49 protein-coding genes and 1 riboswitch (2 of these 50 cut by a window edge) are annotated in these 57,671 nt (G+C 43.4%); of the genes, 10 read left to right on the top strand and 39 right to left on the bottom strand.

Annotation, left to right across the window (positions count from 1 at the left end):
* The 6 genes from rho to JOC94_RS06875 all read right to left on the bottom strand — a co-directional run.
* On the bottom strand, positions 1-1,203 hold the 5' portion of the coding sequence (gene rho, locus JOC94_RS06900; protein WP_077109728.1) for a transcription termination factor Rho. It extends 48 nt beyond the left edge of the window; only the first 1,203 of its 1,251 coding nucleotides appear in the window; it begins with the start codon at positions 1,201-1,203; its stop codon lies off the left edge, out of view.
* A 245-nt stretch (positions 1,204-1,448) separates the two neighbouring features.
* The gene (glpX, locus tag JOC94_RS06895) at positions 1,449-2,414 is read right to left on the bottom strand and encodes a class II fructose-bisphosphatase (protein ID WP_205178914.1); all 966 of its coding nucleotides are present in this window, start codon (positions 2,412-2,414) and stop codon (positions 1,449-1,451) included.
* Between the two features lie 122 nt (positions 2,415-2,536).
* A complete protein-coding gene (locus JOC94_RS06890; RefSeq protein ID WP_205178912.1) occupies positions 2,537-3,823 on the bottom strand; it encodes a UDP-N-acetylglucosamine 1-carboxyvinyltransferase in 1,287 nt (428 codons plus the stop codon).
* A gap of 113 nt (positions 3,824-3,936) precedes the next feature.
* Positions 3,937-4,590, bottom strand: coding sequence for a fructose-6-phosphate aldolase (gene fsa / locus JOC94_RS06885; RefSeq protein WP_205178904.1), 654 nt, complete (start codon positions 4,588-4,590; stop codon positions 3,937-3,939).
* 117 nt (positions 4,591-4,707) lie between these two features.
* A complete protein-coding gene (gene fba / locus JOC94_RS06880; RefSeq protein WP_077109639.1) occupies positions 4,708-5,571 on the bottom strand; it encodes a class II fructose-1,6-bisphosphate aldolase in 864 nt (287 codons plus the stop codon).
* 150 nt (positions 5,572-5,721) lie between these two features.
* The gene (locus JOC94_RS06875; RefSeq protein WP_077109640.1) at positions 5,722-6,081 is read right to left on the bottom strand and encodes a response regulator; all 360 of its coding nucleotides are present in this window, start codon (positions 6,079-6,081) and stop codon (positions 5,722-5,724) included.
* Positions 6,082-6,302: 221 nt separating this feature from the next.
* Here JOC94_RS06875 and JOC94_RS06870 point away from each other — a divergent pair, with 221 nt between their 5' ends.
* Complete coding sequence (locus tag JOC94_RS06870) at positions 6,303-6,824, top strand: DUF2529 domain-containing protein (protein WP_205178902.1); 522 nt, start codon at positions 6,303-6,305, stop codon at positions 6,822-6,824.
* A gap of 39 nt (positions 6,825-6,863) precedes the next feature.
* Here the strand turns inward: JOC94_RS06870 and JOC94_RS06865 are convergent, their stop codons facing one another.
* The 11 genes from JOC94_RS06865 to JOC94_RS06815 form a co-directional block, all read right to left on the bottom strand.
* The gene (locus JOC94_RS06865) at positions 6,864-8,465 is read right to left on the bottom strand and encodes a CTP synthase (protein WP_205178900.1); all 1,602 of its coding nucleotides are present in this window, start codon (positions 8,463-8,465) and stop codon (positions 6,864-6,866) included.
* A 159-nt stretch (positions 8,466-8,624) separates the two neighbouring features.
* A complete protein-coding gene (gene rpoE, locus JOC94_RS06860; RefSeq protein ID WP_205178898.1) occupies positions 8,625-9,164 on the bottom strand; it encodes a DNA-directed RNA polymerase subunit delta in 540 nt (179 codons plus the stop codon).
* A 202-nt stretch (positions 9,165-9,366) separates the two neighbouring features.
* Complete coding sequence (locus JOC94_RS06855; protein WP_205178896.1) at positions 9,367-10,104, bottom strand: ABC transporter ATP-binding protein; 738 nt, start codon at positions 10,102-10,104, stop codon at positions 9,367-9,369.
* Positions 10,105-11,733 (bottom strand): ABC transporter permease, encoded by a 1,629-nt coding sequence (locus JOC94_RS06850; RefSeq protein WP_328799780.1) that lies wholly within the window; start codon positions 11,731-11,733, stop codon positions 10,105-10,107.
* A 64-nt stretch (positions 11,734-11,797) separates the two neighbouring features.
* Positions 11,798-12,838 carry a Fe(3+) ABC transporter substrate-binding protein gene (locus tag JOC94_RS06845; RefSeq protein ID WP_213088993.1) on the bottom strand — a complete coding sequence of 347 codons (1,041 nt, stop codon included), beginning with the start codon at positions 12,836-12,838 and terminating at the stop codon, positions 11,798-11,800.
* Positions 12,839-13,309: 471 nt separating this feature from the next.
* Entirely contained in the window at positions 13,310-16,567 is a 3,258-nt protein-coding gene (gene icmF, locus JOC94_RS06840; protein ID WP_408021906.1) for a fused isobutyryl-CoA mutase/GTPase IcmF, read from the bottom strand.
* A gap of 5 nt (positions 16,568-16,572) precedes the next feature.
* Positions 16,573-17,223, bottom strand: a complete 651-nt coding sequence (locus JOC94_RS06835) for a TetR/AcrR family transcriptional regulator (protein ID WP_171973785.1) — start codon at positions 17,221-17,223, stop codon at positions 16,573-16,575.
* 24 nt (positions 17,224-17,247) lie between these two features.
* Positions 17,248-18,384 (bottom strand): acyl-CoA dehydrogenase, encoded by a 1,137-nt coding sequence (locus JOC94_RS06830; protein ID WP_077109650.1) that lies wholly within the window; start codon positions 18,382-18,384, stop codon positions 17,248-17,250.
* Positions 18,385-18,397: 13 nt separating this feature from the next.
* Positions 18,398-19,534: an acyl-CoA dehydrogenase gene (locus JOC94_RS06825; RefSeq protein ID WP_205178890.1), complete on the bottom strand. Its 1,137-nt coding sequence runs from the start codon at positions 19,532-19,534 to the stop codon at positions 18,398-18,400.
* Positions 19,535-19,566: 32 nt separating this feature from the next.
* Complete coding sequence (locus JOC94_RS06820; RefSeq protein WP_077109652.1) at positions 19,567-20,418, bottom strand: 3-hydroxybutyryl-CoA dehydrogenase; 852 nt, start codon at positions 20,416-20,418, stop codon at positions 19,567-19,569.
* A gap of 13 nt (positions 20,419-20,431) precedes the next feature.
* A complete protein-coding gene (locus JOC94_RS06815) occupies positions 20,432-21,622 on the bottom strand; it encodes an acetyl-CoA C-acetyltransferase (protein WP_077109653.1) in 1,191 nt (396 codons plus the stop codon).
* A gap of 530 nt (positions 21,623-22,152) precedes the next feature.
* Here JOC94_RS06815 and JOC94_RS06810 point away from each other — a divergent pair.
* A complete protein-coding gene (locus JOC94_RS06810) occupies positions 22,153-22,482 on the top strand; it encodes a hypothetical protein (protein ID WP_139345539.1) in 330 nt (109 codons plus the stop codon).
* 217 nt (positions 22,483-22,699) lie between these two features.
* Here JOC94_RS06810 and JOC94_RS06805 read toward each other — a convergent pair whose 3' ends face one another.
* The 3 genes from JOC94_RS06805 to JOC94_RS06795 all read right to left on the bottom strand — a co-directional run bounded on the left by JOC94_RS06805 (position 22,700) and on the right by JOC94_RS06795 (position 27,188).
* Positions 22,700-24,811 (bottom strand): 4Fe-4S dicluster domain-containing protein, encoded by a 2,112-nt coding sequence (locus JOC94_RS06805; protein ID WP_205178888.1) that lies wholly within the window; start codon positions 24,809-24,811, stop codon positions 22,700-22,702.
* Positions 24,812-25,195: 384 nt separating this feature from the next.
* Entirely contained in the window at positions 25,196-26,257 is a 1,062-nt protein-coding gene (locus JOC94_RS06800) for a FecCD family ABC transporter permease (RefSeq protein WP_077109656.1), read from the bottom strand.
* The gene (locus JOC94_RS06795; protein WP_077109730.1) at positions 26,220-27,188 is read right to left on the bottom strand and encodes an ABC transporter substrate-binding protein; all 969 of its coding nucleotides are present in this window, start codon (positions 27,186-27,188) and stop codon (positions 26,220-26,222) included. Before JOC94_RS06795 ends, JOC94_RS06800 begins: the two co-directional genes overlap by 38 nt.
* Positions 27,189-27,320: 132 nt before the next feature.
* Positions 27,321-27,527: riboswitch (cobalamin riboswitch) on the bottom strand.
* 109 nt (positions 27,528-27,636) lie between these two features.
* On the opposite strand from JOC94_RS06795, the gene cls reads away from it, so the two are divergent.
* On the top strand, positions 27,637-28,839 hold the full coding sequence (gene cls, locus JOC94_RS06790) for a cardiolipin synthase (RefSeq protein ID WP_236017005.1): 1,203 nt from the start codon (positions 27,637-27,639) through the stop codon (positions 28,837-28,839).
* 478 nt (positions 28,840-29,317) lie between these two features.
* On the opposite strand, the gene JOC94_RS06785 is transcribed toward cls, so the two are convergent.
* From JOC94_RS06785 to JOC94_RS06760, 6 genes are all read right to left on the bottom strand, one after another.
* A complete protein-coding gene (locus JOC94_RS06785; protein WP_171973787.1) occupies positions 29,318-29,467 on the bottom strand; it encodes a hypothetical protein in 150 nt (49 codons plus the stop codon).
* Positions 29,468-29,892: 425 nt separating this feature from the next.
* Complete coding sequence (gene nheC / locus JOC94_RS06780) at positions 29,893-30,972, bottom strand: non-hemolytic enterotoxin subunit C (protein WP_083717227.1); 1,080 nt, start codon at positions 30,970-30,972, stop codon at positions 29,893-29,895.
* Positions 30,973-31,225: 253 nt separating this feature from the next.
* Positions 31,226-32,416, bottom strand: coding sequence for a non-hemolytic enterotoxin subunit B (gene nheB / locus JOC94_RS06775; protein WP_321189651.1), 1,191 nt, complete (start codon positions 32,414-32,416; stop codon positions 31,226-31,228).
* Positions 32,417-32,443: 27 nt separating this feature from the next.
* On the bottom strand, positions 32,444-33,562 hold the full coding sequence (locus JOC94_RS06770) for an HBL/NHE enterotoxin family protein (RefSeq protein ID WP_205178886.1): 1,119 nt from the start codon (positions 33,560-33,562) through the stop codon (positions 32,444-32,446).
* A gap of 1,249 nt (positions 33,563-34,811) precedes the next feature.
* Complete coding sequence (gene argS / locus JOC94_RS06765) at positions 34,812-36,482, bottom strand: arginine--tRNA ligase (protein ID WP_077109659.1); 1,671 nt, start codon at positions 36,480-36,482, stop codon at positions 34,812-34,814.
* Between the two features lie 8 nt (positions 36,483-36,490).
* A complete protein-coding gene (locus tag JOC94_RS06760) occupies positions 36,491-36,922 on the bottom strand; it encodes a DUF1934 domain-containing protein (RefSeq protein ID WP_083717229.1) in 432 nt (143 codons plus the stop codon).
* Positions 36,923-37,248: 326 nt separating this feature from the next.
* On the opposite strand from JOC94_RS06760, the gene JOC94_RS06755 reads away from it, so the two are divergent.
* The gene (locus tag JOC94_RS06755) at positions 37,249-39,303 is read left to right on the top strand and encodes a transglycosylase domain-containing protein (protein ID WP_077109661.1); all 2,055 of its coding nucleotides are present in this window, start codon (positions 37,249-37,251) and stop codon (positions 39,301-39,303) included.
* Between the two features lie 308 nt (positions 39,304-39,611).
* Here the strand turns inward: JOC94_RS06755 and JOC94_RS06750 are convergent, their stop codons facing one another.
* Together JOC94_RS06750 and JOC94_RS06745 are read right to left on the bottom strand one after the other, a co-directional pair.
* Positions 39,612-41,378, bottom strand: coding sequence for an ABC transporter ATP-binding protein (locus JOC94_RS06750; RefSeq protein WP_077109734.1), 1,767 nt, complete (start codon positions 41,376-41,378; stop codon positions 39,612-39,614).
* A gap of 56 nt (positions 41,379-41,434) precedes the next feature.
* Positions 41,435-43,162 (bottom strand): ABC transporter ATP-binding protein, encoded by a 1,728-nt coding sequence (locus JOC94_RS06745; protein WP_077109662.1) that lies wholly within the window; start codon positions 43,160-43,162, stop codon positions 41,435-41,437.
* 100 nt (positions 43,163-43,262) lie between these two features.
* On the opposite strand from JOC94_RS06745, the gene JOC94_RS06740 reads away from it, so the two are divergent.
* A complete protein-coding gene (locus tag JOC94_RS06740; RefSeq protein WP_077109663.1) occupies positions 43,263-43,673 on the top strand; it encodes a VOC family protein in 411 nt (136 codons plus the stop codon).
* Positions 43,674-44,493: 820 nt separating this feature from the next.
* Here the strand turns inward: JOC94_RS06740 and JOC94_RS06735 are convergent.
* Positions 44,494-45,003 (bottom strand): YwhD family protein, encoded by a 510-nt coding sequence (locus tag JOC94_RS06735; protein WP_077109664.1) that lies wholly within the window; start codon positions 45,001-45,003, stop codon positions 44,494-44,496.
* 23 nt (positions 45,004-45,026) lie between these two features.
* The gene (locus tag JOC94_RS06730; RefSeq protein WP_205178884.1) at positions 45,027-45,680 is read right to left on the bottom strand and encodes a site-2 protease family protein; all 654 of its coding nucleotides are present in this window, start codon (positions 45,678-45,680) and stop codon (positions 45,027-45,029) included.
* 145 nt (positions 45,681-45,825) lie between these two features.
* On the opposite strand from JOC94_RS06730, the gene JOC94_RS06725 reads away from it, so the two are divergent.
* A complete protein-coding gene (locus JOC94_RS06725; RefSeq protein ID WP_077109666.1) occupies positions 45,826-46,011 on the top strand; it encodes a 2-hydroxymuconate tautomerase in 186 nt (61 codons plus the stop codon).
* An 88-nt stretch (positions 46,012-46,099) separates the two neighbouring features.
* On the opposite strand, the gene JOC94_RS06720 is transcribed toward JOC94_RS06725, so the two are convergent.
* From JOC94_RS06720 to JOC94_RS06710, 3 genes are all read right to left on the bottom strand, one after another.
* Positions 46,100-46,609, bottom strand: a complete 510-nt coding sequence (locus JOC94_RS06720; RefSeq protein ID WP_205178882.1) for a YwgA family protein — start codon at positions 46,607-46,609, stop codon at positions 46,100-46,102.
* A 60-nt stretch (positions 46,610-46,669) separates the two neighbouring features.
* On the bottom strand, positions 46,670-47,968 hold the full coding sequence (locus JOC94_RS06715; protein ID WP_408021905.1) for an HD domain-containing protein: 1,299 nt from the start codon (positions 47,966-47,968) through the stop codon (positions 46,670-46,672).
* Between the two features lie 347 nt (positions 47,969-48,315).
* The gene (locus JOC94_RS06710; RefSeq protein ID WP_077109669.1) at positions 48,316-48,594 is read right to left on the bottom strand and encodes a hypothetical protein; all 279 of its coding nucleotides are present in this window, start codon (positions 48,592-48,594) and stop codon (positions 48,316-48,318) included.
* A 262-nt stretch (positions 48,595-48,856) separates the two neighbouring features.
* Between JOC94_RS06710 and JOC94_RS06705 the strand changes: the two genes are divergently transcribed.
* Entirely contained in the window at positions 48,857-49,579 is a 723-nt protein-coding gene (locus JOC94_RS06705; protein WP_171973793.1) for an RsfA family transcriptional regulator, read from the top strand.
* Positions 49,580-50,168: 589 nt separating this feature from the next.
* Here the strand turns inward: JOC94_RS06705 and JOC94_RS06700 are convergent.
* The 3 genes from JOC94_RS06700 to pta form a co-directional block, all read right to left on the bottom strand.
* A complete protein-coding gene (locus JOC94_RS06700) occupies positions 50,169-51,329 on the bottom strand; it encodes an IS110 family RNA-guided transposase (protein WP_077109671.1) in 1,161 nt (386 codons plus the stop codon).
* 1,215 nt (positions 51,330-52,544) lie between these two features.
* Positions 52,545-53,384, bottom strand: a complete 840-nt coding sequence (locus JOC94_RS06695; RefSeq protein WP_077109672.1) for a lipoate--protein ligase family protein — start codon at positions 53,382-53,384, stop codon at positions 52,545-52,547.
* Between the two features lie 31 nt (positions 53,385-53,415).
* A complete protein-coding gene (gene pta, locus JOC94_RS06690) occupies positions 53,416-54,396 on the bottom strand; it encodes a phosphate acetyltransferase (protein ID WP_077109673.1) in 981 nt (326 codons plus the stop codon).
* Between the two features lie 166 nt (positions 54,397-54,562).
* Here pta and hemQ point away from each other — a divergent pair, with 166 nt between their 5' ends.
* A complete protein-coding gene (hemQ, locus tag JOC94_RS06685) occupies positions 54,563-55,315 on the top strand; it encodes a hydrogen peroxide-dependent heme synthase (RefSeq protein ID WP_077109674.1) in 753 nt (250 codons plus the stop codon).
* Between the two features lie 173 nt (positions 55,316-55,488).
* Positions 55,489-55,869, top strand: a complete 381-nt coding sequence (gene gerQ, locus JOC94_RS06680) for a spore coat protein GerQ (protein ID WP_083717237.1) — start codon at positions 55,489-55,491, stop codon at positions 55,867-55,869.
* A 57-nt stretch (positions 55,870-55,926) separates the two neighbouring features.
* On the opposite strand, the gene JOC94_RS06675 is transcribed toward gerQ, so the two are convergent.
* The 3 genes from JOC94_RS06675 to JOC94_RS06665 all read right to left on the bottom strand — a co-directional run bounded on the left by JOC94_RS06675 (position 55,927) and on the right by JOC94_RS06665 (position 57,335).
* The gene (locus tag JOC94_RS06675) at positions 55,927-56,298 is read right to left on the bottom strand and encodes a DUF423 domain-containing protein (RefSeq protein WP_077109675.1); all 372 of its coding nucleotides are present in this window, start codon (positions 56,296-56,298) and stop codon (positions 55,927-55,929) included.
* Between the two features lie 18 nt (positions 56,299-56,316).
* Positions 56,317-56,574: a YwdI family protein gene (locus JOC94_RS06670; RefSeq protein ID WP_077109676.1), complete on the bottom strand. Its 258-nt coding sequence runs from the start codon at positions 56,572-56,574 to the stop codon at positions 56,317-56,319.
* 80 nt (positions 56,575-56,654) lie between these two features.
* Positions 56,655-57,335 carry a uracil-DNA glycosylase gene (locus tag JOC94_RS06665; RefSeq protein ID WP_077109677.1) on the bottom strand — a complete coding sequence of 227 codons (681 nt, stop codon included), beginning with the start codon at positions 57,333-57,335 and terminating at the stop codon, positions 56,655-56,657.
* 152 nt (positions 57,336-57,487) lie between these two features.
* Between JOC94_RS06665 and JOC94_RS06660 the strand changes: the two genes are divergently transcribed.
* A protein-coding gene (locus JOC94_RS06660) for a general stress protein (protein ID WP_077109736.1) crosses the window boundary here: on the top strand, positions 57,488-57,671 show its 5' portion. Its footprint extends 137 nt past the window's final position; only the first 184 of its 321 coding nucleotides appear in the window; it begins with the start codon at positions 57,488-57,490; the stop codon falls past the right edge of the window.

Genomic DNA, 57,671 nt, shown 5'->3' with positions numbered 1-57,671 from the left:
CTTCAGCTTGCGCAAAAACTTTTCCGCAAAATCGGGCATATCCGACATCGCTTTACGCAATTTCCAGATTTTTTCAAGCTGGTCTTTTGGTAACAACAGCTCTTCCTTCCTCGTACCTGAGCGCCGGATATCGATGGCAGGAAAAATTCTTCTTTCCGCAAGAGACCGGTCCAAATGAAGCTCCAAATTTCCCGTTCCCTTAAATTCCTCGTATATCACATCATCCATGCGTGAACCTGTATCGACAAGAGCAGTGGCCAATATAGTCAAGCTGCCGCCTTCCTCAATGTTTCTGGCTGCCCCGAAAAATCTCTTCGGACGGTGAAATGCCGCCGGGTCAATTCCTCCGGACAAGGTTCTCCCGCTTGGTGGAATAACAAGGTTATATGCTCTGGCAAGCCGCGTAATGCTATCCATTAAAATGATAACATCCCGCTTATGCTCAACAAGGCGCATCGCCCTTTCAAGAACAAGCTCAGCCACTTTGATGTGATTTTCCGGCACTTCGTCAAACGTCGAGCTGACAACTTCTCCAGCTACCGAACGCTCGATGTCCGTCACCTCTTCAGGTCGCTCATCTATGAGCAACACGATCAATTCCGCTTCAGGATGGTTCGTTGTAATAGAATTGGCGATGGATTTTAAAAGCATTGTTTTACCGGCTTTTGGAGGTGCAACGATCAAGCCGCGCTGGCCAAACCCAACCGGGGATATCAAATCCATAATCCTTGTAGATAAGTTGGAAGGAGTGGTTTCCAGCTTCATTTGTCTATCTGGGTAAAGAGGTGTCAATGCCGGGAAGTGAACACGTTCCTTGGCGCTTTCCGGATCATCTCCGTTCACCGCTTCAACATGGAGCAGCCCGTAATAGCGTTCATTTTCCTTCGGTGGGCGCACTTTACCTGACACTTTATCGCCATTGCGCAAATCAAAACGGCGAATTTGCGATGCTGAAATATAAATGTCTTCAGAACTTGCCGTATAGTTGATCGGTCTTAAAAATCCAAAGCCTTCGGATTGGATAATTTCCAAAACGCCTTCCATAAAAAAGAAACCTTCTTGTTCAGCCCGTGCTTTTAATATTGCAAAAATTAATTCTTTCTTCGTCAGTTTGCTGTAATATGAAACTTTATATTCACGTGCCAACTCATAAAGTTCTTTCAGTTTCATATCTTCCAGCAGAGAGATGGTTAATTCGGCCATTTCTACACCACGCTTTTTCAATTTTTTCATTTTCTGCTTCCATCATAATCTGCTACATTTTCCGCGTCCTCAAGTCAAGATACATACGACATTACATGAAATCTAAGGTGCAAGTGATGTTACAAGAGAATAAATGGAAGGAATGACTTTGGTAATTACAGAGGGTAAGAAGAATAAGATATAAGGCTATGAGATTTATAAAAACATGAAAAAATCAGGAAGGAGGGAAAAAACCCTCCATTATATTAACTTCCCATGACCATATTTGGTTTTTTACGGAGGCTGTGGCGGCCTTCTACAAAGCGCACGGTTCCCGATTTTGCCCTCATAACGACAGAATGGGTGGAGCCGTAGGCTCCTTTAAATTGGACGCCTTTCAAAAGTTCCCCATCAGTGACTCCGGTAGCGGCAAATATTGCATCGTCACCACGGACCAAGTCTTCCATTGTTAGAACTTGATTTACATCGATACCCATTTTTTTACAACGTGCTAATTCCGCATCATTTTGAGGCATGAGTTTGCCTTGTAATTCGCCGCCAAGACATTTCAATGCGACTGCGGCAATAACGCCCTCGGGGGCACCGCCCATTCCAAATAAAATGTCGACCCCAGTTGTGTCAAAGGCCGTGTTAATGGCTCCAGCAACGTCACCGTCGCCAATTAGCTTGATTCTAGCTCCGGCTTCCCGCAACTCTGTGATAATAGCTTCATGTCGGGGGCGGTCAAGCACAATCGCCACCATATCTTCGATATCTTTATTTTTAGCTTTTGCTACAGCTTTTAAGTTATCCAGAATAGGGGCATTTATATCAATTTGTCCAACTGCTTCAGGTCCGACGGCAATTTTTTGCATATACATGTCAGGCGCGTGCAGCAAGTTTCCTCCATCGGCAATGGCAATGACAGATAAAGCATTCCATCCCCCGGAAGCTACAATATCCGTTCCTTCCAGCGGGTCAACCGCGACATCGACTAGCGGCCCCTCGCCCGTACCAAGTTTTTCGCCAATATAAAGCATGGGAGCCTCGTCCATTTCGCCTTCTCCAATGACAACAGTACCTCTCATTGGGATCGTATCGAAAACAGCACGCATCGCCGTTGTTGCTGCATCGTCTGCTTCATTCTTTTTTCCGCGCCCCATCCATCTAGCCGATTTAAGCGCAGCGGCCTCAGTCACTCGTACAAGTTCCATAGATAAACTTCTTTCCATCGACTTTCCTCCCGTCGTTTTGGCAATTAAACATCATAACCGTTTAATAGTATAACACATTATGCTAAATGTGATAGCCCCTATGAAAAAATTAACAGGATCATCGATTGCTGGAAAAAAATTCAAGAACTTTTCAATTGTTCAATTTCCTGCTCCGTCATTCTTTCACGCCAAATGGTCGCTCCCAGACCATTTAACTTGTCAACAAGCCCGCTATATCCCCTGTCAATATGCTCAAGACCCGTTAATTCAGTAATTCCTTCAGCAATTAATCCGGCGATGACAAGCGCGGCACCTGCCCGAAGGTCGGAAGCTTTTACTTTTGCCCCCTGCAAGGTTGTAGCACCGTTGATGATCGCGGAACCGCCCTCCACTTTAATGTCCGCATTCATTCTTCGCAGTTCATCGATATGTTTGAACCTTGCGGAATAGATCGTGTCGGTAACGATTGACGATCCTTCTGCTTTCGTTAACAGGACCGTGATCGGTTGCTGTAAATCAGTTGGAAATCCGGGATAGACAAGCGTTTTTACATCTACAGGCGTTAGCCGTTCATACTGGCCGATGAAAACTTGCTCGTCCCCTGTCTCAACCGGCACGCCCATTTCACGAAGCTTAGCGATCAATGATTCCAAATGATGCGGTATCACATTATCAATGAGAACTCCCTCGCCGATAGCCGCACCTAAGATCATATAAGTGCCTGCTTCAATGCGGTCAGGGATAATAGTATGTTGGCAGCCATCCAGCCTATCCACACCTTCAATCCGGATAACGTCTGTTCCCGCTCCTTTGATCTTGGCACCCATATTTGTCAAAAGTGTTGCCACATCAATAATTTCCGGTTCCTTTGCCGCGTTTTCGATAATTGTCTGACCCTTGGCTTTTACAGCCGCCAACATGATGTTGATTGTGGCGCCCACACTGACAACGTCCAAATAGATCCTGGCTCCGGTCAATTCATCGGCACGAAGATACAACGCCCCTTGCTCATTTGTCACTTTTGCCCCCAGCGCTTCAAAGCCCTTGATATGCTGGTCAATTGGACGCGGTCCAAGGTGGCAACCGCCTGGAAGTCCAACGACTGCCTTTTTAAACCTGCCGAGCATAGCACCCATTAAATAATACGATGCACGCAGCTTTTTCACTTTCCCGTTCGGAAGCGGCATAGATAACATATTGCGTGGATCGACATGCATCACATCATCCCGCAAAGAGACAACCCCGCCTATTTCTTCTAATAAAATTCTCAATGTATCGACATCTGATATGTTGGGTAGGCCTTCAATTTTTACCGGTGATTCAGCAAGGATTGTGGCCGGTATGAGGGCGACTGCGCTGTTTTTTGCCCCACTCACTTTAATTGTTCCTTTTAAAGGGTACCCGCCGGCAATCTTAAGCTTTTCCATTTTAGTCTTCCTTTCGCTCCTGGTTGGCCAACTTTTTTTGAAAAAAAAGGCATCATACCCATTATTATAAACAATTTACGGAGAAACATGTAGCGCACGTGTAAAAAAAGTAATTATGAATCACCTTTTTCTCTAGCTTCCCAATCCCGTAAAAAGGCTTCAATGCCCCAATCTGTTAACGGATGTTTAAAAAGCTGGACCAATACTTTATAGGGCAGTGTGGCGATGTGCGCTCCATTTAAAGCGGCTTCGGTAATATGTTGCGGATGGCGGATGGAAGCGGCGATGATTTTCGTATCGAGGCCATGAATGGAGAAGATGTCCGCAATTTCTCCGATTACACTCGCCCCGCTATGGCCGATATCATCCAAGCGCCCGATAAACGGAGAAACATAAGTCGCTCCTGCCCGTGCGGCAACGAGCGCCTGATTGGCGTTAAAAATTAAAGTGACGTTCGTTTTGATCTGTTCTTTAGATAGTATACTAACAGCCTTCATACCATCCGGCGTCATCGGTATTTTGACGGTAATATTGGGAGCGATTTTTGCCAGCTCCCGGCCTTCTTTTACCATACCTTCCGTATCAAGCGCGATTACTTCGGCACTGACAGACCCGGGAATGATAGATGTAATTTCTCTGAGCCTGTCGTGAAACGAAATATTCTCCTTGGCAACCAAGGAAGGGTTTGTTGTGACTCCATCTATGATGCCGAATTCATTGGCTTTTTTGATCTCGTCGATGTTGGCTGTGTCGAGAAAAAACTTCAAGCTACACAACTCCTTCACATTTATAATAGAATAAAGGGAAACCGCCATACTCTCACTGGCGGTTTCGGTCTTACCGAATGGCTGACGACAGCAACCATTATGTTGCCGCAGAATCCATTACGCTTTACCGGCTGAGCCAAAGTCACGCATTTTGCCCTTTACGGTATCTTTGATCGCTTCTCTGGCAGGGCCGAGATATTTTCTCGGATCGTACATTTCCGGATTGTCGCGCAATACTTCCCGTACGCGTTTCGCGGAAGACATTTGGTTTTCTGTATTTACGTTAATTTTTGCCGTTCCCAAGGAAATGGCTTTTTGAATATCCTTCAGCGGAATGCCTGTACCGCCATGAAGCACAAGTGGCACTCCCGTTAATTTCATCACTTCTTCCATACGGTCAAATCCGAGCTTAGGTTCTCCTTTATAAGGACCGTGTACCGATCCAAGAGCCGGCGCAAAACAATCTACTCCGGTTTCACGAACGAGTTGGTCACACTCGGCAGGAATGGCATACGAAGCTTCTGCATCATCGACAGATAGATCGTCTTCTTGTCCGCCGATCCGCCCCAATTCCGCTTCCACTGAAACGCCAAACAGATGGGCAAGTTCAACCACCTTTTTCGTCAATGCAATATTTTCGTCAAGCGGCAAGTGTGAGCCGTCGATCATGACAGATGTAAAACCGGCATGAATCGCCTTGGCGCATTTTTCAAAGCTGGAACCATGGTCAAGATGAATAGCAACAGGGACCGTAATTCCATATTCTTCCATAAGCGCTTTTACCATCTGTACGACCAATTTAAATCCACCCATATAACGAGCAGCTCCCTCGGATACTCCTAAAATAACGGGTGATTTTTCTTCTTGAGCAGCTTGAAGTATCGCTTGGGTAAACTCCAAATTATTCAGGTTAAATTGGCCGACTGCGTATTTTTCTTTATTTGCTCGCTTGAGCATTTCTGTCATCGATACTAATGGCACAACTTTTTCCTCCTTTTACATTGGGACTGCCTGCACAACCACATGAAACTGTACCCAATTTTCGCAGTTTCATCATAACAGATTATTTGGTTGAATACCAATGAAGAGCGGAGACCGAAAGGAGAAAAGATTTATGTGGTTTTTTATTTGTTAGGATACGTATTGTTTGACTGCAGTACGGATTTCTTCAATATCAAACGGCTTGGAAAAATGGGCAAGGGCTCCGAGCTTTTTTGTTTTTTCTATCATATCCAGTTCCCCGTACGCCGTCATGATGATGACGCGGATCTCGGGATTTATTTCCTTCATTTTTTTCAATATTTCAAGCCCGTCCATCCCAGGGATTTTGATATCAAGAAGAACAAGGTCGGGAGCATGTTGTTTCATAACATGCAATGCCTGAAGACCATTGGCAGCCTGATATATTTCATAACCTTCTTTTTGCAACACTTCATTCAGTAATGTTCTTATTCCGAATTGGTCATCGACTATTAACACTTTTTGTTTCAATATATTCATCCCCCTATTGTTTATATTCCTCAATAAACCCCTCCATTAAGTATAAAATACTAGCATTATATATTTATTTTTAATATTTTTTCTATAGTATGTTAAGTTCGATATGAGTTACATTTTTTCCTTCTAAAGTATTCAACCCGATCATATTTCTTTTGCTATTCCATAAATGTGCCTATAATATATGTATATTTTTCCAAAAAGGAGCAACATATATGTTGAAAATGCTATCCACGCAACTGATCGGCGTATTTTCCAGCGTTAGAGAGAAAGAAGAATTTCCATTAGAAGACGGAGCCCGGCTTTTGGCCCAAGCAGCTGTCGGGGAAGGTTCTATCTTTATAAAAGGGTATGGCGAAATGGAAGGAGTCGTCATGAATGCCTTGAATGGACCCGAGCCGATGAAAAAAACGAAAAAGCTTGAACAATCATCACAATTGTCCCACACGGACAGAGTGATTGTTTTCACACGCCTATCCGATGATCAAGATGCGCTTTCTCTTGGGAAAACTCTTGCAGAAAAAGGCATTCCATTTGTATCTGTTGCCGGTACGGTAAAAGATGGTGCGGAATGTTTATCACAATTAGCTGATATACATATCAATACTCACGTAATCAAGCCCATTCTTCCTGCTGAAGACGGGAACCGCGTTTGTATTCCTTCCTTAATGTCCGCTTTGTATATTTATTATGGTCTCAAATTCAACATAGACGATATGCTGGAAGAATATAAATAAAGCTGCCCTTGTGATGAAGGCAGCTTTTTCATACATCGACTATTTTTTTACTGTTAATGCTGCTTGGATAAAGCCGTGAAAGAGTGGTTGCGGCCTCGTTGGGCGAGATGTAAACTCTGGATGGAATTGGCTTGCCACAAACCATGGGTGATCAGCAACTTCAATAATTTCCACCAATTTTCCATCAGGGCTTGTTCCCGAGAATACGAAACCGGCTTTTTCCATCTGCTCCCTGTATTCGTTGTTAAATTCATAACGGTGGCGATGACGTTCATAAATCAATTCTTCTTGATACATTTCACGGGCTTTTGTCCCATCTTGCAATTTACATGGGTACAACCCAAGCCGGAGTGTTCCGCCCAAATCTCCCAGCCTATCTTGGTCCGGAAGCAAGTGGATAATCGGATGTTCCGTAGCTGGATTAATCTCGGAAGAGTGAGCCGTTTCAAGCCCCAATACATTCCTCGCATATTCAATAGAAGCTAATTGCATTCCGAGGCAAATGCCAAAAAATGGAACGTGGTTTTCACGGGCATATTGAATCGCCGCAAGCTTGCCGTCGATACCCCTGTCGCCAAAACCGCCTGGAACAAGAATCCCATCGCAATCAGCAAGCACTTCCGCCGCGTTTTCTTTCGTAACGAATTCAGCATTCAACCATTTGATGTCTATATCTGCATCAAATGCATAACCAGCATGTTTTAATGCTTCAACAACCGAAATATAGGCATCTTGGAGCTCCACATATTTTCCAACAAGAGCAATCCTTGTCGTCTTGGACAAGTTTTGTACTTTTTCAACAAGGAGTTTCCAGCCTGCCATATCCGCTTCGTGGCAAACAATTTTTAAATGATCACAAACGATTTGATCCAAATGCTGCTCCTGCAATGAAAGCGGTACGGAATAAAGCGTGCTTGCGTCATGTGCTTCGATAACCGCCTCTTTTTCAATATCACAGAACAAGGCGATTTTGTCCTTCATGTCCTGGGAGATCGGCATTTCTGTCCGTACGACGATGACGTTTGGCTGAATACCGAGACTCCGGAGTTCCTTTACACTGTGCTGTGTCGGTTTTGTCTTCATTTCGCCGGCTGCTTTAATATAAGGAACAAGTGTGCAATGAATATACATGACATTTTCCCGGCCAACATCATTTTTCATTTGCCTGATCGCTTCTAAAAACGGCAAAGATTCAATATCTCCGACTGTGCCGCCAATTTCCGTAATGACCACATCTGCTTTGGTCTTTTCGGCTGCCCGGAAGATGCGGTCTTTTATCTCATTTGTAATATGCGGGATCACTTGAACCGTTCCTCCGTTATAATCCCCCCGCCGCTCTTTTCTGATTACTTCCGAGTAGATTTTTCCCGTTGTAACATTGCTGTATCTATTTAAGTTAATATCAATAAATCTTTCATAATGTCCCAAATCCAGGTCGGTTTCCGCCCCGTCTTCTGTCACAAAAACCTCTCCGTGCTGGTAAGGACTCATCGTGCCAGGATCCACGTTTAAATAAGGATCGAATTTTTGAATCGTCACATTCAATCCGCGATTTTTTAAAAGGCGCCCGAGTGAGGCAGCCGTAATCCCTTTTCCGAGTGAGGAAACGACACCACCTGTTACAAATATATATTTAGACACAACTTTTCCTCCTTATCCTTCCTCATGTTTCCCAAAGTTACTAAAATAAAAAACGCCCCGCCACAAATTGCTGTACGGGAGCGTTACATATTATCTGTATGTCCTTTTTCAAGGAGCCCAAATAAAATACTACAGATTAGGAGAAGAGAAGTCAAGATTTTATTCTTCCTCTTCTTCTTCTTCTAAATCGACGTCTTCCTCCTCTTCTTCTTCCAGTTCATAATCCTCGTCATCCAACAATTCTTCTTCTTCATATTCCGCTTCTTCTTCCTCTCGAAGCGCCTCCAGGCTTTCATCTTCTTCTACGTCTTCATCTTCAAGATCCATGTCGTATTCAAGATCTTCTTCTTCCAGTTCGAGCAACTCCTCATCTTCTTCAAAGGCCCGTTTTGCTTTCTTTTTCTTCTTCGGTTTGACGGGAGCGATGATTTCTTCGTCTACTTGATCAAACGGATACCACTCTTTCAGGCCCCAGCGGTTTTCACCCAATGTCAAAAAGCGTCCGTCCACGTTTAAATCCGTATAAAATTGTAGCATTCGCGAAGACATTTCCTCATCCGAAAGCTCCAAATAGTTGGCAATTTGAGCAACCAATTCCTGAAATGGTAAAGCCTCCTTTTTTTCTTCCAACAAATACTGTGCAATTTCAATAAGTGACATTTCTTCCCGTTCTTCCAACGTTAAATTTTGCAAGTTCAATCATCGCACAACCTTTCCGCTATATGTATTTAAATGGCTCTCAATAGCCTTATAGTTAAAAATCCATACTCAACATTATAAACAAATATCTTTCGTTTATGCTACTCTTTTCATGTTTATTTCTCTATTAAGATGAAAAAAAGCCCGAATTCAAAAAAACAGCAAAAAAAAATCCAAACTCCGAAGAGTTTGGAAAAGTTTTTTAAACTTCAATGAGATCTTCTTTCTCAAGGTGTTGCACGTTTTTTCCAGACCAGGATTGGGCGCCAAGAATATCGCACGGCCTCCCGCTATGGACAATTTTTCCATCTTTTAATTGAACAATCCGGTCGGCAATTGCCAAGGCGTCATTCTCGTCATGGGTGACAAAGATGGCGGTAATGCCGGCAGCCTTTAAGATGTTGCGCAAGTCCTTTCTGATTTTCACTTGCAACTCGGCATCTAAATTACTAAACGGTTCATCAAGCAAAAGAAGGTTGGGATTCGGAGCAATCGCTCTGGCGATGGCCACCCGCTGCTGCTGGCCCCCGCTCAGCTGGTGCGGGTATCTTTTTTCATATCCCGTTAATTCGACGATCTCAAGCACTTCGGCCACTCTTGCTTTTTTCTCCGCTTTCTTCATTTTATTCAGGCCAAACGCGATGTTTTCCTCGACGGTCATATGAGGAAAGAGGGCATAATCCTGAAACACCATGCCGATCCCGCGCTTTTCGGGCTGAATGAATGATTTATCATTGAATATAACTACATCCTCGATTGTAAAAGAACCTTCACAAGGCACTTCCAATCCGGCAAATAAACGAAGCAAGGTACTTTTTCCGCTCCCGCTCGGCCCCAGTATGGAAACTACTTCACCTTTTTCAATTTTCATTGAAAATCCATCCACTGCTCTTTCTTTCGGGTCATAACAAAAGCATACGTTTTCTATCGAAATAAACATTTATCGCGGCTCCTTTTCAAGTAGCTTGTGAAAGACAAAGATAGACAAAGCGCTAAGAGCAACAATCACCAGGGAAGCCTGGGACGCTTCCATGATTTTTTCATCACTCGCGTACTGAAACGCTTTTGTGGACAAGGTATCAAAATTAAACGGCCGAAGGATTAATGTCAACGGTATTTCCTTTAATATATCAATAAAAACAAGAATAAATCCGCTAATAATGGCGCCTTTCATCAAAGGAACATCCACTTTGATGAATGTTTTTGTCAGCCCCATGCCAAGCAGGCGTGAAGCATCGCGAAAATCTGTTCCTATTTTATCATAACCAGATTCAATCGAATGAAAGCCAATCGCAAAAAACCGAATAATGTAGGCGGTGATGAGCATCACAATGCTAACACTTAACACAAGCGTCGTTTGCAGGCCCATTCTTTGATAAATGGGAGCAAGCATCTGATCAATGGCAATAAAGGTCGTAACGACCGCTACGGCAATCACCGCCCCAGGGATGGAGTAGCCCAGCACCGTTACCTTTGGCATTGTTTTCGCCACTTTTCCGTGAACAAGCCTGCTGAAATTGCCGACAACGAGCGCGAAAGCGATAATGATGGCGGCGCTGGTTCCCGCCACAAAGACTGAATTTTTCACATATGTGAAAAATTCCTGGAATGGGATTTTCCCCCATGTGAGCACAAGCCAATCGACTAATTGCAAAACCGGTATGAAAAAACCAAAGCTTAAAACGGTCATACCGTATATGGAAGCCAATTTGGCTTTCATGCCGGTCAATTGGACAAGCGGAAGCGGCCTGATTTTCGTTGTAGAAAAGCTGAATTGCTTCCTGCCACGCAATAGCTTCTCCACAATAAGAATCAAAATGACAAGGACCATCAATGTACCGGCGAGTTTGATTGAAGTTCCGACATCACCAAGCCCAAACCAAGCTTGAAAAATGGCTGTGCTGAACGTTTGAATACCGTAATATTTGACCACACCGTAATCATTCAGTACTTCCAATATGACTAAGCTGGCACCGCCAACGACGGCTGCTCTCGAAATGGGAAGCACAACCTGGAAAAAAATTTGCCATGGCCCTTTCCCTAGCACTCTCGCGCTTTCAATGAGGGAAGCCGTCTGCTGTGACAGAAAAATCCTCGTAATGGTATATACATATGGATATAAAAAAAGTGTATAGATAAAAATAGCCCCTGGTATATTCATGATGTTAAAATAATTCGGATCCAAGGACATATCAAATTGGTTCCGGAGTGTTTTTTGAATAATACCCGTATAATTGAGAATGCCATGATAGGTGTAAGCACCGATAAATGGCGGAATCGAAAGGGGCAAAATGAGCGCCCACTTTAAAAAGTTCCGCAGCGGAAAGTTGTACTGGGCAATGAGCCAAGCGAGACTCAACCCAATGGCAATTGTCAAAAAAGCGGTTGAGAGTACAAGAATGAGAGATGTCTGCAGATATTTATACAGCACAAATTCCTTAATATGCTCCCAGTTTTCATTTGACGGCGTAAACAAGCCTGAAACGATCGCCAAATTCGGCAAAAACAACAATATGATAATGATGGCGGCAGCGACCGTCCAACCGTTTACATTAACCAACTTTCGCACGAAACTTACACCCCATTAATATAGCAACGCCCCTTGCCGCACCAAACGGCAAGGGTCATATTCCTTATTGCCAGCCTACTTCATTAAAGACCATGAGTGCCTTGGCATTGTTATCGCCAAGTACTGAAAGAGGAATATCTTGTTCTTTAAACTCTCCCCATGACTTTAATAACTCGGATGGTTCAACTTTTTCATTTACTGGATATTCATAGTTTGCTTCCGCAAATTTTCCTTGCGCCTCTTCGCTTGTTAAGTATTCAAGGAGGGCAATGGCATTTTCTTTATTTTTTGACCCTTTGACAACGCCGGCTCCACTGATGTTCACATGTGTTCCCGTTGTTTCCTGGTTAGGGAAGAAAACGCCGAGCTGCTCAGCCACTTTCACTTCTTCCGGATCTTCGGAATTGAGCATCTGGCCAAAATAGTATGTGTTCATAATGGCGACGTCACCCACACCAGCAGCAATTGCTTTAGCCTGGTCACGGTCTCCGCCTTCCGGTTTTCTCGCCATATTTTTCACAATACCTTCAGCCCATTCTTTCGCTTTTTCTTCGCCGTCAATTTCAATAAAGGAAGCCAATAATGACTGATTGTAAATATTTTCGGAGGAACGAACAAGAATGCGCCCTTTCCATTTTTCATCCACTAAATCTTCGTATGTGGAAAGCTCGTCTTCTTTTACTTTATCTTTATTATACACTAAAATTCGCGCTCTTTTTGTCAAACCGTACCAAGTTTTGTCATTATCTCTGAATTTCTTGGGAACTTGCTTGTCAAGCGTATCGCTTTCGACAGACTCCAGAACATCAGCATCTTTCGCACGGAACAGCCTGCCGGCATCCGCCGTCAAAAACAAATCGGCCTGGGTTGCATCGCCTTCCCGCTTAATACGCTCAAGCAGCTCATCTGCTTCACCTTTGATAACGTTTACCTTAATGCCTGTCTTTTCTTCAAACTTTCCGTATAATTCATCGTCGACATCGTAATGCCTGCTTGAATATAAGTTAACAACCTTTTCTTTTGTTTCTTCTTTTTTATTCTGCTTATCCGACTCATTATCTTTTGGAGCCGAATTTTGATTTCCACACGCTGCAAGTGTCATCATAAAGACACAAAGTACAAAAGCTACTATTTTTCTCACTAGTGAACAACTCCTTGACTGAATAAGAATTGATAACGATTCTCAATTTCAATTATATAGATTCCCGCCTTCTTGTCAATTTATTTTTAGATAAATTTATGACAAATTAGACATGGCTGCACAAAAGAAAAACATCCGTGGCCTTAAACGAAGCCATGGATGCTACTTCCCCGTCTCGGGCGGTTGTTCTTTAGGACGGGTTTTCTCATTCTTGAATATGGGGCTTGATAGTCGGTACCCTAAATAAAACATGACTGCGGAGGCTGCTAGAAAAGGAATGGCCCCAAGACGGCTTTGGTACAAATAATAACTTACGGCAACTGCAATCGAATATCCTAACACCTTGACCCCGAACTTCATGCACCCACATCCAGTCATGGAACAATTTATAGTTATAATTTTATCCTGTTATACGATAAAAATCCATATACGCGACTACATATTTCTTCGGTACTGGCCGCCAACTTCGTACAGCGCATTGGTAATTTGTCCCAAACTGGCCACTTTAACTGTCTCCATTAGTTCGGCAAAAATATTGCCGCCCTTCATGGCCGTTTCTTTTAATTTTTTCAGTGCTGTTTCTACTTGGTCTTCATGTTTCTCCTGGAATTGCCGCAGGTTTTGGATTTGTGTTTCTTTTTCCTCTTTTGTAGCACGGGCCAACTCCATATTGTCCAATTCTTGCTCAGATGGGGGATTTGGATTCAGATACGTGTTCACACCGATAATCGGCAACTGCCCAGAGTGCTTGAGCATTTCGTAATACATCGATTCTTCCTGAATTTTACTGCGCTGGTATTGTGTTTCCATCGCGCCAAGAACGCCTCCGCGGTCATTTAACTTCTCGAACTCTTTCAATACAGCTTCCTCGACAAGATCCGTCAATTCCTCAATGATAAACGAACCTTGAAGCGGATTTTCATTTTTGGAAAGACCGTGTTCCTTTGTAATAATCATTTGAATCGCCATTGCCCTGCGGACAGATTCTTCCGTCGGTGTCGTAATGGCTTCGTCATACGCATTTGTATGAAGGGAATTGCAGTTGTCCTGCAAGGCCATGAGAGCTTGAAGCGTTGTGCGGATATCATTAAAGTCAATTTCCTGGGCATGCAGCGATCTGCCCGATGTCTGCACGTGATATTTCAACTTTTGACTTCGCTCATTCGCTCCATATTTTTCTCGCATGACAACCGCCCAAATCCGTCTCGCCACTCTCCCGATCACTGTATATTCAGGGTCAAGCCCATTTGAGAAAAAGAAGGACAGATTCGGTGCAAAATCATCAATATGCATGCCGCGGCTCAAATAATACTCGACATACGTAAAACCGTTGGCAAGTGTAAAAGCCAGTTGGGAAATTGGATTGGCTCCAGCTTCGGCAATATGATATCCGGAAATGGACACGGAGTAGTAATTTCTTACTTTATGGTCAATAAAATATTGCTGAATATCGCCCATCATGCGCAAGGCAAACTCCGTTGAGAAAATGCATGTATTTTGCCCCTGGTCTTCTTTTAAAATATCGGCCTGAACCGTACCGCGAACAGTTTGCAAGGTCCATGCCTTTACTTCTTCTTGTTCACTTGGCGTCAATTCCCTGCCAAGCTCCTCTTTTCTTTTTTCAACTTGTTGAAAGATCGCCGTATTCATAAACATGGCCAAAATAATCGGCGCAGGACCGTTAATTGTCATGGAAACGGATGTAGTGGGAGCGCATAAATCAAAGCCGGCATACAGCTTTTTCATATCTTCAAGTGTACAAATGCTCACGCCGCTCTCACCGACTTTGCCGTAAATATCCGGGCGGTAATCCGGATCTTCCCCATATAACGTGACTGAATCAAAAGCGGTACTTAACCGCTTGGCCGGATCGTCTTTTGATAAATAATGGAAACGGCGATTCGTTCTTTCCGGCGTTCCTTCTCCGGCAAACTGGCGTTTCGGATCTTCTCCTTGGCGTTTAAATGGGAACACTCCTGCTGTGTAAGGGAAGGAGCCGGGCACGTTTTCCTTATATACCCATTTTAAAATTTCTCCGTAATCTTCATATTTTGGAAGAACGACCTTTGGTATGGAGAGACCTGAAAGGCTTTTTACAGTCAACTCCGTAACAATTTCCCGATCGCGGATTTTTGTCACATATTTTTCCCCGGCGTATACTTCTTTTTTCTTTTCCCATGATTCTAGTACTTCCTTTGATTCCGGGGTAAGCTGCTTGGCGGTCTCTTCTTTTAAAGTTTGAAGAGCCTCCAGCGCTTCACCATTTGCCTCTTCCTCTTTTAAAGCGGCGATTACACCTTCCAATTGGAACAGCTTCCGGGCAATACGGACCTGTTTTTCTGCCGCTTTATGGTACCGGTGGACTGTATCGGCAATCTCCCGTAAATAATGCTGCCTGCTGACCGGAATAATGACATCCTTCTTTTCAACTTTTTCCGAAGTGGAAAAAGTTGTTTGCCAATCCGTTCCGGCTTTTTCATTGATTTTTTCCATTAGTGCGGCAAATAAGGCGTTCGTACCCGGATCATTAAACTGGCTCGCTATCGTGCCATATACAGGCATTTCATCCAAATCCCGGTCAAATAACATATGGCTGCGTTGATATTGCTTACGTACCTGATTTAACGCATCCTCTGAACCCTTTTTCTCAAATTTGTTGATAACGACAAGGTCGGCAAAGTCGATCATATCAATTTTTTCCAGTTGGGTTGGCGCCCCGAATTCGCTTGTCATGACATACATCGATACGTCGCTTATCTCCCGAATCTCCGCATCCCCCTGCCCGATCCCGCTCGTTTCGACAATCACAAGGTCCATCCCGGATGCTTTTACAACGTTGATCGCATCTTTGATCGCTTGTGACAATTCATTTTTCGATCCTCTTGTAGCAAGACTTCTCATGTATATTCTTGGTGAGAAGATGGCGTTCATTCGAATTCGGTCGCCCAGAAGCGCGCCGCCGGTTTTCTGTTTCGTCGGATCTACTGATAGAATAGCCGCTTTTTTCTCTGGCAGCTCATGAAGAAATCGGCGGATCAGCTCATCCGTCAATGAACTTTTACCGGCGCCGCCCGTCCCTGTTATTCCAAGCACTGGAACATCCCGGGCCAGCTGTTTTATTTCTGAAAATATTTCCCCGTATGCGTCCAAGTCAGGGTCCAGCACCTTCTGTTCAGCGATGGAAATCAGTTTGGAGACCGCCGATATGTCCCCCGTTTGCAGTTTTTCCACTTCTTCGGGCAGAGATTGGGGAATTGTCGGAAAATCACATTCCCGCAACATCAAGTTGATCATCCCCTGCAGGCCAAGTTCCCTGCCATCATCGGGAGAAAAAATCCGCGCTATCCCGTAATCATGTAATTCCCTTATTTCACGGGGAATGATCACGCCGCCTCCCCCTCCGAATATCCGAATATGGGGCGCTTCTTTTTCTTTTAATAAATCATGCATATATTTAAAATATTCAACATGCCCCCCCTGATAAGAAGATACTGCAATCCCTTGAACATCCTCCTGAATAGCAGCATGAACAACTTCTTCGACCGAACGGTTATGTCCCAGATGGATGACTTCTGCACCGCTTGACTGTAAGATTCTCCGCATAATATTAATGGAAGCGTCATGCCCGTCAAACAAGCTGGATGCCGTTACAAATCGGATGTGGTTTTTCGGCCTGTATACATCAGTTACCATATTCGTCATTCTCCTCCCACTTCTACTTGTTTCTTGAATCCTTTTATCCCTGAAAAAAGCAAATCGGTTTGGAGTTGAATATATTCATCAATCGTACATGTTTTTTGCAATGCCCAGCGCCTGAATCCCCACATTTGTCCTTGGACAAAAATATTGTGCGCCAATAATTGCTGCTGCTCATTATTGATCTCCAGCTCCCCATTTTCAACACAGCGCCGGATCAATTCCTCAAACATCCCGACCATTTCCAACTCTTTCTTTAATACATATGCCAAAGCTCCATTTGTTAAAGCTTTTGCTTCCTGATACATGACAAGCACTTCATCCTGCATTTCGTCCACGATTCGGAAATAATGGTCAATTCCCAGTTTCAGGCTTTCCAATGTTCCCGCTTTCAGGTCAATGCTGTAAAAACGCTCTTTTACCTGCTCATAAATGCTGTCACAGACGAGAAACAGGACATCTTCCTTCGTTCTAATATATTCATAGAGCGTACCGATGCTGAAGCCGGCAGCCTTGGCAATTTCCCTCGTTGTCGTTCGGTGAAATCCTTTTTTCTTAAAAAGAGAAACAGCACCGCGGATCATCTGGTTTCTTCTTTTTTCGATCAACCGCTCATCTTTGACAGAGGCTTTTATTGTCCGTTTTACTGTCAACGGTATATTCACCTTCTTTCTCATTTAATTTGTCAGCATTCTAGAAATGACAAGCCTTTGAATTTCTTGTGTTCCCTCATATATTTGGGTGATTTTCGCATCGCGCATGTATCGTTCGACCGGATAGTCCTTCGTATAGCCGTACCCGCCGAAAATTTGCACCGCTTCCGTTGTTACTTTCATCGCGGTGTCTCCCGCCATCAGCTTTGACATGGCTGATTCTTTTCCGTAAGGCAAACCTTCAGACTCCAGCCAAGCAGCCTGGTATGTTAATAGACGGGAAGCTTCAATGGCCGTGGCCATATCGGCAAGTTTGAAAGAAATGGCCTGGTTATCGGCTATCGGCCTTCCGAACTGTTTTCGGTCCTTCGCATAAGCCAGCGCCGCGTCAAGTGCCCCCTGTGCAATGCCGACTGCTTGGGCGGCGATTCCATTTCTGCCGCCATCCAGCGTCATCATCGCTATTTTGAATCCTTGCCCTACTTCCCCCAGCATATTTTTCTTCGGCACTTTACACTCATCAAAAATGATTTCGGTCGTCGGTGAAGAGCGAATCCCGAGTTTTTTCTCTTTTTTGCCCACAGAGAAGCCTTCGAAGTCTTTTTCAATAATAAAAGCGGTGGAGCTCCGTTTATCGTTCGGGTCCGTTAATGCAAAAACAATGTATATATCCGCAATTCCTCCGTTTGTAATAAATATTTTCGATCCGTTCAAGACAAAGTGATCCCCGTCATCGCGCGCTGTCGTTTTCATAGCCCCCGCGTCTGATCCTGACCCCGGCTCTGTCAATCCGTATGCGCCCATTTTTGTTCCTTCAGCCATTGGCTTCAAATATGTTTGTTTTTGCTCCTCTGTACCGAACTTATATACCGGCCAGCCCGCCAAAGAAGTATGAGCCGAAAGCGTCACGCCAATGGAAGCGCAAACACGTGATAATTCTTCTACTGCGATACAATAAGCTAAATAATCACTGCCAATCCCGCCATATTGTTCCGGCCAGGGGATGCCTGTCAGTCCGAGATCAGCCATTTGTTTGAATATATCCATGTCAAAGCGTTCTTCTTCATCACGTATCGCTGCTGTTGGTTCCACTTCGTTTACCGCAAAGTCCCGCACCATTTTTCGAATCATTTCATGCTCTTCACTCAATTTAAAATTCATCCCAACCACTCCTTTAGTTCAACAAATGTTTGCTAATCACCATTCTCTGGATTTCACTCGTACCTTCATATATTTCTGTCACTTTGGCATCCCTGAAAAACCTTTCAACGGGATACTCTTTCGTATAACCGTAGCCCCCGAACACCTGAACTGCCTCAATGGCCGTCTCCACCGCTGTTTTGGAAGCGAACAATTTGGCCATTGATACTTCTTTGACACACTGTTCGCTAGAAGAACACATCGCCGCAGCCCGGTACACAAGAAGCCTGGCGCTTTCCACATTTGTCGCCATGTCCGCCAGTTTAAAAGCAATTCCCTGTTGTTCTGATATCGGCTTTCCAAACTGTTTTCTTTCCGTAGCATATTTCGTCGCGGCTTCTAACGCCGCTTCTGCGATGCCAAGCGCCTGGGCCGCAATGCCGATACGGCCGGTATTTAAATTCGACAGAGCGATTTTAAAACCATTTCCTTCTTCACCGAGCAGATTGTCTGCCGGAACTTTCATGTCCTCAAACGTGATGGCAACGGTTCTTGATCCATTGAGTCCCATTTTTTTCTCATCTTTGCCGATCACAAGCCCGGGCGTGCCTTTTTCAACGATAAAAGCTGAAACGCCCCGTTTTCCCCGGCTCGGATCTGTTACGGCAAAAACAATATAAATATCTGCTTCGCCGCCGTTTGTAATAAAGACTTTAGAGCCGTTAATCATGAAGTCATTTCCTTTACGGACCGCGCTCGTTTTGATCGCGCCGGCATCCGATCCTGCCCCCGGCTCTGTCAAACAGAATGCGGCCAGCGCCTTGCCCGTGGCCAATTTTCTAACATACTTCTTCTTTTGCGCTTCCGTTCCAAATTTTAATATCGGGTTTGTACCAACAGATGTATGGACGGATAAGATAACTCCTACTGTAGCACTTACTTTGGAAAGCTCATTTATGGCAATAATGTAGGAGATAAAGTCCATGCCGGATCCGCCATAGTGTTCCGGAACAGTAATTCCCATCAAGCCGAGCTCTCCCATTTTATTTAAAATCTGTCGCGGGAACTTTCCATTTTCCATTTCTTCTACAAACGGTTCTATCTCGCTTTTAGCAAACTCGCGAACCATTTTCCTCATCATCAATTGTTCTTCCGTCAACCGAAGGTCCATGCTCATTCCCTCCCTGATGTATCCCGGCGCGGTTATTCATACTTGTAAAAACCGCGTCCCGCCTTTTTGCCGAGCCAACCCGCTTTCACATATTTCCTCAATAGTGGGCATGGGCGGTATTTATCGTCGCCGAACCCTTCATGAAGGGTTTCCATAATGTATAGACAGGTATCCAGTCCGATAAAATCTGCAAGAGTGAGCGGTCCCATCGGATGATTCATTCCAAGCTTCATCACTTCATCGATCGCTTCTTCTGTGGCCACCCCTTCATACAATGTGTAAATGGCTTCATTGATCATGGGCATGAGTACCCGGTTTGAAACAAATCCCGGAAAATCATTCACTGCAACAGGGACCTTTTTCAAACTTTTCGTCATGCTTTCGATCGACTGGTACACTTCATCTTCCGTGGCGAGCCCCCGGATAATTTCAACGAGTTGCATGACCGGGACGGGGTTCATAAAGTGCATGCCGATTACTTTCCCCGGCCGCTTTGTTGCAGCTGCTATTTCCGTAATCGGGAGTGAAGATGTATTTGACGCCAAGATAGCATGGGCAGGAGCATGCTTATCAAGTGTTTCAAAAATCCGTGTCTTGACTTCCATATTTTCAATAGCTGCTTCGATGACGACATCGGCTTTCTCCGCATCCTTTACATCGGTCGATGTGGTGATCCTGCCGATAATGTTATATTTCTCGTTTTCTGTTATTCTCTCTTTTTGCACTTGCCGATCCAGATTTTTCTCAATAACGCTTAGTCCTTTATCAACAATATCTGTTTGCAGATCATTTAAAAAAACTTGATAACCAGCCTGCGCGCATACTTGGGCAATCCCTGAACCCATTTGTCCCGCTCCTACAACGAATACGTTTTGAATTTCCATCGTTTTTCCTCCCTCAGTTTGTTTTGGGCACTTCAATCATGACAGCATCTCCCTGGCCTCCGCCGGAACATATTGAGGCGATGCCCAGTCCGCCGCCGCGTCGCTTTAATTCGTATGCGAGCGTTATCAAAATTCGGGCGCCGCTTGCGCCGATTGGATGTCCCAAAGCTACCGCCCCGCCATTTACATTCACTTTTTCATGATCAAGATGGGCAATTTTGCCACTCGTCAAAGCGACAGCTGCAAATGCCTCGTTAATTTCAAATAAGTCGATCTCCTCCAAGATCTTACCCGTTTTTTCAAGCAGCTTATGAATCACGAGTCCCGGTGTCTGAGGAAAGTCTTTTGCTTCAACTGCGACTTCTGCGTGACCGATGATGTATGCGAGCAGTTCCTTCCCTTCTCGTTTCGCCCGCTCTTCGTTCATTAATACAACCGCCGCCGCACCATCGTTGACACCCGGTGCATTTCCTGCCGTAATCGTTCCGTCCCCATCAAAGGCCGGCTTTAGTTTCGCAAGTTTCTCCAAAGTAGTATCTTTTCTCGGCGCTTCGTCTTCCGTCACAATGAGTGGCTCTCCTTTTCGCCGCGGGACTTCGACCGGAACGATTTCTTCGGCCAGCACTCCTTTTTCCATTGCGGCAAGCGCCCGTTCATGGCTTCTAAGCGCCCATTCATCCTGGGCTTCTCTTGTAATCTCAAACTCTCTGGCCGTACGATTTCCGTAATTCCCCATGTGAACCCCGGAAAAGGCACACGTCAATCCGTCGTAAATCATTAAGTCGACCAAATGAGCATCACCCATTTTATACCCCCATCGTGCCTTTGGCAGAACATAGGGTGCATTGGACATCGACTCCATTCCTCCAGCGACAATTACTTCTTCATCACCAGCTCGGATGATTTGATCCGCAAGCGTAATGGCCCTCATTCCGGACGCACACACTTTATTGATCGTTTCCGTCTTAACTTCCCAAGGGACACCGGCTTTCCTTGCCGCCTGTCTCGATGGAATCTGCCCCTGTCCACCCTGCAAGACCGTTCCCAAAATCACTTCTTCGACTTCTCCAGGCTGTACGTTCGCACGCCGCAAAGCTTCCTTTACAGCAATTCCTCCAAGATCGGATGCTGTTAAAGAACCGAGTGCCCCTCCGAATTTTCCAAATGGCGTACGTGCTCCGGCTACCATTACTGACCTTGTCATCAATCCCACTCCTTTTTATTAACATCTTTTCATCTATGAAAATTTTTTCAATAAAGCTAAATTTCAGTCAGTAGAAGTTTTCTTCCATCTGCTGCTGAATGTTAGTTGAACCAATCAGGCATTGAGGTGCTGTTTTCTCCCACTTAGACTCTTTTGTATCAACTCAGGTCTTGAAGCGGTGTATATGGCACCTGACATGCGGGATAAATGAGGTTAAGCCCACAGGGGGGCATGCAGATATTGCTTCTCGATGTGGTATTCTTAGTTTGCGAAACGCAATCCGCCCAGTGATAAAAAATGAAACAAAGGCCCAGATTGAAAGCGTCCTGTTGTAAACTCAACCAGTGACGACCTTCCGCTTATCCTTCATGCGCTGACGATACGGCTGATTAGCGCTTCACTTACATTCGTACATCCTGTACGCCGCCATCCTTTTGTGACCGGAATCCCTCGATGTGTCGCTACCGAAGTTTTTACTTGTTCGGCGGTTATTGGCAACTGGATTCAACTCTGTGCTAAAGAGGGTTCGAGTGCTGCAAAGTTACCAACGTTTTTATGCTCCCGCTACCAACCAAGCCATGAGAGACACCCGCCACGTTCACTTTCTTCCTCTTGCATCCACTGAGTATATGCTCTGCCATGCTATGACTTTTCTACAGATTCATTTAGGATTTCTTTTTTTAAAAAAATCCAAAGCAGAATCAAAAATGATAAAAATGATAACAAGTGCCACAAAAACTGCAAACCAAATACTGTCATTCCCTAAACCGGTGAAGATTAATATCAGACCTAAAACAGTAATTATTATTTTTATAAACAACATCAACTTGTTCCCAAAATTCAATCCCTCCCTTTCATAATGTCAATCGTTAGATTTTCATGTTCATGCCGGTAGATTGCTAATCTGAAAAAAGTGTATTATTGGAACTTACAAGCTTATCCTCCAATCGTTTTAGCGCGATTATGCCAAGGGCGGAACCTCACTGCCAGCTGATAAACCGTTTACATTAAATTGACTGAACGCTCGCTCAACTTAAGAGCCAACGGGAAGGCGCTTCTGTTGAAGCACCTTGACCATTATGAAGCCTCCTTTTTCTCTTCCCCACAGACGGCTTTTTCAAGAAGCTCTGCCACATCATATGTCTGTACAGTGTCTTCCACTTCCTTTGCCTTCGTGCCATCTGACAACATCGTCAAGCAATATGGACAACCAGAACTAATAACAGAAGGGTCTGTTACAAGAGCCTGCTCTGTCCTGGCCACGTTAATCCGCTGGCCTGTATCTTCTTCCATCCACATCAATCCGCCCCCAGCTCCACAGCACATCCCGTTTTCCCGGGTGCGCTCCATTTCCACAAGGGTTACCCCGGGAATTGATTTTAAAATGTCACGCGGCGGATCATACACTTCGTTATATCTTCCAAGATAACAAGAATCATGGAAAGTGATTTTTTCATTCACCTCATACTTTGGCTGTAAGCGTCCTTCCGCCACCAATTGCGCAAGCAATTCTGTATGGTGATATACTTCCGCTTCCAAACCAAAGTCGGGATATTCATTTTTAAAAATATTATATGCATGCGGGTCAATTGTTACAATTTTTCGCACATTGTTTTTCTCAAATTCTTTAATATTGGCCGCAGCCAATTCCTGAAATAGAAACTCATTTCCAAGGCGGCGCGGCGTATCTCCGGAGTTTTTCTCTTTGTTTCCGAGAATCGCGAACTTAACGCCGGCTTCATTCAACAGTTTGGCGAAAGAGAGAGCAATTTTCTGGCTTCTGTTGTCAAAAGCCCCCATTGCACCAACCCAAAGCAAGTATTCAAATTCTTCGCCGGATTTCTTCATTTCTTTCACCGTCGGAACATGAACATCATCACGCAAATCTCGCCAATTTTCTTTCTCTTTTCGATTCAATCCCCACGGGTTTCCTTGTCTTTCAATATTTTGCATCGCTCTTTGTGCATCAGGGTCCATTTTTCCTTCTGTTAAAACGAGATAACGCCGCATATCTATAATGTGGCTTACGTGTTTGTTCATAACCGGGCACTGGTCTTCACAGTTCCGGCATGTTGTGCACGCCCACAGCTCCTCTTCTGTAATGATATCCCCGATCATGCTCGGCTGATACTCCAATGCCGCTGCGGCTTCCTCGGCTCCTTCTGTGCTGCCCGCTTTTGCGATTCTGTTTCCAAGCGTATTGGCAAATGCATATGCCGGCACCCAAGGCTGCTTTCTTGTAACAGCTGCCCCGTAATTCGTCAAATGGTCACGCAGCTTAATCATAATATCCATCGGCGACAGCATTTTTCCTGTACCTGTCGCAGGACACATATTTGTACAGCGGCCGCATTCCACACACGCGTATAAGTCAAGAAGCTGAAGATCTGTAAATTCATCAATTTTTCCTACACCGAATGTCTCGGCGGACTCATCCTCAAAATCAATCGGCTTCAACTTCGCGTCGTTGTCAAGCGGCTCCAGGTACACATTAGCCGGACCGGCAATTAAATGGGCGTGCTTCGATTGAGGCACATATACTAAGAAAGCGAGTAATAGAAGCAGATGCACCCACCACGCGACGTAAAACACAACCGCCGCTGCAAACGGGCTCATCCAGCCAAACAGTGCCGCAATGCCTGACGCAACAGGCTCCGTCCATGTAAGATTTTCCCCTTCCCAGATGAGGGCCATTCCGTTCCCCAGAAGGACGGAAGCCATCAGTCCGCCAATAAAAAGCAATACGAGCCCAGCATAAAATCCCCGCTTTAAGCGCACAAGCTTTTCAATGTAACGGCGGTAAAACGCCCAGGCCACCGCCACTAAAATGACAAGTGTGACAAGCTCTTGGAAAAAAGTAAATCCCGGATAAAGAGGGCCAAGCGGAAGATGGGATCCCGGTGCAAGCCCTTTCCAAATAAAATCAATTGCCCCAAATTGCACGAGAATGAAACCATAAAAAAACATCACATGGATAATGCCGCTTTTTTTATCCTTTAAAAGCTTTTTCTGCCCAAACACGTACGTCCAAATATTTTTAAGCCTTTCTTTCACATTGCGATCAAACTCTTCTTTTTTTCCCAGTTTAATAAATTGAATCCGTGTTCTTACCACATACACAAACAAGTAAACGCCGTAAGCGGTTACGAATACAAAAGCAAGCCAATTCAGCAATAGCAATCCATCCATAACAGTTGGTGCCCCCTTCTCATCTATTTTTAAAACCGGCACTTTTCCGAATCTTGTTACTACCATTATATAATGAATGAGCATTCAGTCAAGATGGAACCTGCTATGGATTCGAGAAATTCTATTATGATTCATCAAAATTCGTTCATGTAAACGGGTGGTTTACTTTAGGGATGAAAGCCTCTATTGCTGAAAGTTCGCCAACCGTCCTACTCTTCCGGCTAACCCCAAAATGGTTCCCCTATCCTTTTTATTTTTTCTCTTTGCTTCTACCTGTAAAAGCGAAGCTTTTTTTAACCCTCGCAATAAACTATTCGGAACCACACGCCCATCCTATGGTTTTCCTTTACACAATAAAGGAAGGCTGCCCAAACCGGACAGCCTTCAGCTTCTTTTCCCTAATTTTCTTCGTATTAAAATGACGGCAAACACCGGGGCCCCGATCAATGCGGTAATCACTCCGATCGGAAGCTCGGCAGGATCGATGATCGTTCTAGCCACAAGATCTGCCAAGATGAGGAAAGACGCTCCCGCCAAAACAGAAAGCGGAAGCAAGTGTTTATGGTCCGGCCCCCAGACAATTCTCACCAGATGGGGAATGACAAGACCCACAAAACCGATCGTTCCCGACACTGCGACAGCCGCCCCTGTCAGGACAGAGCTGGACGCCAAGACGGCCACCTTTCTTGGGCCTACGTTGACGCCAAGATGTTTGGCCCGTTCTTCTCCAAAAGCGATCGCATTCAGTTCACGCGCGTTCCAAAAAAGAATAAGGCTGCCGACCAGTAAAAACGGCAAAATAATTTTCACAAAGCTCCAGCCCCTCATCGAGACGCTTCCCAAAAGCCAGCCGATGATTTGGCGCAGCTCCTCTCCGGATAAAGCAATCATCAACGAGATAAAGGCGCCAAGGAAAGAGCTGAAAATAATCCCCGTCAATATGATCGTTTCCACTTTCATCGTTCTGTCAATGCTGCGCGCAAAAGAAAGTACCAAAATGACGGTAATAAATGCGCAAACAATGCTTAATAGCGGCAGTGTATACATTCCAACCAAAGGCAGGGACAATTGATAAAAAAGTGTAATGACCGCGCCAACAGAAGCGCCCGATGAAACACCGAGCGTATAAGGGTCCGCCAGTGGATTGCGCAACAGCCCTTGAAAAGCAGCTCCGGCAATCGCCAAAGCCGCTCCCACCAGTCCGGCAAGCACGACGCGGGGCAAACGAATATTCATGACAATATTCGTATACATGGGATCAGAGGGAAATTCGATCGGAAGGTAAAAAGCTTCACTGCCAATAATGCGTGCAACATCCAGTATGGGCACCTTTACGGAACCCGTCGAGATACTGACAAGCATTACGGCAATCAACAGCCCGATCGCAATGATATAGGGAAAAAAAGGATTATTCTTTGAAAACATCCGGATAAACAGCCTTTGCAAGCTCCTCTACTCCTTCAGCCAAACGTGGGCCGGATCGGCTCACCAAATCTTCGTTGACCGCAATGACCCGTTCTTCCTTTACCGCGTTCATATCTTGCCAGCCAGTGCGTGCCATTACTGCATCGGTAGCATTTTCCACATAACTATAATTGACGATGATCACATCGGGATTCATCGCAATAATGGCCTCTTCATTCATTTTTGGCCACCCTTCTTCTTCCACAGCGTTTTTCGCGTTAATAATAGCCAGCATTTCATCCATAAAGGTGTTTTTCCCGGCTGCATACATTTCGGGAGGAGGGGAGAGCTCGACAAAAACCGACTTCTTCTCTTCTTCTTGAATCTTCTCTGCTTTTTCCTTGATTTCTTCCAGTTTGGATTTCATTTCTTGTACGACTTCTTCTGCTTCTTTTTCATGTCCCGTGGCTTTCCCAATCATTTCAATCGTTTCATACGTATCACTAAAACTTTGCGCGTTATGTACAACAAGAACTGTCACACCGCTTTCCTCAAGCTGCTTTAATCCGCCTTCCCATACGTCCATTCCTGATCCATGGGCAAGAACAAGATCCGGTTCGAGAGAAATGATTTTTTCCACATTTAACTCCATTCCGGCAACCTTTTCTTTTTTCGCCGCTTCCTCAGGATAATCGTCGTTCTCATTAACACCCACCACTTCATTGCCTGCACCGATTGCATACACAATTTCCGTATTGCTCGGAATCAGCGAAACGATTCTTTCCGGTTTCTTTTCAATCGTGACTTCTTTGTCCACTCCATCTTTAATCGTTATCGGAAAACCCGTTTCCTTGGCTTCATCCGTCGTCTTAGGTTCCACGCTTTCATTCTTTGGTTCATCTTTGCTTCCACAGCCAGCCAACAGCCCGGCCACAAGGAAAAGCGCGGCTAATAACATATGTATTCTTTTCACCAAATCCATCCCCATTTCTTTTTAAAAATAAAAAACACCTCCATGCAGAGATGTTCAGGAAAGACACAACCAGTGCCAGATAAAATCATACTTTATTTATCCGAGCTTCATCTCCCCATCCTCGCAGGTTGACTTGTAGAGGTGAAATCGGCAGGTCTCCTGGCTTATGATCATCGCTTCCTGCCCCTTCCCGTACCAAAACACAGTGGGTTATCTCAGGACGCTCCCATTTTACAGTGGCGGGACCGCGTTGGATTTGCACCAACTTCCCTTTTCAGCTTTTTACTGAATGTTCCGAAACAGATTTTCAACAAAAAGCCACCGATTGCCTAAACATATGGAGTTATACAGATATTATACATGAAAAACTTTCGTTTCACAGCTTTTTCCTTTTCCAAAATGGGAATACTAAACGGGCATATATTCATGGACAGGAGGGGGGTTCTCATTGAAGTGGCTTGCCTGCTTTACAGCAATTGTTATCATTTTAGTCTCATTTTGCATGACCGACTATTATATCGGCCGCTTTATTGCCCGAAAAAGAGGCAAACCGCCGCAATCCCCCTTGAGAAAAAGCGACATCACACTGCTTGTCCGGGGAACTGACTTGTTTATCCAGTATTTTGATGACCTCTATAACGCCCGATCAAGCATTCACGTATTATTTTACATAGTAAGAAACGACTCGTTTGGCAAGCTGTTTTTCGACATTTTGATGGACCGTGCAAAAAGTGGTGTCAAAGTCCGGCTGCTGCTCGATTGGTTTGGATCAAGAACGGTGTCCAAACAACTCATCCAAAAAGCCCGGAGGAACGGGGTCGAAGTGCATTATTGCAACACCCCTCGCCTGCCGTTTCTCTTTTTTACCCTCCAACGCCGCAACCACCGGAAAATCACTGTGATTGATGGAAAGATCGGTTATGTGGGGGGCTATAATATTGGAGAAGAGTACATTGACCTTGATTCACTTCTTTCTCCTTGGCGGGACTATCACTTGCGCATTGAAGGAACGGGGACAGCCGATTTACAGAGCGTTTTTTTGCGGGATTGGAAACGAGCGACGGGGGTAACAGATTTCGATGAACAAGCTTTATTCCCTTCGCTCGCTGAAGGGCCTATTACCCATCGCTTTTTCCCAACAGAAGGGGTTGGTGCAGAAGAGGAAATCATCCGCCATATTGAAAAGGCTACTAACAGCATTTTCATTGGCACCCCTTACTTCATTCCACCGAAAAAAGTCATGGCTTCTCTTGAAAAAGCTTTGGAAAACAATGTAAAAGTGACGATTCTTGTACCAAGAATGTCCGACCATCCCATCGTCAAAGAAGCATCATTTCCCTACCTGCGGAAGATACTGGCCAAAGGAGGCACCGTATATCAATACAAAGAAGGATTTTTCCATGCGAAAGTTCTCTTGTTTGATGATGCTGTTTGTGACATCGGCACAGCCAATTTCGACTATCGAAGCTTATTGTTAAATAAGGAAATCAATTGCTTTATATACGACCATGAATTTATTGCCCATGTCAAAAAAATAATTGCCGAAGACATCATGCAATCGACACAATTAAGTCACCGCGACCTTCAAGCGGTGAACATCCGTTTCCGGATAATAGAATGGATTGGAGGTTTGATAAAAGGGTTGTTATAGCGCATAAACTGTTTTTTCCAGGGCCAGCCCTTTATAGTGCCCAAGATGCATTTCCGCTCCACAATGTGTACCAGAAAACATGGGCAGAGCTGTTGGTGCTTTATCATCTTTAAAAACCACACTCACTAACCACGCTTATAGATTTCTAGTGGTATGCCAAATAAATACAGCTGATGCTCTGGTTCATGGATTGGTTCACACTTATGCTTTTCTTCTTTTCTCGGTCTTGGATACCTATTTGGATCGAAAGCTTTGGAGACCCGGTTTTAACGAAAGCTGGAAGCGACCGGTTCGTCATCATGCTCACTTATTGCTTTTGACCGACCTTCTGTTATCGAAAATCTTTATTGCATTCGCAAGACTGTTGGCAAGTCGCATGGATGTTACATTGCCAGTTCATACATTTTTTCACTTGCCAAATAGAACAATAAACCCATGGACTGTATCGGTCATTCCTTCCAGCTTTTCACCCTTTCGTTCAGTAAACGGAAATCTCCTGGGTGTCCTCTAGGGCGCAAATGGCATCCAGCAGCAAGTTTCCTTGATTGATCCGGCAATTCCCTTGTTCGCCAGCGCTACCCGAACCTGAACAGCCTGTTTGGTCTTGGTCATCTATCGGAAGAATCATCCTCCCCCTGATCTTCCGGAGAGGTTTTTTATCTGTGTTTTTACGACTCATTGGTTGCTTGGTTGTTGATGGAGGCCTAGCCGTTTCGGAAGTGCGCCAAATGGCTCATTTTCAAAAAAAAGATGACAAGCGAATGAAGAGTGGAAGATACGGATTTTCTGAAATTTGTCTTCTACTGTCTCTTGCTCACTTACATTCAGGTGTTCCGTGGATGATCAGCGCTCGAGGGGAAAAGCCTTGTTCCGCTGAATCGCATCTCCCCACTGGATAGATTTATTTTGGCTTCGACCATTTAACTTGCCGCCAAATGAAAAAAATCTTTATCATAATACAAGTTGATCAGTAATGTGTTCGTATAGATTTCCGCCTACTCTTGCATATAACTTTGACAAAAAAAAAGGGAAACCTTAGTTATTAAGGAGACCCTATTGAACCTCTTCTATAATATTATTATTTTCTAGTCCAGTATACAGATTATCCGCTACTTGTTTTAATTGTTCCCAGCTGGCTTTTGATATTTGCAAATCTTCTTTTAATAACTCAAAATCTTTTGAGTCAAAATTATCTACATTATCTAACAGGTTACGATATTTTGCCCCTATTACATTCCAGAGGTTGGATATACTTTGGAGTGAGTTAATGGCTTTATCAGTAGTGTCTGCCATATAATTTAGTTTGCTTTGTATATCTGTTACAAGAATCAGTTCCTTTTCTATTCCAGCTATTTTCTCTTCTAGTTTAGCTATTTCCTCATCCGCATGATTTTTTTCTTTAACAGCGCTATCAATCATTGGTCCACCAGCTATACAAGTAATTAAAGCTAAGCATAGTATGGCACCACCAGCTATTTTTCCGTTCGCACTACTAATAACACTGTTGTAATACTCAATTTGTTTTCTCATTAATGGGATATCCGCATTTGATGTGGAAAGACTGGTTTGCAGCTCGTTCACGTTTCCTTTCAAGCTCCTGACATCGTTACTTAACCTGTCTCGAAACTTCATTAAATCTTCCACCATTACATCCACTTTTTGGTTATATTCCAGTATACTCTGATATAATTGGGATATTTCGGCTTCTAATTTTTGGTTGTTTTTTTGTTCAATAGCCTCTAACATGCTATCGTAATGGTTTTGAAACACATCATTGAAGTTGACGACCGTCTTGATCGACTGTCTCATATTAGGTTTTATATCATTTAACCAATCATTGGCGTTTGCTTGTGCGCCCGTCAGATTTTTTGTGATATTGCCTCTTAATTCATCATTGATGGAGGTTATACCATTTAAAGTTGGCAGTTCTTTATCCAAGATTGTTTGAGCATAGGAATCCAATATCGCTACATTTGAACCTGCATCTTTCAACGCTTCCTGAAAATTGTCAGGTCCGAGTTTATTTTCAGTTTGTTGTTGGGCAAATACCACACTTTTTGGTGTTATACAGGCTATTGTAAAAATAGTGATTATCATGATAACCAAAGTTTTTCTAAAACATTTCCTATTCATGTCTATCACCCATTTGGAGTTGGAAATAATATTTCCAATATTTTAGTTATATCAAAAATAAACATCTGCTGAGACAAGCTCTAAAGGAATACATTCCATTTTCAAGGAAAGGCTTCTTGCATAAGCAGTGCCAGCTGAACCCCGTCTAAAAAGACTGAGCATCTCTGCTCCTGCAAGAAGAGAAGTTTTCCTTAAAAAGATTTCATTTCATTTATCGCTTTTTCAATGTTAATCGGGTGTTTGGCTTTTGAAGCTATTGATTATCGACTACTTTAATCTCTTCCACGTATAAATTTTCGGCATAGCCTTTAATATTTTTCCAGCTTGCCTTGGCAATTTGCAGGTCTTCTTTTAAAAGATCAAATTCTTGTGGGCTTAAGACATCGATATTACGAATTAGACTTTTATATTTCGCGCCCATTGTGTTCCACTGTGTAGACATGTTTTGTAATGAATCGATCGCAATGTCGATGGTATCCGTTAAATATTGCATTTGTTGTTTTATGGCGGTTACACCGGCTAATTGGATTTCAGCATTTGTAACCTCTCCTGTGAGAGCTTTAATCTGTGCCTCTGCTTCATCTATACCTTTTTTAGCTAATACAATTCCTGCTGTTCCGCCACCGGTTAATCCGATTCCTCCGGCTATTAACCCAACACCTAGTGGCGTTCCGTAACCTGTGACTAATACAACTACTCCACCAACTATTGCAAGTGGACCGACGGCAGTTGCTACCGCAGAGCCAATTAGAATATTGTTATATTTATTTATAGCGTCATAGTATGTTTCTATTTGATTCTTAAGAAGCGGGATACCTGTTTCTTGACTCGCTAAAATAGTGGTTATCTCATTGGTATGGGCCTTTAAATTTTTTGTGTCCGATTCTAATTTTTCTCTGAATTTTTTTAGATCAACAATTAGTTTATCTACCGCCTGCTTGTTTTCCATAACACTGTCGGATAGTCTGGTTAACCTTGCGGTTAAAGCTGCTGGATCTTTTTGATCTGCCGCTTCTAATAGTTTTTCATAATAGCCTTCAAACTTATTGTCATAGTTAATGATATTTTCATTGGTTTGTATTAATTGTGGTTTTAACTGATCAAGCCATGTCTTGGCATTTTCTCTCGCATTACTTTGATCCTCCACTATTTTTGTTTGCAAAGGTATGGCTATGACACTAACATTTTTAAAGTTGATATCTGGCTGTTTAATGATGGTCAGTGCATACAGATCCATAACAAGTGCATTAGAGCCTGTTGTTTTTATGGCTTCGCGAAGGCCGTCCGGTCCTAATTGAAATTTCTTATAACTGTCAGTCTGGCTCACTTGTACAGCTTCTTGTTTCGCCGCTTCTGCACTAGCATAAGAAGGCGCAATCATACTAAATGCAACTGTTCCCGCCGTGACAATTACCATAATAGGCTTATACATTTTTTTGGCCACTTTTGGCACCTCCTTGAAAGAGCTAATTTATTTGATATTTGTGGTGAAACCTTCAAATTGTTTCGTCTGTTCGTCAATGTCACGAATAATAGCTTTGAGGTATTTCAATTGTTTTTGTAATTCGGCAGGAGTTATAGATCCTGATTCTACATCCTCTGCCAGGCTATTCATAACATTATTTAAAGCAGTAAATTCATTAGCAACTTTATCTAAAATAGTTACTTCGCGTTTAACCATTGCTTCAAAACCAACTATTTGGTCTTCCATGACAGTAACTTCTGTGATTTGCATTTCAACTTCTGATAGCTTTTTCATAAGCACTAGCAGCTCTTCGTGTTTTTGCTGGATAGATCTAGCATATTGTTTTGTTTCAAAGCTTTTAGCGTTCACCAATACTTTCCCCAGAGCTTCTAAGGACGCAACATCAATGGTCTTTGTATTACCACTCGTTTTAACTAAGTCGTAAATTTGCTTACCGAAATTAAATGAAAATTCTGATACTTCTTCGGGATTGTTTAATATTTTTAATAATTCTTCTTGGATTTCTGCCAAGAGCTTTTTAATTTGTTCTCCTAGTTTTACAGCTTCGCCGTTGTCTCCACTTAGTTCATGAATCGCTTTTTCAGCTCTTTCCGCCAAGGCTTGATTGTCCGAAATCAATAACCCTTTGTATGTATTCAAATCAGTAGATGTGTTTTGCATACTGATTTGAATATCTTCCACAGTATCTTGTAGTCGATTAAAGCGATTTAAAAATTCTTTTTTTTCTTGTTCATTATCAATTTGTCCTGCTAATTGATATAAACGGTTATAATACTGATCTGTCCTTTGACTTAAACTATTCAAGGACTCGTTTAAGTAGATTAACTTGGGGCTGTAATAATCAAGCCATTCACGCACATTCGACCTTGCGATTTGTTGATGATTATTTAAACTGCTCATGTTTTTTATATTTATGTTTGGTTGTTTTAGGATAACTAACCCGTATGATTGTAATAACGGATATTGAGAGCCCAATGTTCTGATCCAGTTTGAAAATGTAATAGATGTTAAATCTTCTTTTGGTTGAGCTAACACATTTTTTGGCGCAATTGGACTTAGTATGATAGCTAAAATCATGAAACCTGTTAATAGTTTTTTTATCATGGAAAAAGCCCCCCTCTATATCATTAAAATATCTTCCAAATGCTTTTAAACACCTATTTATTATTCGAGCAAGTAGAAGGTCTGATCCTAAGAGATCAACTAACTAAATAACGAATGGTAAATGAGTTACGAGTTTAAGGGTTGTAATGGAAAAGCAGCTTGGCGCATCTTTGAGTTGATTTCCACTTCCTTTTGATATTCGTGAAATGTTCCGAAGAAATGCTTGCAACGTAGTAGTGTTGGAGTTAAACGGGCTTTTCAGCTTGTGGAAAAGATTAACGGGCTTGCACTTGAATGACATAGCCTCTGTAATCAATATGAATGTTTCAAAAGCAAATAGACAGAAATTGAAAAATAATGAATGACCTACATTTCATTGCACTTTTATTTATCATTCAGTATTAGGCCCTCAAGATTATGTACAGAGTATCGACCACCCTTCACGAGCTGTGCAATAACACGCGTATCTTTGGCTTTTTCCTGGTTAATGATCATCTAGCTTTTGATTTCTTTACCGATACAAAATCATAGTCGTAGGCTACAAGGTAGGCTAAGCGTTTTCAATAGTGACATGGCGGCTTTTGCGCCAAGCATGACACCAAAGTAAATCCTAACAGTATAATCGTTGTTGATAGCACTTCCCTTACTTAGGCTTTACTTTAATATAAAATGCCTAGATTGAGACAGTCAACTGGATATTGTTGGTATTTTTCCTCCATTTATTGGGGGCGAGCTTTTGAGAGGGGAAAGGAACTAATCAAATGATTGATTATATGGTATATAGTGCCAGATGTATATTGATTTTGCATCATACATAAGATTACAAAGATCCAGTAGATTGCCTTGAAAACAAACCTACGTCGATAATACAGCTAAAAACTTTTTTGAGGTAACACAGATCGGTTGATGTAGCTCAACCAATTACTTTCCCACTTTATGTAAAAATGCCGCCTTTTTTCAGCCGATATTTTCGAGAACATTAGTCAGCTTGACCGAACCATATCATTATAGGAATATAACGAATAAACAGGCGAGTTGTCAGTAATCGAATGTAACAAAAAAGGAGCATTTCTGCTCCTAGAAGATTGCCACCCAGCTAGACAGGCAAGTCTAGGTGGGTGAAAGTCGTTTTCTTAAAAAATAAATGAAGCAGATGCATCTTCTATATACTTAGTATAAAGAAAGCTTGTAGAAAAAATATTACTTACTTTCTCTACAAGCTTAGGAGCGTTTCCGCTCCTCATTTGGTTTACATTTTTTCCGGCGCTGCTACTCCGACAAGGGTAAGGGAATTTTTCATCGTAATTTGCACAGCTTTTACTAAAGCGAGCCTTGCCTTTGTTTCTTCCGGCTTATCTTCATTCAATACTTTTTCAGCGTTGTAATAGCTGTGGAAAGCCGACGCCAAATCAAAAATATAATTTGTGATGCGATGCGGGATGCGTTTGGCAGCCGCTTCTGCTACTTCTTGCGGAAATTCACCAAGCTTTTTGAGCAGTTCCACAGCCTTTTCGCTTTTCAGATTTGAGAAGTCAATGTCACTCTCAATAGACAGGCCTTTCTCTTCAGCCGAGCGCAATATGCTGCAAATCCGGGCGTGGGCATACTGGGCATAGAAAACGGGATTATCATTCGATTCCGCCACGGCCAGGTCGAGGTCAAAGTCCATATGTGTATCCGCGCTTCTCATCGCAAAAAAGTATCGGACAGCATCTAGGCCTACTTCTTCAATCAAATCACTCATTGTGACAGATTTTCCAGAACGCTTGCTCATTTTCACTCTTTCTCCGTTACGATATAAGTGAACGAGCTGAATGATTTCCACCTCTAGGCGCCCAGGATCAAATCCCAATGCTTCAATCGCCGCTTTCATCCGGGGAATATAACCATGGTGGTCCGCCCCCCAAATGTTGATCAGCTTATCGAAACCACGGTTCAGTTTATCCAAATGGTAAGCAATATCCGGCGTGATGTACGTATAAGTACCGTCTTTTTTGATTAATACACGGTCTTTATCATCGCCAAAATCTGTAGAGCGAAACCATGTCGCCCCGTCTTTCGTGTACAGATGACCTTTCTCCTCAAGCAGTTCCAACGTGTCCTTTATTTTTCCACTTTCGTACAAAGACGTTTCGGAATACCACACATCAAACGTAACCCGAAATTGTTCCAGTACGTCTTTCAATTTTTTCAGTTCAAAGTCCAGGCCGTATTTGCGGAAAAAGCCAATCCGCTCTTCCTCGCTTTTATGGACAAATTCATCTCCGTACCGTTCTGCCAATTCTTTCCCGATTTCAATGACATCCTGGCCATGATAACCGTCTTCCGGCATTGCTTTATCCATTCCGAGCGCCTGAAAATAACGGGCTTCCACCGACAACGCAAGATTATGTACTTGGTTACCGGCATCATTAATATAATATTCCCTTGATACATCGTAACCCGCCATATCCAAAATATTGCAAAGGGAATCCCCTACAGCTGCTCCGCGGGCATGGCCCAGATGCAAATCTCCGGTCGGGTTGGCCGAAACAAACTCAACCTGAATTTTCTCTCGTTTTCCCGCATTGGATCGGCCATATTGATCGCCTTGTTCCAAAATAGCAGGCACCAAATCTGTTAAGTAACTATTATCCATGTAAAAATTAATAAAGCCTGGTCCCGCGATATCAATTTTCTTGATAGATGCCTTCGTTCCATCGAAATGATCTTTGATTTCTTCAGCGATTTGACGAGGGGCTTTTTTCGCCACTCTAGCCAGTTGCATGGCCATATTTGTAGAATAATCTCCATGCGATTTGTCTTTAGGTGTTTCCAAGATTACTTCAGGCAATTGCTCTCTTGCAGCCAAACCCGCTTTTAAGACGGCGTTTGCAATTTCCTGCTTTAAACTTTCCTGAATCTTCTCAACAACATTCATATAGTCACCTATTCCTCCTTATAATTGATCTCCATATCATATTCACCCGCATGGGCACCCTGCATAAACAAATCGTAATGCAGCTTTACAGTGCCTTCACATTTCTCGGCGCTTTCTTCAAAGAAGATGCCCCTCGTATTGGTCGATAACAAAAGGCTTCCAAATTCGCTCATGTGGGACCCGCTTTTTTGTTCATTCAAACAAAATTTGAGGCGCATGTCTATGACGCCTTTTCTTAAGATCGTGGCCTCATCCTCATCCACTTTTACAACTGAACGAACTGTCCCTTCTTCTTGGACTTCATCATATGTTAAGTAGACTTTATTATTTTTTTTAAAATAATGTCCAAAAACGACCAATTCGTACGTTTCCTCTTCATCATCAAGCCGGATTTTTGTTATGAGATGGATTTTGACTGGTATTTCTGCTTCAGCCGTCAATGCCATCACTTCCTTTTATGCTTAATATAACCTTTATATTATAGGAAAAACCCGGCAGAAAGTCCATGGAACGACAATGTTATTTGCAAAAGGTTCATTTTTTTGCGTATTTTGTTTCGAAACAATCCAGTCGTCCCGCTTGCTAAAATCAGTTCATTGAAGGTCCGTTCTTATAATGTTGTAAGCCCTTCTTTTATTGTAAGATGCCACCCCCTTTTTAAAAATCGGCCTTATTTTTTACCAAATTACGCGCTTGATGAATAAATTTGGCCGTTTTCTCTCATACTGTTGAAAGAAGATTACTAGAATTTTCGGGGGTGAAAGGGATGGAGGCAGTAACAAAGGAAAAGACATGGAGAACGGTACGCATTTTTTTCTTTTTATTTTTAATGGGGGCAACTGCTGTTGGCATTTTGCTTCTATCTTTTTTCTTGTGGATAAAGGTGCTGGGTCCCCCTCCGCTCTCCATCCCACAATCGACTTTATATTATGCGGCGGATGGAGCGGTTATCGGGGAAAGCAACAGCGGGCAGAAAAGGTATTGGGTCTCGCTCGAGGATGTCTCTCCCGATGCCATTGATTCCATCATTGCGATTGAGGATCGGACATTTTATGAACATAAAGGTTTCGATGTAAAAAGAATAGGCGGAGCCATGCTTGCCAACATCAAATCCATGGGCAAAGTCCAAGGAGCAAGTACGATTACCCAGCAATACGCCCGCAATTTATTTTTAACGTTGGAGAAAACATGGACGAGAAAGCTGCTGGAAGCATTTTATACGATACGCCTAGAGTTTAATTACAGCAAGGATGATATTCTTGAAGGCTATTTGAATACAATTTCGTACGGTCATGGTGCCTATGGCATTGAAGCCGCCAGTCAATTTTACTTTGGAAAAAGCGCGAATGAGCTTTCTCTGGCGGAATCCGCCATGCTTGCTGGGATTCCGAAAGGACCGGGGATTTACTCTCCCCTTGTCTCACCTAAAAAGGCAAAAGAAAGACAGCATCTGATTTTAACGGCCATGGAGAAAACGGGGAAAATCTCTGCTGCAGAAAAAGAGACTGCGAAAAGGGAAAAGCTTCATTTCATCGGAAAACATCCGCACCATAAAACAGATTTCGCGCCCTATTTTTATGATGTTGTAAAAAAAGAATTGTCATCAAAAGCAGGCTTGGATAATCGGATTGTTGAACTCGGCGGCTTAAAAGTGTTTACGACATTGGATGTACATTATCAGAAAATTGCCGAAGAAATTGTTCAGAAAACCATATCCGATCAATCGGAAATACAGGTTGGATTTGCTGCGATGGAACCTGACACTGGATATGTCAAAGCGCTTGTCGGTGGAAGAGACTACAATGAAAGCCCGTTTAACAGGGCGGTGCAAGCAGTCAGGCAGCCGGGATCAACGATCAAGCCGATCCTTTACTACGCGGCATTGGAACGCGGATTTACACCATCCACAATGCTGCGCAGCGAACCGACAACGTTCAGATTAGACGGGATGCATCAAGAATATACTCCGCATAATTTTAACAACCAATATGCGAATGAAGAAGTAACGATGGCCCAGGCGCTTGCCGTATCAGACAACGTGTACGCCGTCAAAACTCACTTGTTCCTGGGACAAGAGGCACTGATCGAAACAGCCAAAAAAATGGGTATTCAATCCGAATTAAAAAAAGTTCCTTCCCTGGCACTGGGAGCATCGGGGGTGAAAGTAATTGAACTGCTCAATGCATACAGCATGATTGCCAACGGCGGGACACAGGTTGAACCCGTGTTTATCACACGAGTGGAAGATTACCGCGGGAAAGTCATCTACGAAGCACCCGCTTTTAAAGAGAAGGTGTTAAAGCCGGAACTCACATTTGTATTAAGCCATATGATGACAGGGATGTTTGATCCGAAGCTAAGCGGCTATGCCTCTGTAACAGGTGCATCGGTTGTCAATCAAATGTCCCGCGAATATGCCGGCAAGTCCGGTTCAACAAATGCTGACAGCTGGATGGCGGGATTTACCCCAAAACTGGCGTCCGTAGTTTGGACCGGATACGATCAAGGAAAAGAAATGACGTCAACCGCAGACAAGTTGTACGCCAAAAATATATGGATTCGCTTTATGGAAGAGGCTCTGGAAGGACAGGATGAAAAAGATCATGCCTTCTTGCCTCCGGCCAATACTGTAGCTGTCCCGATTGACCCGACAAGCGGAAAGATCGCCACTACCTCCTGCCCAGTATTTCGCAACACTTACTTTGTAAAAGGAACGGAGCCGGCCGAACATTGCATCATCCACTTGGAAGATGAACCTTTGGAAACATCTCCACGGAAAAAAGAAGCGAAAAAGCGGTGGTGGGAAAAAATATTCGAGTGACAGAGTGGAACAGTCAGCAAAGAATGCTCCTTTAAAAGGTAAAATGTACAAATGTTGATCTCACCATGTTTTTAAATAGAAGAAGAGGGTGTCCAAAAGCCGAAAGCTCGACTGATCGGACTCCCTCTATTTCAAAGTACTGATGACCGTTTTTTCGTTCTCTCTGGTAAACGGGCACGATCTGCCCGGAGTCATGATCAGATTTGCGGTTTCCTCCCTGGACGGGCCCGCTCAACCGAAAATGGGGAGCGGCTCGGCCAATTTATCCCTTAGGCATTCCGCTTTCTCATGTTGGCATCAGAAATCGGCTATGCAAATTGGCTTTTATACAGATCCGTATAAAATCCGTTTTGTTCCATCAGTTCTGTATGTGTCCCTTTTTCGATAATGTCGCCCCGATTCATCACGAGGATTACATCAGCGTCACGTATCGTTGACAGCCTGTGGGCGATGATGAAGCTTGTGCGGCCTGACATCAATTGATTCATCGCCCGCTGAATATTCATTTCTGTCCTCGTATCGACACTGCTTGTCGCCTCATCGAGAATCAACATTTTCGGGTCGGCCAAAATGGCCCGCGCAATCGTAATGAGCTGGCGCTGGCCCTGTGAAATATTCGAGGCATCCTCCTCCAGAACCGTATCATACCCATCGGGCAATGTCCGGATAAAGTCGTCGGCATAAGCGCTCTTGGCAGCCTGGATAATGTCTCGATCTGCCGCGCCATTACGCCCATATGCAATATTGTCCCGGATTGTTCCGTTAAAAAGCCACGTATCCTGAAGCACCATGCCAAACAGCGATCGGACTTGTTCACGCGTAAGATCGCGAATATCCATATCATCTATCCAGATGCTTCCGCTATCAACCTCATAAAATCTCATTAACAAATTGATAATTGTTGTTTTGCCGGCACCTGTAGGTCCAACGATGGCAATCTTTTGGCCAGGTTCCACTTCCAGGTTTAAATCTTTGATAATCGGTTCCCCTTCTTCATAACCAAAGCGAACATGCTCAAAAGTAATTTTACCTTGAACTTTACCAAGATCCTTATTCACCGGCACTTCCTGTTTTTCCTCCGGTTCATCCAACAATATAAAAATCCGTTCTGCCGAAGCGACTGCCGTTTGCACCATATTGGCGATTCCCGCAGCCTGTGTCATCGGATGCGAAAGTTGCTGTGAATATTGAATAAAAGCTTGCACATCCCCGATGCGAATGCTCCCGTTCAAAACAAGAAGACCTCCACAAATACTTACAAAGACAAATCCCAAGTTCCCGACAAATGACATCATCGGCATCATGATCCCGCTTATAAACTGAGCGCGCCAGCCGGACTCGTAAAGCCGTTCATTCACTTCATCAAATTCTTTTATCGCTCTTTTTTCATGTCCAAACGCCTTAACCACCTGGTGGCCTGAGAACATTTCTTCAATGTGCCCGTTGATTTTTCCCAGTTCCATCTGCTGCCCAACGAAATGCTTCTGGGAGAAGGAGGCAATCAACCTGATGACAAGGACACTCAATGGAAAAGTAATCAAAATCACAAGGGTCAATGTCGGACTAATCACCAACATCATGATCATGATTCCCGCAATGCTGATGAACGAGGTAATCATTTGCGAAAGCGCCTGTTGAATGGCGTTGTTAATATTGTCAATATCATTGATAGCACGGCTTAAAATATCACCATGCGGATGCCGGTCATAGTAACGGAGCGGCAAGCGGGTGAGCTTTTCATTTACGGCTTTTCTGAGATCAGCCGTCGTTTTCTGGGAGACCCCAGCCATTAAATATTGCTGTAAATAAGTAAAGAGGGAAGAAATAACATATAAACCAAGCAACAGCATGAGCAATTGCTTTAAGAAAGGAAAGTCAATTCCCGTACCGCCTGTAACACTCGCAAAAATGGAAGTCGTCGCATCCCCCAACAACTTTGGTGTAATGACGTTAAACAATGTTGAAAAAATGGCTGCTATAGTTACGAAAGTCAGTTGAACCTTTCTTGGTTTTAAATAAAACAGCAACCTTTTCAATGTTTTTTTAAATTCCTTAGGTTTTTCACCCGGGGCCATCCCATGTCGCGGGCCACCCGGCCCTGGACGGAAGCTCGGGCGCCTGCTTTGTTTACTCATGCCCCTTCCTCCCCGGCTTGTTGGGATAATACAATTTCCTGATAAACTTGATTTTCTGCAAACAGCTCCTTATGTGTTCCAATGCCTGCTATTTCCCCTTCATTTAACACAATGATTTGATCTGCATGGATGATCGTATTGACACGCTGGGCGACAATGATGATCGTAGCCTCTTTCGCAATGTTGAAAAGTTCACTCCGCAATTTTGCATCCGTTTTAAAATCTAGTGCTGAAAAGCTATCATCAAATAAATAAATGTCAGGTCTTCTAACAATGGCCCGCGCAATCGAAAGCCGCTGCTTTTGTCCACCTGAAAAATTCGCTCCCCCCTGCTCGACATACAAATGTAATCCTTCATTTTTTTCTTTTATAAATCCGGAAGCTTGCGCGATATCTAGCGCTTCCCACATTTCCTGATCGGTCGCATCTTCCTTCCCATAGCGCAAATTGTCTGCCACTGTGCCGCTGAATAACATCGCTTTTTGGGGCACATAACCGATCCTCTTCCTCAACTCTTGCTGGGAGATGTTCCGGACATCCTCCCCATCAATCGAGACAGTGCCTTCTTCAACATCATAAAGTCTTGGTATGAGTTTCAGAAGTGTTGATTTTCCCGAACCCGTGCTTCCAATAATTGCCGTCGTTTCACCGGGCTTGGCCTCAAATGATACATTTTTTAATACGGGTTTTTCGGCTCCGGCGTACCGAAACGAGACGTCTTTACATGTGATGACTCCGTTTAGGTTTCTCCTGGTTCTCGGTGTTTCCGGGTCCAAAATATCATTTTCCATAAGGAGTACTTCATTGATCCTCTTTAAAGAAGCTTGCGCCCGGGGAATCATGATGAAGCCAAAAGAAAGCATAATTAATGACATTAAAATCATCATGGCGTACTGTAAAAAGGCCATTAAATTTCCAACTTGCATGAGGCCCTGGTCAATCCTGACAGCACCGAACCAGACGATCGCGATGCTCGTGAAATTCATAACAATCATCATGACCGGAAAAAGAACGGCCATCATTTTATTGACTCGAATCCCGGTATCTCGAAAATCTTCATTCGCGGCATGAAACCGCTGCTTCTCATGTTCAACATTGTTAAAAGCCCGGATGACCCTGACCCCCGTCAGGCTTTGTCTGACAACGAGATTCAGTTTATCTGTCTTTTTTTGCAACGCTGCAAATAACGGAATGGCTTTTCTGGATATGAAAAAAATCAGCAACGCCAAAATCGGCAGTGAACCGAGAAAAACAACCGAAAGGCCCGGCTCCCTCGCAACCGCCAAAACAATTCCTCCAACGAGCATAAGAGGAGCGCGTGTCATCATGCGCAAAACCATATTTAATACATCTTGAACTTGCTTCACATCGTTCGTTGATCTTGTAATTAAGGAAGCTGTTCCGATTTTTTCAAACGTCTGGACAGAAAAATTTTCGACGGTGACAAACAAGTCCCGCCTGACATCTCTTGCAAAACCAAGGGCTGTCCGTGATGCAAAAAATGAAACCCCCGTCATGAGCAAAACAGCTGCCAATGCACAAATGACCATAAGGCCCCCGGTTTTTAAGATGTAAGGAATATCACCTTTTACAATTCCAATATCGACGACATTAGCCATGAGTGTCGGCAGCAGAAGCTCCAACATAATAGCTCCAAGTGTAAGCAGTACGACTAAGGAAATTTGTACATAATACTTTTTTATATGAGCTAGCAAGGTGATCACTCCCTATTCCTGTTCAAGATGAAAAGATGCTAGTAATGAGACTTTTTCAGTTTATAATGAAAAAGACTGAGAATCAAAACTTTGATTGGAGTGAAGAAAAGTGAAGTATCAGGCAACTCCTTATTTTACATTTGGTGGAAATGCGAAAGAAGCACTGGAATATTATAAGGATGTTTTCGATGGTGAGATAGTAGAAATCATGACCTTTGGCGAAGCAGATTTTCCGTCCCCTCCAGAAGCTGAGGAAAGAGTCATTCATGCGAAGTTTCAAAAAGGCAATCTTATTTTGATGGTATCGGATACTTTGCCGGAAAATCATATAATCTCTGGCAACCAAGTTTCGTTAACACTCGAATTACAAAGTGAGAAAGAGATCGAAACGATTTATCAGCGGTTGATTGAAAAAGGATCCATTTCCATGAAACTGCAGGACACTTTTTGGGGAGCGAAATTTGCAAAAGTAAAAGACCCATTCGGCATTATTTGGGATCTCCATTATACGAAGGCATAAACATGTATCCCTGTTTTTTATCGATGTATACTGAACCGACTTGAGCAGTTCTTCGAAAACATGGACAATCCGTAAGCGAAGTTTTTTCAGCTACTGGGATTGGCTTATGTTAACGAGGAGATAGGTATGAAAGACCGAGCATTGCTCCCACAAGGATAAAGGAAACGTCGCGACAAAGAATGCGTATAGCGGGAATATTGTTGAATCCTCTCACACCTACCTTCGAGCAAGCTCCGTGAAGCTATCCCGAAAAGGTAAACATCCCCATAATCTTTGCCGGAGAGTACAAAGTGAAGCCGGGAGTGGACAGATACTAGTCGAATCTTCACCACTCTCTCTGTCCCTAGTACTATGATAAGACCTTACAAAGCTCTTCTTGTCCTTGCTTGCCACGCCCGCACCAGGGCGCCTAGGCCGGCAGCAGGCTCAGGCGGCGACGTCCTGTCTCGCGGCTCTGGCTCAAATGGCCGCGTCCTGTCGCTTTGCCTGCACTTGGACTTCCTGTCCCGCGGCAGACCCAAATGACCACGTCCTGTCGCTTTGCCTGCACTTGGACTTCCTGTCCGGCAGATTCGGTCACGGTTAGGTTTTTAGATAATGAGATATATAAAAGAAGATTTTTTATCATTTTGAAACAAAAAGTGCTTGGGGTGTGCGGCCCCAAGCTTTTTTAAGCGCTAGCCAGCGCTTTTTTGTGTCCCAGTTTGCCATGTGCAAACTATCTTTAAGTTTACTTGCTTTCCCATGAATCGGCAAGCTGGCTTATAACATTTTTTTTTAACTGTCATAGATTGTTCAAAAAGATAGAAGATTGGACCATTTATTTAGCAAATTCTTTTCTTAGTTCTTCACTAGAGTTCAGCCACATTTTCTCATCGTGATTTTTCAAAAAGTCGGCGAGGACTTTTCTCGATCGTTGATCCATGTTGTGGACGATCACCCTCCCCTTCATTGCTTTATCTAAATGATTGACATGCTCCGGCATTGATTTATAGCCGCGGCGGGCGGGACGGTTGATCCACAGTTCACAAGCAGTAACTCCCGCATAATACGGGCCTTCTTCTTTAATGTCCACGGCGACCCATACGACCCAGTATTTCTTTGCTCCCTCTTGGGGGAACTCGCTTTTGTCTTTCAAATACTTAACACCGCGTTCCGTTTTACTGCGGGCATGCATTGCCTGCTCCTCAATCCAGACTTCTTCTTCCTCGACATCAATCATAATCGGTGTAATATTTTCCAGGCTGAGCGAACCGATTCCGAAGCCTTTATGTCCCATGGTAGGATCATCTTTAATGATATTGAACTCAACTTTTCTCTTTTTCTCCATTTCATAACTCCTCCTTTTCCCTATCACAAAAACAGCGCAAATACATTATGTATGCTGTTCACAAAAAAAGGGACGACCGTGTTTAAAATGGGGTGAATTGTATAATGTGACAGTGGAGTAATGACTAAAATTAAAAATATGATTGAACCGTATTGCTCATATTGCGTCATTTTTGCTCTTGCGCCCGGTGAAACAAGGTCTTGCACAATACGATACCCATCAAGCGGCGGAAGGGGCAATAAATTAAACACAAACAGCAAGACGTTCATCCAAATAAACAGGTTGAAAAATTGGATTACAAAGATGGGCAGTTGCGCAGAAACACCCGTCACCATCAATATGAAAAATATGGCAGACCCGAGAACAGCAAGGGCAAAATTACTCACCGGTCCCATCAATGAAACAATAATGCCCGCAAGCCGGGGATTCTTAAAATAATAGCGGTTGACTGGCACTGGGCGAGCCCAGCCAAACCCGGCAATAAAGATAAGTAATGTCCCTATCGGATCAAGATGGTGCATGGGATTCAATGTAAGTCTGCCCTGTTGTTTTGCCGTCGGATCTCCAAATTTATATGCGGTATAGGCATGCGCGAATTCATGTACCGTAAAAGCTATGAGCAATACCGCCGCCACGATCGGAATTTGTTCCAGCGGAAACCTTAAAAATCTTTCCACGTATCCAGCCCCTTTTTAAAGTCTATTGTTCATATTATACAAAATAAATGAACTTTACTCATTCATTGTGTTTCTTTGCTTGAAAGGAGCGAGTGAAAAGCATACACTTTTTCATAAGAATCATATTTTCGGGGAGGAACAAACAATGCCATTGGTAACCATCAAAATGTTTGAAGGACGGACAGAAGAACAGAAAAAAGCATTGGTGGAAAAAGTAACGGAAGCCATTTCGGAAACAACGGGAGCTTCGGCTGATTCCGTAACGATTGTAATAGAAGAAATGACGAAAAACCATTATGCCGTTGGAGGCAAAAGATACAGCGACCTTTAATCGTTTAAATGGAAAGTGTCTGCCCAGATGTACTTGTTATTTGCTGATGTAACCTCCAACGCTAAAAAAAAGACAGTCTTTCCGAATGTTAATTCGGATAAACTGTCTTTTTCAATGATTGTATATAATCATAAGCCTCGTCAATCTCTTCCAAGGAGTAATTTTGTTTTCCTTTTAGCTCGGCAATTTTTTCTGCGACTTTATTTTTAGGAAGATGTTCGAAGTATAATATAGTCGAAACAAGCTCGAGGAATCGGGCGCTTTGTTCGTTCATATCGGTCAAACATTCTTCAAGAAGGGGGATATTGACCGATTCGGATTCCAAAAATTCACGACCCGATGACGTGATCATATAACGATATTGGCTGTATCCTCCCTTATCCTCTTTCTTTTCTTCAATAAAGCCAAAATTGCAAAGTTCTTCAACCCTAAGCGTCAATTCTTCAGAATAAGGCCCGTAAAAATGAAACTCAAACTTTTCTTCAAAGGGAAAATTCATTTTTTTTGCGATAAATATCATTTTTTGCAGTTTTTTTCTGCCGACAATTTCACCGGCCTTAGCAAAAACCGCCATTAATTTTTGATGATCGTGAAGCATAAATATCGTTCAACCCCCGCTACAGTTTTTCCAATACGTTCATTCGTATCTGTCTGCATTCTAAAATCTATGCAGGATAGAAAGAATGCGCTCAGCAATTTTATTTTCCCCAGACATGCGTTGGAGCAAATCTTTGGGATAATACAATTTATGATCGGTCCGCCTTTTTCCCGAAATCGCTTGGACAATCGCCGATTCCCTGGAAAGCTCGGAAAGTTCGCCATTAGGCATCAATAAATGAATCGGCAAGCGCTCTTCTTCCTCTCCCGGACGGTAAAAATCATAAGGCAAATCTGATGATGAATCAATCGCCAAATAATATTCCGGATCAATGCCCGCATCCCGAAATAAATCCTCCAGTTCACGCAGCACCTTATATTGCTGGGCCGGATCAAACTCTACATATTTAAACAAATTTCTGTTCATAAAGCGGTGACATAAATCACATAATATAGGGTCGTCCTCTTCTTCCCACATGTGGAAATAATACAAGATGACCGGTTCATCCAACTTTAAGTAATCGGCGAGTGTCACTTTTTCTTCAAATAAAGATTGAAAGTGTAAGGGCTCTTTCTTAAAGGAATACCCCAATTTGTACAGTGCTTTTACCCTTTGGAGTATTTTTGTCAAAATCACTTCGGCACTTCGGGTCACCGGATGAAAGTAAACTTGCCAGTACATTTGGTACCGGCTCATAATATAATCTTCAACCGCATGCATGCCGCTCCATTTAAACACGACATGATCCTCGCGAGGGCGCATGACACGCATGATTCTCTGCATATCAAAGTGGCCGTAGCTTACGCCGGTAAAATAAGCATCCCTTTGCAAATAATCCATCCGGTCTGCATCGATTTGGCTGGAAATCAAACTGATCACGAGCTTATCATGATACGTTTTTTGAATAACTTCAGCCACTTTTTGCGGGAAGTCGTCACTAATAAATGTAAGTACCTCGTTAACTTCTGTATCTCCGAGGATAATTTGTTTTGTAAAATTCTCATGATCAAGGCGAAACACTTTTTCAAATGAATGAGAAAAAGGTCCATGTCCTAAATCATGCAGCAAGGCGGCACAAAGTGACAGCAAACGTTCATCCGCATTCCATTCCGGCCGTCCTTCAAAAACTTCATCAATAATTTTCCTGACAATTTCATACACCCCAAGCGAATGGCTGAACCGGCTATGCTCAGCCCCGTGAAAGGTGAGATAAGTCGTGCCAAGCTGCTTAATACGGCGCAGCCGCTGAAATTCCCTAGTTCCAATCAGATCCCAGATGAGCTTATCCCTGACATGTATGTATCCGTGAACGGGATCTTTAAACACTTTTTCCTCGCTTAATTTAATGCTGGAATCCACTATCGGCTCTCCTCTTCCTATCTATCATGTTTTCATTATAGCGGTTTTCGACAAGTAAAGAAAGAACACCCGGCTTCCGAAAAATTCACCTTTTTATAAAAGAAAAGCCAAGCGCAAGCTCCTTCAACATTCACCTTTGGACTAAACCACACTTATCAATCCCCGCAACAAGGCAAGTCTAAAACAGGAAAGTGGGTGTGAGATTCGTGCAGTTTGCAGCGGGCTAAAACTATTTCATGATGGGATCAGTTTTGCTCTGGGCATAAAGATAAGTTAGCCATAGGAACCGGGGCTATCATTTCTTCGTCACATCCTCCTCGAATCTTACGTTCATCCTTTGTGCGTAATCATGCTAATTGTCCCGAGCGCCTAGCACTTCCCTGGATAGCAGGCACTAGGCGACGTCCTCGAAGCCTGCGCTGTTCTTCCTGTGATGAGATGCTGACGAATCCTTTCTTGTCGTGTCGGCTTGCCTTGTACTTGGCAGGCTTAAGCGGGGACGTCCTTGTCTTTTCACTTGTACTCGAAACGTCCTTTCCCGCGGCTGACTCAAGCGCGGCTTCCTTGTCGTTTCGCCTACATATGGACGTCTCTTCCCGCAGCAGGATCAAGGTGGCGACTTCCATCTTTTCCTAGACTTCCTTTCCTACGACCAGCTTAAATGGCGATTTTCAAGGCGCTTCCCCTCACCCTTCCAGACGTCCTTTCCTACGGACGCTAAATAAAAAGGCGCTTTTTCCCAGGCAGCGTATTTTTTCTTCTATACAAGAAAGCAAGATTAAATTGGAACGTCTCATCAAAAACTATTATTATTTTGCCATTTTGGTATAAAAACCTTCTTTCTTGTACATGCTTTAACTAACCAAAAAAGTTCAAAGGGAGTTGGTTATAATGAAAACACGTCAAGATGCCTGGACAGAAGAAAATGATTTGCTTTTGGCTGAGACCGTTCTTCGACATGTCCGTGAAGGCAGTACACAATTAAATGCTTTTGAAGAAGTTGGGGACAAATTAAATCGAACATCCGCGGCCTGCGGATTCCGGTGGAATGCTGTTGTCCGCCAACAATATGAAAAAGCACTTGATTTGGCCAAAAAACAACGAAAACAACGACAAAGACTGTTAGGAAAAGAGCAGGGAGGAAAAAAGAAGCTTTTGTATCAGCCGCCGGTACCATCTTTGGAAGATATCCAAGCCCCGGTGACGGATCAAACCGCAGGCACGGAGATGATCGATACACCTGCATCAAGAGCTTCTGAGGACCAAACGATATCAAACAATCAGACAACACAGTTGGGCAATGAATTAAATCTCGGCAACGTGATCGCCTATTTACAGCAACTCCATCATTCGGAATTTCATGTTGAAATTGTAAGAAGTGAGAATGAGAGATTAAAAAGAGAATTGAACGATCTAAAGGCCGAAAATAAAGAGCTGTCACAAAAAGTGGAAGAACTGGAGAACACATCTGTAACGATGCAGGAAGATTATGAGACATTGATGAAAATTTTGAACCGTGCAAGGAAGCTTGTCCTGTTTGACGAGGATGATCGCTCGGCCACTACCTTTAAAATGGACCGAAACGGAAATCTTGAGAAGCTCGCAGAGTAATACTTGCATAAGCAAGCACCTTGCTCCATTTACGTACAAGTTGAACTAAAATGATAAAATACCTTGATTCATCCGAACAAATAAGGCAGCTTTTCGGCTATAGAAAGGGAAGCAGCTAAATCTCTCACACCGTGTGAGACATAACAGAAAGAGGCTCAGACAAATGGGAGACCGGCATGCAAAGGAAAAAACTGATGAGTAGACGCTGGCCGTCTAAGCTTGCGGCTTTCCTTTGAGCATTGATGTGCGGACGAAGCATTGTTGATCCCGGGCTTCGCCATCGCTGGGGCATCCTGGCTGGCGACGGGTTCGAACTAAGAATCCTCGAAGTTCGCGCTTTTTCTTCGTGCGATCATATGCGGGCAAGATGTTACTTGTCCTGTTGCTTCATCCGCGCAAATGGTCGCCTTGGCCGACTGGTCCAGAAAATGCGGGGCCTCATGTTAGACGAATATTCATCAAAATTCTTTTTATCAAGAAGGAGACTAACTATATAAAGTCAATACTGTTATTGATGAATTCCATCAATTTTCTCAGTGAAAATTAGGCATGACAAAAAAGCTTGATGATTTAAAAATTTAAATTTGGATCATCGAGCTTCTTTATAATCCTCATCAGATTTCATTAGATAAAATATGACTCTCATTAACTTCTTTGCTATGTGGCTAAGCACTACGTTATAATGCTTGCCTTCCGAGAGCTTTTTTTCATAATATGCCTTAAATGTCGGAGAGTAAATCGCAACTAACCTTGATGCATGATACATCGCCCACCTAAGGTAAGGGGAACCGCGTTTAACCATTTTTCCGGCTCCCGTGTATTTACCGGACTGATAAATCGAGGGTTCCATTCCTGCAAACGCCAATAATTGACCGGGATTATTGAAGTTGTGAATGTTGCCTATTTCTGCTATGATTACACTGCCGAGTCGATAAGAAATTCCGGGGATGGTTACGATTGGTGAATCGAGTGTATCCATCATTTCCTGAATTCTCTTGTCGACTTCTTTTATTTGCTTCTCATATAGATACATTTGTTCAATCGTCTGGGTTAACTCGAATTCAGTGATCTCAGAGTGGTACCCAATACTTTCTTTCGCTAACTGTTTGATTGTATCCGGCCGAATCTGACTGCTGCTAACTCCCAGGAATCTTGAAAGCGTTTTTTCATATGCCGCCGCAATTCTCTTTGGGCTCGGATACTTTTTAAGCAGTTCCATCATGTACTTGGAGTAGCGAATTTGACCATAAGCAGCCAATTCAGGAAAGCTTTTTTCCAGCATTCTCGTATATTGGGTCTTAAGGAGAGCCAGGTGTTTTCCAAGTCGCTGTCTGTAGCGTGTCAGCTCTTTTAGTTCCGCGGAGGTTCTGTCTGAAAGCTGTTCTCTTTTTTCGAAATCTGACATTAATTTTTTGGCTATTACCATGGCATCAGTCTTGTCCGTTTTCGTCTTTCTCAATGTATGGACTTTGGAGAACTCTTTGATCAGAATCGGATTGTACCGATATACCCGGTAATTCATCTGCTTTAAGAATTGCAGGATGGGGAGATTGTAATGACCTGTATCTTCCATAGCTATTTGGCATTCTTGTTCGGTGTGTGACTCAATGCGGCAGAGTATCTCGTAAAGCTTTTTGAATCCCGACTTATTATTTACTACAACCAAGTTGTCTTCGTGAATTTCGCCTTTGTCATCAATGATAGCTACTTGGTGTTTATGCTTCGCCACATCGACACCCACATAAATCATTAAAATACCTTCCTTCTTTATTATTACGCTGTGTTCTCAAGCCACGCACCCTTTGCCCTGTATCCTTGTGTGAAATCAAACGTCTAGCGTTATCTAACTGATCAACAGATAAACAAAGAGCTGTGGTTAGACTCTCTAAAAACCAGTTACTAAAAAGTACTGTAGTCTGGGTCACTAATCCACAGCGTTGCTTCCAGTATAAATAATTACACTGGGAAAAGCACCAGAGGTAGCGAACCTCTATTAATTAATATACAAGTCTGGGACACAACTAAATCAGCTGATGAAAAAACGAACAATAAAGTGAAACTTCATTTCTTGGTATGCCTTTTCCAAGAAATGTTAGTTGAACCAATCGGGCATTTAGGTGCCGTTTCCTCCCACTTAAACTTTTTGTATCAACTCAGATCTTGAAGTGGGAGTCTTACGGCACCTTACATGCGGGATAAAGTGAAACTTCATTCAGTAAGAGTTTTCTTCCATCTCCTACTGAATGTTAGTTGAACCAATCGGGCATTTAGGTGCCGTTTTCCCCCACTTAGACCTTTTGTATCAACTCAGGTGTCTTGAAGTGGAGTCTTACGGCACCTTACATGCGGGATAAAGTGAAACTTCATTCAGTAGGAGTTTTCTTCCATCTCCTACTGAATGTTAGTTGAACCAATCGGGCATTTAGGTGCCGTTTCCTCCCACTTAGACCTCTTGTATTCACTCAAGATTTGAAGTGGGAGTCTTACGGCACCTTACATGCCGGATAAGTTGTCCTAGTGTATAATACGCAAGCTTTTAGCGTAGTCAAAATAGGTAGACTCCTGCGGGAATAGCTCGTGCTGAAGATCCTGCAGGAAAGCGATCTTTGCTTTCCGAGGAAGCTGAAGAGACCTGCGGAAAGCGAAATATTTTGACGTAGCGATGATAGGGATTTTTTTAACACAAATAAACCGAACAATTTTATATGCATTGTTCGGTTTTTGCTATTTCGTATTTGCTTTTGTCCCAGTCTCTTTAGCTTGTAGGAAAAAGAGAAGCTTTTTATTTTAATGAGCGACATAGAGTTTGAATAAACAGCACATGCTCGTTATTGAAGCGGTAGATGGCCACTATCCCTCTATTCGTACTCTCGATTGCCCCGCCGGATTGGGCATTGTCGTCTCCTTTTAAACTTTACTTACCTTGCCTAAAAGCGGATTTCAGGCAATTGCATGCTCCTTCTCTTTACGCCCCCATAAATTTCTTGTTTCTGTCTTGCATCCGCTCAAAATAATGAGGATACCACTCCAGCTCTTTCCCTTGAAGGCTGCTCATAAAAAGTTGACCGCTCGTTCTCTTTAACGTGGTTAATAACAGTTGCATAGCGTCTGTTACTGTAAGCCTATGATTCAACAACTCGGACAAAGAAGCCATGACACTTGGCTCAACCGCAGGAAACGTATATTTCATTGATTCATTGAATTTTGCATGCGTATAAAACTCCTGTAATAACTGCGCCCGTTTCGAGCCGCTGCCCGAAACACACAAATACACTTGAACAGCGACACCATTTCGGATCCTCCGCTGGGAAATACCAGCAAATTTTTTCCCCCGTATACTTAAATCGTAGCTTCCCGGGCAATAAGAGCCGACGATTTCCCCTGTCTCAATCCGGCATGAATACTCGTTGAACATCATTTTAACAAGTTCCCACATGGCATCATATCCGCGATTAATGTCAATGCCGCGTTCTGTATCCGGAATAATCAGAGATATATTCAGTACCCCCTCATCAAGTAAAACAGCCAAGCCGCCTGAATTACGCACGATCCATTTTATATTTTTTTCTTGCAAATACCGCAGCCCCTCTTCAAGATGTGGAAGCTTCGTATCTTGAATCCCCAATACGACTGTATCATCATGTACCCATGTTCTGACTACTGGCGGAGAATTTCCGCTCCCTACCGACTGGCAAAGGGTATCATCTATCGCAAACGAATCCAATGCGTTAAAATGGGGGGCGAACCCCGATTGATCAATGAAACGCCATTGATCTTGGTATAATAAAGACTTATGTTCTCCCATCAGTTCTCTCCTCTTGTCTCTCTTGATGCCATTACGGTTGCCCTGCTGATTGGGCGGCTGTTATGAGCGCAAGTCTAAATACGTCCTCCTCACTGCATCCTCGGGAAAGGTCGTTCACGGGGGCATTAAGTCCTTGGAGGATTGGACCAACTGCGGCAAAGCCTCCAAGCCGTTCCGCCATTTTGTAGCCAATATTCCCCGCCTCCAGGCTTGGAAAAATAAAAACGTTCGCATCCCCTTGAATAACCGAATCTGGTGCTTTTTTGGCCGCTACAGCCGGTACGAAAGCGGCATCGAATTGAAATTCACCGTCGATGACAAGGTCAGGGTCCATGCTTTTAGCCAGACGAACCGCCTCTGCCGCTTTTTCGGTTTCTTCGGAGTGAGCCGACCCTTTCGTTGAGAAGCTGAGGACGGCGACACGGGGATTTACATCAAACATTTGGGCCGTTTTGGCACTTTCTATTGCTATTTCCGCCAGCTCCCGGCTGGTTGGGTCAATATTGATCGCACAATCGGCAAATATATATTTTTCTTCATCCCTCATCATGAGAAATGCTCCGGAAACCTTGCCAACCCCTTCTCTTGTTTTAATGATTTGAAGTGCGGGCCGAACCGTGTCAGCGGTAGAATGTGTTGCGCCGCTCACTAAGCCATGGGCTTTATTTAGATAAACGAGCATCGTTCCAAAATAGTTCACATTGAGCAAAACATCCGCTGCCTCTGATTCCGTCAATTTTCCTTTTCTACGTTCCACCAGTGCGCCGATCATTTCACCCATGTCGGCATCGTTTTGTGGTTCGTATATTTCCATTCCCCGCAGGGAAACATCTAACTTTTGGGCACACCTTGCAATCTCTTCCCTATCGCCGATTAACACAGGTGTGAGCAGCTTACCCCTTGCCAAACGGCCAGCCGCAGCCAAAATTCGCGGATCCGTTGATTCCGGAAAAACAATTTTTTTATCCCATCCGGGCGCTTTCAATCGTAATTCATTGAATAAAGATTCCATATTTATCCCTCCAAATGAATCATCCGAAGATCACATATTTATTGTACACTCTTTCAACATAGCCATTCCTGTCCAACGTCCCTTTTGATTGAAAGGGATGTACATTCAGGAAATGGATAAACTGTGCTATAGTAATAATGGATTAAAAAGTATAGGAGTGATCAATGTGAGTGAACCGGCACAAACACTGGACGGTTGGTACACACTTCATGATTTTCGGACGATCGATTGGGCGGCTTGGAAATTATTAACAAATAATGAACGGCAAGCCGCCATCCACGAGTTTACATTATTCCTCAACAAACTTGACAATGTACAGGAACGCAAAGAAGGCAGCCATGCCTTGTATACGATTATAGGTCAAAAAGCGGATTTCATGCTAATGATTTTACGTCCGACTATGGAAGAACTGAATAATCTTGAAAACGAATTTAATAAACTGACAATCGCGGAATACACAAGACCGGCCTATTCCTATTTTTCCGTCGTTGAATTAAGTAGCTATCTGGCGGGCGATTCTGATGAAGACCCATACGAAAACCCGTATGTCCGTTCCCGTTTATATCCGATCTTGCCCAAAACGAAATATGTTTCGTTTTATCCGATGGACAAGCGTCGAGAGGGCAATGACAACTGGTACATGCTTTCAATGGAAGAACGGAAAGACCTCATGTACAGCCACGGCATGATCGGTCGCCAATACGCCGGGAAGGTAAAGCAAATTATTACCGGTTCTGTCGGGTTTGACGATTACGAGTGGGGCGTTACCCTCTTTTCCAACGATGTGTTGCAATTTAAAAAGCTTGTATACGAGATGCGCTTCGATGAAGTAAGTGCACGCTATGGCGAATTCGGTTCATTTTTCGTTGGACATTTGCTTGAAGACAGTCAAATAGATCAGTTTTTACATGTAAAATAAACCTATCTACCCCCATTTGCTTGGATGGGGGTTTTTTATTGGCATGCTCCCCCTCCATTTTGCATACATATGAAAGAGCATTTCATTCAGGAATGATTCACTTTTTGGAGGAGGGAGTCCTTTTGGCTAAACCAAACCAACCGCAAGTGGCCGGATATTACCCGCATGGTCAAATGCTGTACCGCCAACAGCCTTATTATGGAATGATGCCGCCTCAAACGCCGCAGCCGCTCCAAGTTCCAACACCTGTAACAGGGACTAAAGGTGGCATCGATGTTCCCGGTATGCTTCCAATAGAACAGTCATACATTGAAAATATACTTCGCATAAACAAAGGGAAACTTGTTGAAGTGCACGCTACATTTGAAAATAATAAGGAATGGAACGCGATGATTTTTCGGGGACTGATTGAGGCGGCCGGCCGTGATCACCTCATCATTAGTGACCCGGAAACAGGAAAAAGATATTTAATCCCGATGGTGTACGTTGATTATGTCACGTTTGATGAACCAATTGAGTACGAATATCCTTTCGGGGCAGGTGCAGCACGTTAAAACAATTGGGTGAAGAGCACAAAAATCTCGGACCTGTACAGATCCGAGATTTTTTTGTCATACATATTTTATTGAAAACACGATGAGCAAAACCCAGGAAACAAGAAATGCGACCCCGCCAAACGGTGTAATCGCCCCAAGCACCTTAATCCCCGAAGTACTGAGGACGTATAGGCTGCCGGAAAACAAAATGATGCCAATCAGCATCAGCCAGCCCGACCATGAAAGCAAAGAGCTTGCCCCAATCTTCCCGGAAATGATACCGATCGCAATGAGACCCATAGCATGGAACATTTGGTATTGAACACCCGTTTTCCATATTTCCAAATATTTGGGTTCAAGCTTATTTTCTAGTCCGTGTGCACCGAAAGCCCCGAGTGCAACAGAAAGAAATGCATTGATTGCTCCTAAAATAATGAATGTCTTCATCCGCCTACGCTCCTATCCTTAAAAATCAAAAATGGATTCTCCATTTGCTTCTTCATCTTCCAAAACTTTGGCACCAAGGTCATTCATTGGTTGCGGCGAAACTTGTTGACATTTCTGCTCTTGGCTTACTTCCTGGCCGCCAGCTTCGAGGACCAATTCAGCAAGAGCCTTGACAGCGGACATGCGGCTGCGGATTTCTTTTGCGCTTTCTGCTTGTTTCGCCTTTGACAACTCTTGTTCCATTTTATCAATAAATGCTTTATATGTAACGTACACGGACACATCCCCTTTACATGCTCACTATTGGTTTTTCTCCCTTACAAGCATAAGGACATTTCGCCAAAAAATCAAAAGCGTTACAAATTGGGAATTTGCCAATCAATCGGTTCTTCGCCCAATTCTTGTAAAAATGCGTTCGCTTTGGAAAAGGGCCGGCTTCCGAAAAACCCGCGGCTTGCTGACAAAGGGCTCGGATGGGGAGACTGAATGATTTTGTGTTTTTTTGTATCAATCAAACGAAGCTTTTCTCGCGCGGGTCTCCCCCAAAGGATAAAAATGACCGGCTTTTGACGTTCATTCACTAACGAAATAACTTTATCCGTAAATATTTCCCAGCCTTTGTCGCGATGAGAATGGGCCTGTCCGGCCCTTACTGTCAAGACCGTATTTAATAACAAGATTCCTTGTTTGGCCCACTTCACCAAATAGCCGTTATTCGGAATATAACAGCCCAGATCATTCTCTAATTCTTTGAAAATATTTTGCAAAGATGGAGGAATGCGGACATCCGGCTTTACGGAAAAACTAAGGCCATGCGCCTGTCCCGGTCCATGGTAAGGGTCCTGACCCAGCAAAACTATTTTCACATCGTTGTAAGCGGTAAAATGCAGAGCATTAAAAATATCATGCATGGATGGATAAATCACTTTTTCTCTATATTCTTCAATCAAAAACGACCGCAAATTCAAATAATAAGGTTTCTGAAACTCTTCTTTTAAAAGCGGCCACCAATCGTTTTTCAAAATTTTTTTTGACACGCTAACTCCTCCTTTATCCCCATTTATTCTTGCATATTTTCAAAGAGAAGGAAATTGAAATGCGTATGATGATGTTTGATGTGAAACGTCCCCGGATATATACATACTGGTGGATCCATTCGTTCCCCAAAAAGACTTCGGAGGTGTCTTTTATGAATACAGTAAAAGTATGTGAAAATGGGTTACAGGCAAAAGGAATCATTAACCAGTTAACAGCCGAAGGCTACGATCGGGAAAATATATATGTATTTGCCCACGGCGAGGAACGGGAAAAGGATTTGGCGGATGCTTTGGAAACGGGAAAAGTCGGAATATCTGAACAAGGCTTAGTAAACA

Source organism: Siminovitchia thermophila (assembly GCF_016909185.1).
Lineage (GTDB): Bacteria > Bacillota > Bacilli > Bacillales > Bacillaceae_C > Siminovitchia > Siminovitchia thermophila.
Note: the sequence above shows the minus strand (reverse complement) of the source record. Positions and strands in the feature narration are given on the sequence as shown.

Coding starts and splice junctions, on each gene's coding strand:
- JOC94_RS06735 (WP_077109664.1), bottom strand. CDS start 45,003: ATGGAGAAAAAGAGAAAAGTTGAGTTCAATATCATTAAAGATGATCCT.
- JOC94_RS06830 (WP_077109650.1), bottom strand. CDS start 18,384: ATGAATTTTAAATTGAGTGAAGAGCATGAAATGATTCGAAAAATGGTG.
- JOC94_RS06770 (WP_205178886.1), bottom strand. CDS start 33,562: ATGATAAAAAAACTATTAACAGGTTTCATGATTTTAGCTATCATACTA.
- gerQ (WP_083717237.1), top strand. CDS start 55,489: ATGCTGTACCGCCAACAGCCTTATTATGGAATGATGCCGCCTCAAACG.
- icmF (WP_408021906.1), bottom strand. CDS start 16,567: ATGGTAACTGATGTATACAGGCCGAAAAACCACATCCGATTTGTAACG.
- JOC94_RS06825 (WP_205178890.1), bottom strand. CDS start 19,534: ATGGACCTTCGGTTGACGGAAGAACAATTGATGATGAGGAAAATGGTT.
- JOC94_RS06720 (WP_205178882.1), bottom strand. CDS start 46,609: ATGCTTCACGATCATCAAAAATTAATGGCGGTTTTTGCTAAGGCCGGT.
- JOC94_RS06855 (WP_205178896.1), bottom strand. CDS start 10,104: ATGTTTATTTCGATAGAAAACGTATGCTTTTGTTATGACCCGAAAGAA.
- JOC94_RS06805 (WP_205178888.1), bottom strand. CDS start 24,811: ATGGATGGATTGCTATTGCTGAATTGGCTTGCTTTTGTATTCGTAACC.
- glpX (WP_205178914.1), bottom strand. CDS start 2,414: ATGGAAAGAAGTTTATCTATGGAACTTGTACGAGTGACTGAGGCCGCT.
- JOC94_RS06785 (WP_171973787.1), bottom strand. CDS start 29,467: ATGATTCTTCCGATAGATGACCAAGACCAAACAGGCTGTTCAGGTTCG.
- JOC94_RS06870 (WP_205178902.1), top strand. CDS start 6,303: ATGTTGAAAATGCTATCCACGCAACTGATCGGCGTATTTTCCAGCGTT.
- argS (WP_077109659.1), bottom strand. CDS start 36,482: ATGAATGTTGTTGAGAAGATTCAGGAAAGTTTAAAGCAGGAAATTGCA.
- pta (WP_077109673.1), bottom strand. CDS start 54,396: ATGGAATCTTTATTCAATGAATTACGATTGAAAGCGCCCGGATGGGAT.
- JOC94_RS06750 (WP_077109734.1), bottom strand. CDS start 41,378: ATGGCCCCGGGTGAAAAACCTAAGGAATTTAAAAAAACATTGAAAAGG.
- JOC94_RS06695 (WP_077109672.1), bottom strand. CDS start 53,384: ATGGGAGAACATAAGTCTTTATTATACCAAGATCAATGGCGTTTCATT.
- JOC94_RS06725 (WP_077109666.1), top strand. CDS start 45,826: ATGCCATTGGTAACCATCAAAATGTTTGAAGGACGGACAGAAGAACAG.
- JOC94_RS06890 (WP_205178912.1), bottom strand. CDS start 3,823: ATGGAAAAGCTTAAGATTGCCGGCGGGTACCCTTTAAAAGGAACAATT.
- nheC (WP_083717227.1), bottom strand. CDS start 30,972: ATGAATAGGAAATGTTTTAGAAAAACTTTGGTTATCATGATAATCACT.
- JOC94_RS06820 (WP_077109652.1), bottom strand. CDS start 20,418: ATGGAAATTCAAAACGTATTCGTTGTAGGAGCGGGACAAATGGGTTCA.
- JOC94_RS06755 (WP_077109661.1), top strand. CDS start 37,249: ATGGAGGCAGTAACAAAGGAAAAGACATGGAGAACGGTACGCATTTTT.
- JOC94_RS06700 (WP_077109671.1), bottom strand. CDS start 51,329: ATGATTTATGTGGGTGTCGATGTGGCGAAGCATAAACACCAAGTAGCT.
- JOC94_RS06845 (WP_213088993.1), bottom strand. CDS start 12,838: ATGATGACACTTGCAGCGTGTGGAAATCAAAATTCGGCTCCAAAAGAT.
- JOC94_RS06815 (WP_077109653.1), bottom strand. CDS start 21,622: ATGACAAGGTCAGTAATGGTAGCCGGAGCACGTACGCCATTTGGAAAA.
- JOC94_RS06675 (WP_077109675.1), bottom strand. CDS start 56,298: ATGAAGACATTCATTATTTTAGGAGCAATCAATGCATTTCTTTCTGTT.
- JOC94_RS06710 (WP_077109669.1), bottom strand. CDS start 48,594: ATGGAAGTCGCCACCTTGATCCTGCTGCGGGAAGAGACGTCCATATGT.